Genomic DNA, 57,671 nt, shown 5'->3' on the forward strand with positions numbered 1-57,671 from the left:
GGAGCTAAAAACTCCAAAGTGAAACTTTGGAGTTTTTAATGTTTCATATGTGCTTGTAAAGGAATAATTTCCTCTGTTTGAGCTCCAACTAATTGAGTTTTCTCTTGTTCAACAACAGGTGCTTTCTTTGTTAAGTAATGATATACCATACCGACAAATACGGATCCGCCAATAATGTTACCGATTGTAACTGGAATTAAGTTATGAATAGCACCCGCAAAAGAAATTGTCTCAGGATGTGGTGATACTAAAGATAAAGCAAACAGTGATAAGTTAGCGATGCTATGCTCATAACCAGATAAAAAGAAAGTGAAAACGAGCATCATCATCATTAATATTTTGGCTGTGTCACCTTTCACTTGAGAAGGTAAGAAGCAGGCAAGACATACGAGCCAGTTACATAAAATCGCTTTAAAGAATAATTGCATTGTAGGTGTATTCATCTTTCCTTCAACAACTTTATTCATTAAATGACTGTGATCAATTGCTTCGAAAATTCCAGTTGCGTAAAATAGTAAGGCAAAGAATAAAGCGCCAGCTAAGTTACCTGCATAACAAGCAACCCAGTTGCGAAGTGTATCAGAAATCGTTGTTTCTTTTCTTAAAGTTGCCACTGTGAAGTACATCGTATTGCCAGTAAATAATTCAGCGCCGCCATATATAATAAGTACGAGAGCAATTCCGAAAAACATGGAGGAAGCTAAATATGTTGCTGGTGAATCTGCAATATGAAAAAAGTTACCTAATTTAAAACATAGTACAATAATAAAACCGATATAAATGCCCGCAAGTGCAGCACGAATGAAATATTGCATTGGATTTATATCTAGCATTTGTTTTTTGCTCTTAGCCAGTTTTACAACGTAATCTAATCCTTGTTCTAGCATGAGTAATACGCTCCTTTAATACATCGTCTATAAATACTCCTTATATGAATAAGGTACATGGATTTGTTCATAGTTTCAATAAGTTTGTGCAATATTTCACAAAAAGGACATACATCTAGAAGGGAAGCGTTTACAAAAGGTAGTATAATGGAATTTTTTCTAAAAATAGAGAGGGGGATTGAAACGAGAAAAAAGAAAAAGCGCTGTAATTACAGCGCTTTTTCGTCTAAATTCTTTTCTACTTTTACTTCTACTTCTTTCGAGAAGAACCAACCACCAACTGCGATTCCAACTAATACAATCCAGAAAGTAAGTTTCCACGGAGTAGACTCTGGGAATGAATGCGGAATTACATTTAATGCAGGGTGTGCTAATGTATAAACTGCTAATTTCACACCAACCCAACCTACAATTAAAAATGCTGCAGTTTCAAGTCCTGGTTTACGTTTTAAAATTTGTACGAAAGCAGTTGCTGCAAATCGCATAATGATTAATCCGATAAGTCCACCTACAAAGATAACAACGAATTGCCCAGTATCCAGACTACCGATTGTACCTAATCCTGTTTTCGGTAAAGTCATTGCTAATGCAACAGCAGCTAAAATTGAATCAACTGCGAAGGCGATATCAGCAACCTCAACTTTAAATACAGTCCACCAAAATTTCTCTTGTTTTTTCTTTGCTTCTTTTTCTTCTGTTTCTTCATCTGAATTCTTTTTAACATACGTTTTAAATAAGTGATTACCAGCGATAAACATAAGGTAAATTGCACCAATTGCTTGCACTTGCCATACATCGACTAAGAACGAAATCATAAATAGTGATCCGAATCGGAAAACGAACGCTCCTGCTAATCCATAAAATAGTGCTTTCTTTCGTTTTTCTTCTGGTAAATGTTTTACCATAATTGCGAGAACGAGAGCGTTATCAGCCGCTAAAATCCCCTCTAGTGCAATTAGGATGAGTAATACCCAACCATACTCCAATAATAATGATACATCCATGTACATTCTCCTCTCATTTCTATAAAGTCTAAACAAGTGAAGAAGTTCCCCACTGTTTAGTTTCCCCATACTCCTGCGCATCAACGGTGGAGGAAATTTGAAAACAAAAAAGACCTCTGCCGTTGATAGGCAAAGGTCTTGCTAGACATATGTAATGAAAATGCCAACAAAGCCGGAAGAACTAAGTTCTACGTAATGACGACTTTGTTTCCAAGAAATAGTTCTTGGACGCTACTCCCCTTTGGAGATATGCTATTGTACTCTCATTATATGGATAATTTATACGGTTGTCAACCTGTTAAAATATCTTCGTTTGGATATTTTATTTTTCTTTGTTTTTTACGTGCAAATGAAAAGGCTAATGTTAAAGGCCCCATCTTTCCAAAAAACATCATAAAGATAATAATTGTTTTGCCGATGATTGTTAAGTGTGGCGTCAAATTCATGCTAAGGCCGACAGTTCCAAATGCTGAAAATACTTCAAAAGCACTCATTAATAAAGGAACCTTCTCAGTGATGCTTAAAATTAAAATGGAAAGAAAAATAAACGAAATTGAAATAATAGTAATCGTTAATGATTTGACGATGAGCGTATCTTTAATGGATTTTTTAAACACGACAATATCATCTTGTTCTTGCAAAAATTTAAATACGCCGAAAAACATAATTAAAAAAGTTGTTAATTTAATCCCACCACCAGTAGAAGCACTGCCAGCACCAATAAACATAAGAAGCATCATTAATAAAAGTGATGGTTTAGATAGAGCGGCAATATCCACTGTATTAAACCCAGCTGTACGAGTCGAGATTGCTTGAAAATAAGCAGCCATACCTTCTTCAAATGGTGTAAATCCTCTCATAGAAAGAGAATTATGGAACTCGAATATAAAAATAAAAGCTGTAGCAATAATATTGATGATTAGAGTAGAAGAGAGCATAAGCTTTGAGTGTAAAGTAAGGTTTTTAAAGTTTTTCTTTCTTTTTATATCTACGATAACCGTAAAACCAATCCCACCTAAAATAATGAGGGAAGAAATAACGAGATTGACGAGAATGCTATGGGAGTGCGGCATTAAATTATCGCTCCACACAGAAAACCCAGCATTGTTAAAGGCTGAGATAGAATGAAAAAAGCTATAATATATACCTTTGGCAACCCCGTATTTTGGTACCCATTCAAAAGAGAGAAGTAAAGTAGCGATACATTCTACAGTAAAAGAAAATAAAAATAACGCTTTTGCAAGACGAATGATTCCGCCGACATTTGTTTGGTTTAATGCTTGTTGTAATAAAATCCGGTTTTGAAGGCCGATTTTTCTGCCGAGCATAATTGCAATTAAAACAGCAAAGCTCATAATGCCAAGTCCGCCAACTTGTATAAGTGTTAAAATGACACATTGGCCAAATAAGGTAAATACTTTACCAGTGTCCACAACACCAAGCCCTGTAACCGTACAAGCAGAAACCGTTGTAAATAAAGCATCGAGCCATGAAATAGACGTTGTTGTAGCAATTGGCAATTTCAATAGGCATGTACCGATAATTGATAGCATAATAAAAGATACAGTAAGAACACGGGGTGGACTCATGCTAATGTTAATCCGTTTCATTTCACATATCGTTCCTTTCGATTTGCTCTTACTAGTATGTGAAGAAGCACTATTATGTATGTTAAAAAAGAAAGAGGCAGAGAATATCTGCCTCTAAGCCATAGGTTATATAGTTATCCGCGTAATTGTTGTTGAGCTAAAGCAACAAGACGTTTCGTTACTTCACCGCCAACTGATCCGTTAGAACGAGATGCTGTATTAGATCCTAAGCTTACACCGAATTCTTGTGCGATTTCATATTTGAATTGTTCAAGTGCTTGCTCTGCACCCGGAACTAGTAATTTGTTTGTTTTCACCATGTTGATACACATCCTTAAAGAGTAATCCAGTTTAGCTAAGTGCTATCTGGTAATGTTATTTTATGTGTAAACGACGTACTCATACACGGAAGTAAACGGTGTGATTAGAAGTTCTTGGATAGAAAAAAGAGTAGCAAATTTGCTACTCTTTTTTCAGTATTGTCGCTGTACCTTCTACGACAATATCATCAGATTGATTATATATGTTTGTTTGCAATGTGATAATTTTTTTATCGTCCCGTTTTTTAATAACTTCTGCCACAACGCGAAGTGTATCACCGATTTTGACAGGAGCACGGAATGAAACGTTTTGTGATAAATAAATCGTATTTTTGCCAGGAAGTTTCGTTCCAAGAATGGTAGAAATAAAACTTGAAACGAGCATGCCATGGGCAATACGTTCTTTGAACATTGTCGTTTTTGCAAAAGAGTCTAGAATGTGAATAGGATTTACATCTCCAGTCAACTTTGCAAAATTGATAACGTCCTCATCCGTAATTTTTTTTGTAAGTGATGCTTGATCACCGACTTGAATCTCATCGTAACGAAGCTCCGGAACAGTTTGTGCTTCTTGAAATGGATTCATTTTGTCCTCCTTCTTTTCCATATCGAAAAATGTAAGCCATCTTGATGTAGTAGGAGGAAGAAAGAGTTTTGTTTGTGCTGCAGTTAGTTGCCACATTTTTCTTACTTGATGGAAGTAAATAGATTTTTTGAGTTTTCCTCGAACTGCTTTGCGAGTTCTAGTTGTTTGGACTTGAACTCTCCCAAAAAAACTTCTAACTGTTTTTGAACCTCTTCACGTTGCGACTGTTGTTGTTCGATAAAGTGTTTTGTTGTTTCTTCAAATTGGCCGCTAGTTTGAGTAAGAATAGACAAAGATGTTTTCGTAGGCGAAACAGTAAGTTGGTGCATTTGATTAGAAAGCTCATTCCACTTTTCTTGCCACTCGTTAATTTGATCATTTAAGGAGTTTCCAGTTAATTGCTTCACATAGTCTGTATATTGGTTATTGAACTGAGCAGTGAATTGGTGTAGCTCTTTTTCTAGTTCATCTACTCCTGATGTTAATTTATGCAAAGCGTCTTGTTGTTGTTTTAACGTTTCTAAAGTAAGTTGCTCTAATTGTTTCCCAGCTGAAGAGAAGAGGGAAAGAGATTGAGACCAGTTTTTCCAAAATGCATCGACTAATTCGTATGGCTTAGTTTCCATTGTTTGACCTCCAAATGTTTTTTTGCATATTGTGAACGCAGATTACTCTGCTGTACCACCAGGTGAAGATGAAGAATCCTTTTCATCCTTTTCTGGAGAAGTAGAAAATGGAAAGAATGCATTGGTGTATAACGTGAAAAACGTCCGCAACATATTTTGATAATGTTCAAAAGAAGTCGCACATGTTGTTAAATATTGCTCTCCATATTCTGTTAAAGAATAAATTCGTTTCGCTGGCCCGCCTTCGCTTGTATCCCAAGTAGAAGAAATAAGATTTTCTTTTTCTAATTTGCGTAGTGTCCTATACACATTACCTTGGTCAACAGAAGAAAAGCCGATGTCCATTAGCATTTGAATAAGTTTGTAACCATGAAGACTCCAGTCTTTTAGACAGAGAAGTAAGAAAGGAACTAAGAAGTTTTTTGGCATGGAGTTTGGTTGTTTCGCTTGGTTTTTTTCCAAACTTTCTGGGTGTTCTGGTTCATTATGTAGCATGATTGTGCATCACCTCATGAATCAGTTAGATGGAATTTTTTGCTTATAAGTGCAATTTACACCTATCTGTTTTTAATGTCAATACATTTGTTAGAAAATAAAGAAAAATAAAATATATACTTGAAGTTTTATTCGGAATATTAGAAAATAGTGAATAGGTTGAATTGTTTCAAAAACGAAAAAGGGAGTGTAGTCGAAGTGATTGATCAAAAATTCGATCCATTGCAAGCATGGAAAAATGCTTATGAACAAACCGAAACATTTTGGGGAAAAGCGCTCAATGAAACAATTAAAACAGAAGAATATTCTGCTTGGATGGGCAGCGTTCTAGATTTGAATTTGTTTTATCAAAAAGCATTAAATGATACGACAAAAAATTATTTAGAACAGGTGAATGTGCCGACGAGAGAGGATATCGCTAGAGTAGCTACGCTTGTTATTAACTTAGAAAATAAAGTTGATAATATCGAGGAAATTCTAGAAGAGAAAGTGGATTCATTAGGACAAGCTCCTACATTAAAGCGTGATGTTACGAAAGTAAAACAAGATATGCGCACGTTAGAAACGAAAGTTGATCAAATTTTAGAATTGCTAGAAAAGCAAAATGCAGTACTAGCTAAACTACAAGTACCTGTAAAAGAAGAAGTAAAGCCTGTAGTAAATAAGCCAGAAAATAAAAAATGATAATCGCGTTTGTTTATAACGTGTAAAAGAGAGAGGGAGAATCTCTTTTCATGTATAAACAACGAAACATAATTAATATATGGACTCAATTAGTATGAGTACCAAAATGATTCATAACAATCGTTCACAAATTCATTTAAGGGGGAAAAGAAATGGTTCAATTAAATGGCAAAGTAGCAATCGTAACAGGTGGGGCAAAAGGAATTGGAAAAGCAATTACAGTAGCATTAGCAGAAGAGGGAGCAAAAGTAGTTATTAACTATAACAGCAGTAAAGAAGCAGCTGAAAACTTAGTAAATGAATTAGGAAAAGAAGGATATGACGTTTATGCAGTTCAAGCGGATGTTTCTAAAGTAGAAGATGCAAACAGACTTGTAGAAGAAGCTGTGAATCATTTTGGTAAAGTTGATATTCTTGTTAATAATGCTGGTATTACAAGAGATCGTACATTCAAAAAATTAAATCGTGAAGATTGGGAGCGCGTAATTGACGTGAACTTAAGCAGTGTATTTAATACGACAAGTGCGGTACTTCCATACATATCGGAAGCAGAAGAAGGAAGAATCATTAGTATTTCTTCTATTATTGGCCAAGCTGGTGGATTTGGACAAACAAACTACTCAGCAGCAAAAGCAGGTATGCTAGGATTTACAAAATCATTAGCGTTAGAACTTGCAAGAACAAATGTAACTGTAAACGCAATTTGCCCAGGATTTATTGATACTGAAATGGTAGCAGAAGTACCAGAAGAAGTGCGTCAAAAAATCGTTGCGAAAATCCCGAAAAAACGTTTTGGTCAAGCTGATGAAATTGCAAAAGGTGTAGTATATCTATGCCGTGACGGTGCGTATATCACAGGTCAGCAATTAAACATTAACGGCGGATTATACATGTAATGAAGTAAGAAAAAAGTGCATATCCATAGCAGGAATGCACTTCTTTTTTTAGAAAGAAATTGACCAAAAAGGAGATAGAAAAAATGACTACATTCGTAACAGAATGGGAAAAGCAATTGGAGTTGTACCCAGAAGAATATCGTAAAGCATATCGCCGTGTGAAAAGAGCGAGCGAAGTTTTATTACGCGAACCAGAACCACAAGTTGGTTTAACACCGAAAGAGGTTATTTGGACGAAGAATAAAACGAAGCTGTATCGTTACATTCCAAAACAAGAAAAAACACAGAGAGTTCCAATCTTATTAATATACGCTCTTATTAATAAACCGTATATTATGGATTTAACTCCAGGTAATAGTTTAGTGGAATATTTAGTAGATCGTGGTTTTGATGTGTATATGCTTGATTGGGGCACATTCGGTTTAGAAGATAGTCATTTGAAATTTGATGATTTCGTGTTCGATTATATTGCAAAAGCAGTGAAAAAAGTAATGAGAACTGCAAAATCGGACGAGATTTCTTTACTTGGTTATTGCATGGGTGGAACGTTAACATCTATTTATGCAGCGCTTCATCCGGACATGCCAATTCGAAACTTGATTTTTATGACAAGTCCTTTTGATTTCTCTGAAACAGGGTTATACGGTCCTTTATTAGATGAGAAATATTTCAATTTAGATAAAGCAGTTGATACATTTGGAAATATTCCACCAGAAATGATTGATTTCGGAAATAAGATGTTAAAACCAATTACAAACTTTGTCGGTCCATATGTTGCTTTAGTCGATCGTTCAGAAAATGAGCGCTTCGTCGAAAGTTGGAAATTAGTTCAAAAGTGGGTAGGCGATGGTATTCCGTTCCCAGGTGAATCGTATAGACAATGGATTCGTGATTTTTATCAAAATAATAAATTAGTGAAGGGTGAACTCGTTATTCGCGGACAAAAGGTAGACCTTGCAAATATTAAGGCGAATGTCTTAAATATTTCTGCGAAGCGTGATCATATCGCTCTGCCATGTCAAGTAGAAGCTTTACTTGATCATATTTCTAGCACAGATAAAGAGTATGTATGTTTACCGACAGGACATATGTCTATTGTGTATGGTGGAACGGCTGTAAAGCAAACATATCCGACGGTTGGAAATTGGCTTGAAGAGCGTTCTAATTAAAGAGAAAAAATCCAACTAGCGTATGTTAGTTGGATTTTTTTATGGAAAATGACGAAACATAGAAAGGAGAAAATTATATGGTAGGAGTATAATTATGAAGCTTATGACTGGTAAGTTGTTTTGGAATTCTGGAGTTTCTGTACCTTGTTATCCAACGTTAGAAAATGATATGATATGTGATGTGCTCGTAATTGGAAGTGGAGAAGCGGGTGCTCATATAGCGTATTCGTTAGCTAAAATTGGAATGCGTGTTATGCTCATTGAAAAAAGAGCAATTGCATGTGGTAGCACAGCTGCAAATACAGGATTATTACAATTTGTTCATGATAAATCGTTAACCTCTCTTATTCATACATTTGGTGAAGAGAAAGGGGTACGAGCATATAGACTTTGTTATGAAGCGCTGCAAACAATGGAGAAGGTTGTGCCAACTCTCGATATTGATCCCCATTTTATTCCGCGAAATAGTTTGTATTATGCAAGTAGAGATGAAGATGTTTCATTTTTACAAGAAGAATATAATACGTTACGCCATTATGGATTTCCGGTTGAATATTTTACAGAGTCTGATATTAAGAAACGTTATTCATTTGCAAAACAAGCAGCGTTATATACAAGCGGTGATGCAGAAGTGAATCCGTATTTATTAGCGCATAGTCTTTTGCATAAAGCGAAACAAATGGGCGCTACTATATACGAACATACAGAGGCATTACATATTAAACAAATCCAAAATGATTTAATTTGTTACACGAATACAGGAAATAAAATAGTAGCAAAGAATATTATTATGGCGACAGGTTATGAAGCAATTTTTGGAAAGAAAGAAAAAAATACAACTGTAGAAACGTCTTATGCCGTTGTGACAAATAAGATAGGTTATTTTGAAGGCTGGCATGAGCAATCGTTAATTTGGGAAACAGCACGTCCGTATTTGTATAGTCGAACGTATCAAAACCGCATTGTTATAGGCGGATTAGATGAGGCGCTGAAAATTCAAAAAATCGGCGATACGAAATTATTGCATAAGCGTGATCTTCTTATTAACATTGTAAAAGAAATGTTCCCGCAGTATAAAAATATACGGGCAGAGTACTATTGGGCAGCAGCATTTGGTGGCAGTCATGACGGTCTTCCTATTTTAAAAGAAGATAAAAAAATACATAATTTATATTACGCACTGCCGTATGGGGGAAATGGAACTGTATACGGAATGGTATTTGCGAAACTATTTCAGCAGTTATTTACAAATGAAGAAAGTGATGATTTTTCTTTATTTAATCGATAGAAAAAAGGTAGCGAAGTGATGGAATGAGAGATATAAAAAAGTTTTTACAAAAGTTACGTCCCGTACAACTTATCGTTGTATTTTATTTACTAGCAGTAGTCGTATCGGTAATTTTGCTTAGTTTACCATTTGTTACGAAGCCTGAAGTGAAATGGACATTTATCGATGCACTATTTACATCTGTTAGTGCGGTAAGTGTTACGGGACTGTCAGTTGTTACGATTTCAGATACGTTTACAACGGCAGGAATTATTGTTTTAGCCCTTATTTTACAATTAGGCGGATTAGGAATTATGGCGCTTGGTACATTCGTCTGGATTATAACGGGGAAAAAGATTGGTTTGCAAAGAAGAAGATTAATTATGGCAGACCATAACCAAGGGAATTTATCGGGCCTTGTAGAATTGATGCGTTCTATTTTAATTGTAATTATTTCGATAGAACTCATTGGAGCAATACTGTTAGGTACAAGATTCTTACTATATTTCCCGACTTGGCAAGAAGCTTATTTTCACGGTTTCTTTGCCGCTGTCAGCGCAACAACGAACGGAGGATTTGATTTAACAGGACAATCACTTATTCCGTACAAAAAAGATTATATTGTTCAAATGATTCATATGTTGCTTATTATTTTAGGAGCTATCGGTTTCCCAGTGTTAATGGAAGTAAAACAATTCCTTAGTAAAAGGCGACAACAACTATTTCGCTTTTCGTTATTTACAAAATTGACGACAACGACATTTTTTGTACTCGTTATTGTTGGAACAATTATGATTTTTCTATTAGAACGAAATCATTTTTTAGTAGGAAAGTCATGGCATGAAACTGTATTTTATACATTATTCCAATCTGTGACGACGCGAAGTGGAGGACTCGCTACAATGGACATACGTGAATTATCACAACCAACGCTTTTATTTATGAGTATATTAATGTTCATTGGGGCATCTCCAAGTTCAGTTGGGGGCGGAATACGTACAACAACATTTGCAGTTAGTATATTATCGTTATATACATTTGCAAGAGGCGGGAGAACAGTCCGAGTTTTCAAACGCCAGCTACATGAAGAGGACGTGTTGAAAGCATCTGTCGTTATGACGATGGGGATTTTATTATGTGCCTCAGCGCTATTCATTTTATCTATTACGGAAAATGTACCGCTTATGAGCTTAATCGTTGAAGTTTGTTCTGCTTTCGGAACGACGGGACTATCAACAGGTGTTACTCCTGATTTAACAACTGTTGGTAAACTTGTACTTATTGTACTTATGTTTATCGGACGCGTCGGTATTTTGACATTTATTTTAGCTAGTGGTGGAAGAGAGCAACCAGCTCGCTATAAGTACCCGAAAGAGCGAATTATTATTGGATAGTATGAAACCATTCTACCTGAGTTAGGTAGAATGGTTTTTTTAGTCGTTAATTCCGAATTGGGGATGCATAAAAGCATCATTTTTATTATCAACTTCGTTTTTAAGTAATTCTTGATTTTCTTCTGCAATCCATCCGATATCATTTGTAGGATGGATCCATTCTTCCCCAGCCATAATGGCAGGATCTACCTCATCACTCCAATTATTAAGAGGACTGTTAGTGGAATCGTATTTACTGTCTCCAATTACAACATCATATTGATTTATAAAAGGTTGTTTCATCTTTTTGCCTGTGCCTTTAAAAGAAGGAAAGTTCATTTGATGAGGGAGCGTCTCGTCTAAAATTGGCGATTGTATCGTTTCTTTTTCTTTCAAAGTAATCGCTCCTTTTTGTAATGGCTTGTTCGTATGTAGTATTTCCATCTATAAGCTCTTATGTACTTGTTAACACTTCCCAGTAATAATTACTGTAAGTTGTTTCAAACTAGAATAGAAAGTTATTTCGTGAGAGCAGGTGAATATGTTGGTAAAAAGAAAAGTAAAACAAAATGCAGCAATTAATAATAATAAAACTCCGAAAGAAAGCTTACCAGATGCAGAATTTGCATTAGAGTATGAAGGAGAAAATAGTGCGAAGTATGCAAATCGTAATTCAAAAAAAGGTAAACAAAAATGAGGCGTTTTTTACAAACGCCTCATTTTTTTGTGGGATTATAAAGGTTTTTTTAATTATTTGTAAATTTCACGTTTGATATTAGCAGAAAAATGCGAAAAAACATAGAAGTAGCAACGTATTACACAAAAACAAACAACAAACAAAAGATTAATGTTGGTTTAATACTGCTTTTACACTAGTTGTTTATATTAGAGTTGTACATAAGATTTGTAAAAGGAGAGAGAGACAGTGAAAAAAACAATCTTTAAAGCTGTAGCAACTGGAATGGTATTTTCGTTATTAATGGGGTGTGGTGCAAAGAAAGAAGAAAGTGCTGGAGCAAAAGTAAAAGATGATAAATTATCTGGATCATTAACTGTCTACACAGCGATTGAAGAAGAGCTTGTACCGATTTATCTTGATTCTTTTAAACAGAAGTACCCAGACGTGAAGTTGAACATTGTTCGTGATTCAACAGGAGTTATTACAGCGAAATTGCTAGCTGAAGGAAAAAATACACAAGCAGATGTTGTATGGGGAACTGCAGCGTCTAGTCTATTAGCTTTAGAGAAAAAAGATATGTTAAAAGGATACTCTCCAAAAGGAGCAGATCGTGTCCTTCCGCAATTTAAAGACGATAAGAAACCAGAAAAATGGGTAGGAAATACTGCATTTATGACGGGGATTGCTGTAAATAAAGAAGAATTGAAGAAGAAAAATTTACCGATGCCAGAATCATATGAAGATTTAACGAAACCAGAATATAAAGGAACGCTAGTTATGCCGCATCCGGCTTCTTCTGGAACAGGATTTTTAACAGTTTCTGCATGGCTACAAATTATGGGAGAAGATAAGGGCTGGGATTACATGAAGAAACTTCATGATAACATGGCAACTTATACTCATTCAGGTTCAAAACCAGCGAAATTAGCAGGCGCAGGTGAATATCCAGTTGGTGTATCAATGGTTTATAGTGCTTTGAAAGAGAAACAAAAAGGTGCACCAGTTGAAGTTGTACTGCCGAAAGAAGGATTAGGCTGGGAAGTAGAAGCGAACGCACTTATTAAAAAAGATAATGCTAAAAATGATAAATTAGCGCAAGCATTTTTAGATTGGGCAATTACAGATGATGTAATGAAGTTATACTTCGAGAAAAATGGATTTGCGACAATTAAAAATGATTATAAACTTCCAGATGGATTCCCTAAAGATGTGACAGAAAAGCTATATAAAAAGAATGACTTTAAATGGGCAGCAGAAAATCGTGACAAAATTTTAGAAAAATGGGAAAAAGAGTTTGGCCAAAAAGCAGAACCGAAAAAGTAAGTGAGTGGGAGAGAGAAAAATGAGCGAATATTTATCAATTCAACACATTCAAAAACAGTTTGATGCATTTACAGCGTTAAAGGATATTTCTTTTACTGTGAAAAAAAATGAGTTTGTTTGTTTATTAGGCCCAAGTGGTTGTGGGAAAACGACATTGCTCCGAATTTTAGCGGGGCTAGAAGAGGCAACAACAGGTAGTATTGCTGTGAATGGAAAAGATATTACAGCATTACCACCTGGAAAGAGGAACTTCGGAATGGTTTTTCAATCGTATGCATTATTTCCGAATTTAACTGCACTTGAAAACATTGAATACGGCTTAAAAACAAAAAAATATGGAAAAGCAGAAGTAAAAGAAAAAGCGCTATCGGCGTTAGAACTTGTTGATTTGCTGAATGTAAAAGATAAATATCCTGCTCAAATGTCTGGTGGACAACAGCAGCGAGTAGCACTTGCACGTGCGCTCGCTCTGTCTCCCGATATTTTGTTACTTGATGAGCCGTTATCTGCTTTAGATGCAAAAGTGCGTGAAAAGTTGCGCAGAGAAATGCGTGATTTGCAAGAAAAAGTGGGAGTAACAACTATTATGGTAACGCATGATCAAGAAGAGGCATTAACGATGGCTGATAAAATTGTTGTAATGAATCATGCGGAAATTATGCAGATTGGAACACCAGAGGAGATTTATCAAAGACCAGCCAATCCGTTTGTGGCAGATTTTATTGGTTCTATTAATTTCTTTTCGAAAAATAACGAAGAACATGCAATTCGTCCTGAACATGTAACAGTTGTACAAAATAATGGTATTAAAACAGTTGTAGAAAGCATGGAATTTCGCGGTTCTGTATACCGGACGGAAGTGCGGGTCATAGAAGAGAAAACACACCTTTATAATGAGAAAATTGTAGTGGATATATTGGCATCAGAAGTAGAGGAAACTGCTATTAGAAAAGGAAAGCCAATTCAAATCTCTTTCTCAGAAAATCATATGTTGTCATATGGAAAGAAGGTCATTGTATAGATGGAGATGTTAGAAAACTTTAAGGTAGAAAGTACAAAAAAAAAGATTAAGAGACGTATCGGTAAAGAAGAGTGGATACAAAGACTATTAATTATTGGTATGCTTCTTTCATTTTTTATCATGCTTGTATTGCCTTTATTACAACTGTTTACACAAGCCTTTTATGATAAAGATGGAGCTTTTGTTGGTGTTGCGAATTTCAGTAAATATTTCACAACACCAACGCTAGTTCAATCATTACAAAATACGATATGGATTTCGGGCGCTACAACAATTATTTCGGTTACACTCGCTTTCGCTTACGCATATGCGATCGCTCGTACAAATGTTTTTGGAAAGCGCGTATTTCAATACATAGCATTATTACCATTATTCGCACCAACGATGATGCACGGTATTGCGCTTACATATTTATTTGGTAATCAAGGGTTAATAACAAAAGGGATGTTTGGTTTATTTGAAGGAATACAAATACCGTTATACGGACCAGTAGGAATTGTAATGGCTGAAGTTATGTATACATTTCCGCAAGCATTCCTTATTTTATTAATTGCTCTCCAAGGTTCTGATTATCGTTTATATGAAGCTTCTAATATGTTGGGTGCAAGTAAAGTGAAACAGTTTCTTACGGTTACTTTACCTAGTGTGAAATACGGATTAATTAGTGCGATGTTCGTTGTATTTACACTTAGTTTCACTGATTTTGGGGCACCTAAAATTGTTGGAGGACAATATAACGTACTTGCTACTGACGTATATAAGCAAGTAATTGGACAGCAAAATATGTCCATGGGCGCAACTGTCGGAATGATTTTATTGATCCCAGCTATTTTCGCATTTGCAGTTGATCGTATTACGCAAAGAAAACAGGCGAATCTTTTATCTTCAAAAGCAGTACCTTACAGAATAATAAATAATAAGAAAAGAGATGTTATTTCATTCGTATATTGTAGCGTAGTTACGTTTATGATCATTCTTTTATTTGTGGCAGTTGGTATTGCTGCAAGTGTGAAAGTATGGCCCTATAATATGAGCTTTACACTTGAGCATTTTAATTTTTCAAGTTTGACAGGAGACGGACTTGAAGCGTTTAAAAATAGTGTAATTGTCTCAGCCGTTACGGCAGTTATCGGTGCGATTTTAACATTTGTGTTCGCTTATGCGATTGAAAAAATAGAACAGCTACATTTTTTCAGAAAAGTAGGCTACTTTTTTTCTATTGTACCGTTAGCGATTCCTGGATTAGTACTTGGATTAGGATATGTCTTTTTCTTCAGTCAACCAACAATTCAAATTCTAGGACTTTCAGTAACAAATCCGTTTCATTCCTTATATGGCACAATTGCTGTTTTAGTATTAGTAAATATCATACATTTTTACTCTGTAACGTTTGTTACCGCAACGACTGCTTTAAAGAAACTGGACCGAGAGTTTGAACTTGTTTCACAGTCGATGAGTGTACCATTCTATAAAACTTTCTTTCGAGTAACAGTACCGATGTGTTTACCAGCTATTTTAGAAATGGTTATGTACTATTTCGTAAATTCAATGGTAACTGTATCGGCAGTAGTGTTCTTATACGCGGCTGATTTTAAACTAGCTGCTGTATCAATTGTAAATATGGATGATGCAGGAAATGTAGCACCAGCAGCTGCAATGAGTGTACTTATTGTTGTTACAAATATTGTAGTTAGGGTTGTATATGAATGGGGAACGAAAGCACTTCGTAACCGAACGTCACAATGGCAAAAAAGATAAGTAAGAAGGGTGATGGATAGAATGAAAATTGAAGGAGTTATTTTTGATTGGGCAGGTACGACAGTTGATTACGGATGTTTTGCACCATTAGAAGTATTCATGAAGATTTTTCATAAACGCGGTGTTGAAATTACAGCAGAAGAAGCTCGTAAACCAATGGGGTTATTGAAGATTGATCATGTTAGGGTATTAACGGAAATGCCCCGTATTTCGAATGAGTGGAAGCGTGTCTTCGGACAATTACCAACAGAAGAAGATATTCATGAGATGTATGAAGAGTTTGAAGAAATTCTCTTTGCTATTTTACCGTACTATGCCACGCCAATTGATGGGGTAAAAGAAGTGGTTTCTTCACTACGTGAAAGAGGTATTAAAATTGGATCAACAACTGGTTATACGAGAGAAATGATGGACATTGTTGCAAAAGAAGCAGAAATACAAGGGTATAAACCTGATTTTCTTGTGACGCCAAATGATGTTCCAGCAGGTCGTCCATATCCGTGGATGTGTTATAAAAATGCGATGGAACTCTGTGTATACCCAATGAATCATATGATAAAAGTTGGAGACACCGTGTCAGATATGAAAGAGGGCAGAAATGCTGGAATGTGGACAGTTGGTGTAATCCTCGGTAGTAGTGAGCTCGGTTTAACGGAAGAGGAAGTTGAGAATATGGATCCGTTAGAGCTTCGTGAAAAAATAGAAGTAGTTCGTAATCGTTTCATTGAAAATGGGGCTCATTTTACAATTGAAACGATGCAGGAGCTCGAAAACGTAATTGAACATATCGAGAAACAAGAACTTATTATTTCATAAAGGGGGGCACACGATCATGAATGAAAATCACTATTTATTATTAACACCAGGACCATTAACGACAACAAAAACTGTAAAAGAAGTTATGTTATACGATTGGTGTACGTGGGATGTTGAATATAACACGATGGTGCAAGATGTAAGAAATAGGCTTGTATCGTTAGCGACAAAGGAAGAAGAAAAGTACACAACAGTTTTAATGCAAGGAAGCGGTACGTTTGCGGTTGAAGCAGTAATTGGTTCTGTTATTCCTAGAAACGGAAAGCTGCTAGTTTGTACAAATGGTGCGTACGGTAAGCGGATTGTACAAATGGCAGAGATGTTACATATAGATGTGGTGGTCAGTCAAACAGAAGAGTGGGAGCCTACTAATATTGCAGAAGTAGAACAGTTATTACAACAAGATAAAGAGATTACGCATATTGTAGTTGTTCATTGTGAAACAACTACAGGTATTATTAATCCAATTGTAGACGTATGTAAATTGGGAAAACAATATGGAAAAGTTACACTGGTTGACGCAATGAGTAGTTTCGGTGGTATTGAAATAGATATCGCTGAGTTGCAAATTGACTTTCTAATTAGTAGTGCGAATAAATGTATTCAAGGTGTTCCCGGATTCAGTTTTGTCATCGCAAATCGTGATGAACTATTGAAATGTAAAGGGCAAGCTCGTTCTTTATCATTAGATTTATATGATCAGTGGGAAACGATGGAAGAGCAAAATGGGAAATGGCGCTTTACTTCACCTACACATGTTGTACATGCTTTTTATCAGGCATTGCTTGAATTAGAAGAAGAAGGCGGGGTAAGAGCCCGTTACAATCGATATTATAGCAATCAAAAACTACTAGTGCACAAAATGAAAGAAATAGGCTTTAAGCCATTAGTAGATGAAAAATATCAATCTCCTATTATTACATCTTTCATTTATCCAGAAGCAGGATTTGAATTTTTGCAGCTATATAATGAATTAAAGCGATATGGATTTGTTATTTATCCAGGTAAAATTTCGAAAGTAGATACGTTCCGCATTGGAAATATCGGCGATGTACATGAAGAAGATATTATTCGCTTAGTTGATAGTATTGCTAAAGGGGTTGTTATAGGGTGAAAGTATTTTGCTTAGGTGGAGCAGGTAAAATTTGTCGTGAAGCAATTTTAGATTTAGTTCAATTTTCATCTTTTGAGACGATTACGGTAGCCGATTTTAATGAAGAGGAAGGCCGAAAAGTAGTAGAGTGGTTAAATGATCCTCGTGTTGATTTTGTGAAAGTCGATGTGACAAATCATGAGGATACGGTCGCAAAAATGAAGGGCTATAACATTGTAATGGATGGTACGACGATAAAGTTAAATGGATTGTCTACTCGCTGTATCGCAGAGGCCGGTTGTCACGGTGTGAACTTAAATGGATTCGGTGAAGAAAATGAATCCCATTCTAAATTTGTTCAACATGGAACAACATGTTTACCTGGGTTTGGTATGACACCAGGTGTAACGCAAATGATGGCCATGTATGCAGCAAATCAGCTAGATACTGTAGAGTCAGTTCGAGTAAGTCATGGCTCGTATCGTCCAATTGCTTTTTCTGCATCAATTACAGAGACAACGACATATGAATATGATCCACATTTGCCGACGCGTACAGTGTATGAGGAAGGTGAATTTAAGCAAGTACCTCCGTTTGCGCGCCCGAGAGAAATTGAATTACCAGCGCCTTACGGAAAAACAATGCAGTATATAATCCCGCATTCAGAAACGATTACGTTAGCGAAGGCACTGGAAGATAAAGGTGTACAGCTTATTGAAACAAGAGGAACTTGGCCAGAGCAAAATATGCAGCTCGTTCGTGCTTTATATGATTATGGTATATTGCGTAATGATCAAATTGAAATAAACGGTAAAGAAATTGGTATTATGGATTGTATTTCGAAGTATCTATTAAAATCGAAAGAAGGACAAGCAACAGAGCTTTATGGTTATGCACTTCATGTAGAAGTAGTAGGTATGAAAAATAATCAAAAACAAAGGCATGTGTTATACCATACACATCCGCTATCTGACGGTTCTGTAGTAGGTTGGGAGAAATTAAGGGCCTATACAAGAAATGTTGGTATCCCATTTGGAATCGCTACAGAGTTAATTGCAAAAGGAGTAGTTAATAAAGTCGGTGTTATTACTCCTGAAGAAGCTTTCGAAAATCCACAAATTATTTTTGACGAACTAGAAAAGCGCGGTATTTATATTCATGAAGAGATTTTCACTTACAAAGAAAATTATAACTTTGTATAAGTAAGACAGTTTATGAGGTAGATATAAATGGGGTGAGGCTATGTCTGTAGTAGGTGAAGAGAGAAAGAGGACAATTCTTGAGAAGATAGAGTTTAAAGGGAAAGTGAAAGTCTCAGAATTAGCGAGAGAGTTCGCAGTATCAACAGAGACGATTCGTCGGTATTTAGAAGAATTAGATCGTGAAAAAAAATTGAAGAAAGTGTACGGTGGAGCCGTTCAACTTCCGGGAGCTGGGATAGAGGCACCGATGTTAGAACGAGAGATGCTGCATATAGAAGAGAAGAAAAGAATTGGGTATAAAGCAGCAACGTTTGTGGAAGATGGAGATGTTATTGCGATTGATGATGGAAGTACACCACTTCAAATGGTGCCATATCTTGTTCATCGTAAAAATTTAACGATTGTAACAAGTTCATTTCCAGTAGCAACACAATTAATTTCTTCTATTAATAAAAAGATGTTTCACGGTGAAGTTTTATTTATAGGCGGGAAAGTATCTCCAAAACATTCACGTGTGTCGGGGTCTATTTCACAGCAAGTAATTCATCAATTTCATTTTCATAAAGCATTCGTTTCGATTGATGGGTTGTTGCAAGGTTTTGGGGTTTCTAGCTTTGAATTAGAAAAGGCGAAACTGTCAGAAGCGATGATGAAATTAGCTGAGAAAACGTATATTTTATGCGATCATACAAAGGTAGGCGTCAAAGGGAACTACCGAATAGCAGGATTTTCTCGTATTCAACATATTATTTGTGATAAGAAAATGCCCTATAGTTTTGAAGAAGAAGTCAAAAAGCATAATATTCAATGGACAGTTTGCTAAATGAATTGAATACATTTAGACTCCCACCTAATTTTTAGGTGGGAGTTTTACTAGCAGCAAGTAAAAAAAATAAAAGATTTGTATTTATGCAAAAAGTGGACACATTTTCTCATCTCGTTCATATAATTTACCAATACAAAAAAAGTTGGTCGAAGGAAAGAAGGGAAAGTATGTCGGAACGGATATATAATAAACTTGTATTGTATGCAAACATTTTGCAAAAAATTGGTGTTATTAATGAAAAAGAAAAAAGTGAAATCCTTCATACGATAGGCAAAAAAGCCCTTTGAGTAAAGGGTTTTTTATTTTTTATCTATGGAAATATAAACTTAATGTAATATTCTTATTGACAATGATAATGAGATTCATTATCATTTATTATGTTAGTGATTGATAGTAATTATCAATTGAAATATATATAAGATAAGGGGATATTATTTTGAAAAAAAGTTATATTAAAGCTCTAGTAGTAGCAACAACATTAGCTATTCCATTTGCTGCGTATTCTACTCCAGCGTTAGCAGCAATAAAAATTGAAGCAAACCAGTCGGTAGCAGCAGCCAGTGATCGCACGTATGATACTGAGATTAAAATATATAAGGATCAAAAAGATGAGCCATCTATGGTTTCTCAGTACATAAAAAATCCTAAAGTAGCAATTGAAGATGGGAAAAAAATCGTTACTGTAACAATACAAGATAGCGATTATTTTCAATATCTTAGAATAGAGGATAAAAACCAACCTGGTGTATTTCAAGATGTGAAAGTTTTATCAGAAGATAAGAGGAAAAATGGAACGAAAGTAGTCCAATTTGAAATTGGCGAATTTGAGAAGAAGCATAATATGCAAATGCATATACTTATTCCGGCCATCGGATATGATCACAAATATCAAGTTCAATTTGAAATTAAAGATCCAACTGTAGGTGACAAAGAAACAGAGAAACCAGATGATAACTCTAATTCAGGCAATACGGAAACGGATCATCCAGTTGATAGTCAAAATATGATAACAGATAACAAATTAAGAGAACTTGTTAATAAAAAAGTATTTAATCGAAAAGATTTAAATACACCAATTACGAAAGAGGAGTTATTACAAGTAAAGGACTTGTTTTTAAACACGAATGAGATTCTGGATTATAGTGCATTAAAATATATGCCAAATTTAAAATCTTTAACAGTTGCGAATGCGAAGATAACAGATCCGTCGTTCTTTGCGAATTTAAAGCAATTAAATCATTTAGCTTTGCGTGGTAATGAATTTTCAGATGTAACACCACTTGTTAAGATGGATAATTTAGAATCTCTTGATTTGAGTAATAATAAAATTACAAATGTTGCACCACTAATTGAAATGAAAAATGTAAAAAGTTTATATCTATCAGGCAACCAAATAGAAGATGTAACAGCATTAGCGAAAATGGAACAACTAGATTACTTGAATTTAGCAAATAATAAAATTACGGACGTTGCTCCATTAAGCACGTTGAAAAATGTAACATACTTAACTTTAGCAGGTAATCAAGTTGAAGATATTAAACCGTTATATTCATTACCTTTAAAGGACTTAGTATTAACACGTAATAAGGTTAAAGATTTATCGGGTATTGATCAAATGAATCAATTAAATAAATTATTTATCGGGAAAAATCAAATTGAAGATGTGACACCACTTGCTAAAATGACTCAGCTTACAGAATTAGATTTACCTAATAATGAGTTAAAGGATATTACTCCATTATCGAATCTAGTAAACTTACAAAAGCTTGATTTAGAGGCAAATTATATTTCAGACTTAACACCAGTTAGCAATTTGAAAAAGTTAGTATTTCTAAGTTTTGTGGCAAATGAAATCCGCGATGTGAGACCAGTTGTGGAACTAAGTAAGACAGCTTACATTAATGTTCAAAATCAAAAAGTCTTTTTAGCGGACACAGAAGTAAATAAAGAAGTGAAAGTACCTGTATACGAAAAAGATGGTAAAATCTCTACAAAAATTCGTTTGAAGAGTGAAGATGGTACGTATAGTAACGATGTAGTTAAGTGGAGTACACCAGGTGAGAAAGTATATGAATTTGGTGTGAAAGACCCATTTGCAGATACAGGAATCTTCTTTACAGGATCTGTTATTCAAAATGTAGTAGAAAGTAAAGAGGACAATACATCTAAAGAAGACGAGAAAATAGAAGCAGTAATAGAATTTAATGATGTGCCGAAAGGACATTGGTCAGAGACAGCAATTAACTATTTAGCGAAAGAAGATATTTTTAAAGGATATGGAAATGGTAAATTTGGATTTGGGGATAATATTACTCGTGGACAAGTTGCGTCTTTAGTACAAAGGTACTTGAAATTAGAAAGTAAAGTAGAGCAGAAAGAGATGTTTACTGATACGAAAGGGCATATGTTTGAGCAAGATATTGCTACAGTTGCACAAGCTGGAATTATGCAAGGAGATGGTACAGGTAAGTTTCGTCCAGAAGGAGTATTAACTAGGTACGAGATGTCAGTAGTATTACAAAAAGTATTTCAGTTAAATGAAAATGAAAATAATTTGGAGAACTTTACAGACGTACCAACAGGTCATTGGGCAGAAGGATATGTGAAAGCATTAGTGGATAATAATATATCAAAAGGTGACGGGAATGGGAACTTTTTAGGGGATGATTTCGTAACACGTGAGCAATATGCACAATTTCTGTATAAGGCAATAAAAAAATAATAAATGAGAAAAATACGTTATTCTTTAATAAGAAGAATAACGTATTTTTTATATGTACAAAATCAAGTGCTAAATAGACAGGAGTGTTTACATGTGATAGGCCTATTTTTCCGATAGGTGCTGAAACCATATTGACAAAAAGGCATTCTCGTGTGATAATTCAATTAAATTTTTAGAATAATCAAAAAACAATCCTTTTACATAGAAAGGATTTGAACATTATATTAATATTACGCCGGGGGTGACGAAATGTTATTTTTTCTGAAAAAATGGAACGAATTAAAAGATGTGAAAGCAGAATTGGCACTTCGCGATTGGTTTTATGGTACGAAAATTAGTTTATCAATGTGTACGTCAAAAGAGCCATTAACATTTTTAGTGAATGTAGAGGGAAGAGATAAAGGGGTATTTTCTGAAGAAGATTTTATTGTCGTAAATTGCATGTGTGAGCCAGTATTTGAAAACGAAGAAAAACCAGCTATAGAGTCATTTATGCATGCGGATATTTATAAAAAAAGTAGTGCAGAATGCATTTTACAAGTACAGACTGTAGATAGTCATTTAATGTCAGAGCTATATGGGAAAGAAGGAGAAGTAACATTCGAAAAACGTAGTGTGGAACGTGTTTTTGGAAAAGATGGTATTACAGAAATGACAATTCCAATTGTAGAAGATGAAAAGAAATTCGCTAATTTATTAGAAAATAATGTTCCGAATTTTATTGAAGGTGGAGGAGTAGTCCTTGTTCATAATTACGGAATGATCGTGTGGGGGAAAACTCCAGAAGAAGCGAAAAAATGGTTGGAAGGTATAGAGTATTTAATGAACTATCACGTAAAGCTTTTAATGATAAAAGGGGCAAAAAGTTCTGTTATATAAAGATGTATTCACAGAGATTACCATTCCATAAAAATGAAAGCGTTTTAAAAAGAAATTTCACTCATAAAATATAGGTCTCCTTATTATATATAGATTACATGTTGACATGTAAGGAGGAACATATTTTGCGAGTTAAATATCATTTTCTGCCAAAACAGCAGGTGACATTTTGTAAAACGAATGATTCTGGTGAAAAGGCGTTACAAATTATGAATGAAACGGGATTTCGCGCAATCCCTGTATTAGCAGAAAATGAGAAGGAATTCACGGGGATTATTTATAAAGTAGATCTTTTAGAAAAGAAGTGTAATAGCAGATTAGAGGATGTAAGTACAGAAGATGTACTGGAAAATCCAAATTCGTTTATTTTTGAAAAGGATTCTTTTTTTAGAGCTTTTTACGTTATTCGTCGTCTCCCGTTTTTAGCGGTTTTAAATGAGTATAATGAATTTGTCGGCATTTTAACACATTCTAATGTATTTGATGTTATTGAGGATTCGTTCGGTATGCGGACGGGTGGTTATATATTAACAATTGCAACACAAGATTGTAAGGGAACAATTAAAGAGCTTGGGACATTATTAAAAGCATATAATATCGGTGGGCTGTTTACGCTTGATAATGGTGATCAATATATTCGCCGTGTTATCGTAAATATATCGGATGAGTTAAATGAAAAAAAATTAAAGCAATTAATTGAAAAGATAGAGAAAAAGGGATTCAGGGTCAGTCATGTAGATTATATTTAAGTTGAAAAGGAAAGGTACCTATCTGCTATATGTAGATAGGTACCTTTTTTAGTGCGAGAAATGAATCTTATTTTGAAACAGAAGGTGGAGATAACGCTAAATCAGATAAAAAAATAAAGTCTGCATGCTCACGAATTTTAGGAATAGAAGTTTCGATAATACGTGATGTAATTTCACCTGGAGCCCCAACGTGTCCGATAGCTACCATAATGGGTTTGTCTTGGATTTTTTTTATGAGTAATTGTGCTTGTTTTGAAATGTGACTTACCGTATATACATCATCAAAAAATAATTGGTTTTCAATAATAGGCACGCCTAATTCTTTACCGATTTTTGGGACAACACTATTAGGGTTTGTTTTACTATCTAAATAAAATAAACCGTGTTTTTTACAGACAGAAAGTATAAGACGTACAATCCTTTCATCAGCGGTTACTTTTGATCCCATATGATTGTTCATTCCTATTGCATGAGGTATTTCTTGAATTGCTTGTTCGAGTCGGTTGTTTATTTCTTCATCGCTTAAATCTGTTGTAATCGCTTTTGGTCCAAGCCACTCTTTTTTTCCTCTAATTGGTTCCATTGGCATATGTATAATAACTTCATGCCCTTTTTTATGGGCAGCTATTGCGTCTTGTTTAGTAGAAGGAAGAAATGGCATAACAGCAACAGTGAGTGGAATTGGAAGTGATAACATCTTATCTGTGCCTTTCATATTATTGCCGAAATCATCGATGACAATAGCAACCTTATTCGTATGAGCGTTTGCTTGAATAGGAAAGAAGAAGAAGGGTATGAACAGGGTGAAGACGAGAAATGCAATGGTATATTTGCGCATATAAATATTTCCTTTCTATTTTATCCCGCTATTTGCGGGCAGTAAGACTCCCACCTCAAAATTCGGCTAGAGCAAAGAAGTTAGGTGGGAGATCCACTGCCCGTAAGCGCTCGATTGGTGAAGGCTAATAATTAGTGGGAGATGAACAAAATTCCCACTAATTCAAGTTTCACTTTATCAATCATCATTATGTTTTGCGTTTTTACATAAATTAAACAAAAAATGTCGAAGAAAAGTACATTGAAAATAGAGAATCCACTGTTTACTGAGTATTTATAAAAAAGAAGATGAAAAAAATGTCTATTATTGCGAATGTATTTACAAAGATAGAATAATTTGTAATAATTCTCAAAGTGAGGGTAAAGATTTGTAAATTACAGGGGAAAAATGTTAAATTTTCTGATTCTTCAATTTTAAATAGGATTAAGTGTTTAAAGGGCTAAAGTAGAAGAGGCGTTGAGAGTATTGAAGAAAAATAAGGGGGATATGGATGTTTACTGTAAAAAGGAAGTACACATTAGAAAAGCTTTCGCATGATATTCATATGAAACGTGAAGAAATGATTCATTTAGGATTAACAAGTGGGTTAAATAGTATGGAGACAATTCAAGTTAGTCAAGAATTGGACAAGCTTATCGTACAGTATCAGCGTTACAAAGAAAAACAAACACCGAAATGGTTTTCAATTATAAAGGTTCCTATTTTTCAAATTGGGTATGAAGGGAAATCAAACAATTTTTGGAGAATGTTTGTAGCTGGTTTTATGAAATAAGTATAATTACCCTTTTAAGATAAGGATAATTATACTATGTGTAATGGAATCTCTATATGAACTGTCGTTCCTTTGTTTTCTTTACTATCAATAAATATATGCCCATTGTACATCTCTACAATTCGTTTACATATAACAAGCCCAAGACCTGTTCCAGTATCTTTATTAGTAAAGAACGGATGAAAGAGGTGTTTTTGAATATGTTTAGGAATCCCTTTTCCAGTATCAATAATTTGCAAGTGTGCGTGTTTTTCGTTGTTTGTTACTACAATGGTTAATGTATCACCAGAAGCCATGGCTTCAATTGCATTTTTTGTAATGTTTAAAACCACTTGTTTCATATGGTCTTTTGAGCAACGTATATGAACAGGGTGGTCTGGCAAATGTAAATGAAATACAATGTTATGTAGATTCGCTTCAGATTGGATAATTAATGATACCTCATTAATTATCGTTCTTACATCATATGTTTGTTCAATGATGGCAGTTGGTTTTCCAAGAATAAGAAATTCGCTTACAATTTCATTAATCCGTTCTATTTCTTGTTCGATTACGGAAAAGTAGAACTGATCCTGTTCATCTTTATATTTCTCTTTTAACAGAGCAACGAGTCCTTTAATTCCAGTAAGAGGGTTACGGATTTCATGAGCTGTACTAGCTGCAAAAGTTCCAACCAATTCAATTTTTTGCAGTTCATTTTGTTGTCTTTCTAGTTTTGTTTGACGTTTTAATAACATATATTGAGCAAGTAAAAATAAAATAGACATTAAAAATAAAGTAGCTATACACTCTATTGCAACTAACTGGTATAAAGTTTGTTGATGAATAGGTAACGGAGAAACAGAAACTTTCCAATTTAATCTTTGGAGTGGGGTAGTAAGCATGTTAGAATGCCCGTCGCTTGTTTCGTTATTATCATCGGTTAGAAAAACTACATCATGTTTATCAGTTACTTCGAAATGATATTGTGGTTTAATAGCATTTAAAGAGGCTGAAATGTAGTCAAAGCGTAAACTTGCTAATAATAAGCCTGAGAGTTCCTTTTGTCTATTAAATATTGGAGACGCAATCATAATAGCTTGATGTCCAAGAACGCGATCTGTAATAACTGATGATACAGTTGTTTTCTTAGATTGCAATGCATCTTGGATGTATTGGCGGTCAGAGACGTCAATAGGCGGCGAATCGCCTTGGGATGCGAGTGTAATCATCCCATCTGTCGTAGCGTAATATAGACCGGAAAAACGTTCATCATTTCCATCGGTATCATGTACAATCTGTTTAATCCCATTGATGTTTCCAGTTTCGGTCCCTACGACTTTTGCGAGCATTTCTAAGGCAGATATAGCTTCACCAAGGTGATGGTCTAAATAGTCTCTATATAAAAAGAGAACAGTGTGAGCAGATAGTTTGTTTGCCTGTTTCATTTGATAAGTGTGATATGAAAAAAATGTGGCACCAATCCCTATCGTTGGCAGTATAACAAGCAGTATGTAAAAAACTATGCTTTGTAATTTGACTTTCAAATTTGGTACTCCTTCTTTTTTTATTATCATTATATATAAACTATGTTAAAATTGTCATGTTTTTATTCAAGAATCATTTGCATTACATTAGGGAAAGGAAAAGGAATGAGTGAATATTCATTCGGAAGTTGTAATGAAGTGCTACGTTGCTTTTCTTTTTGTTGCGGAGAATTTAAGTGAAGGGTTGAAATGGTATGACATCAAATAATGAGCGAGAAGACATTTCTCAATCTTTAAAAGTATTTATTGCATTATCCCGTGTACATCGTTCTGTTATGGATACTACAAATAAATCCATACAAAGTAACGGATTAAATCCAACTGAGTTTGCTGTATTAGAATTACTATATCATAAAGGAGGCCAACCACTTCAGCAAATCGGTGAGCGTATTTTAATAGCTAGTGGCAGCATTACATACGTTGTAGATAAGCTAGAGAAAAAAGGGCTTGTAAAACGAATTCCATGTCCAAATGACAGGCGTGTTATTTATGCACAATTAACGGAGTCTGGAGAGAGCTTTATTGCTTCTATTTTTCCAGGTCATGAGCAAGTTATATATCAGTCTTTTGAAATGTTAACGAAGGATGAGAAGGATGAATTACTCGAGCTATTGAAAAAAATTGGAAAGTATGAAAAATGATGATATGTTCCAAAGGAGCTTTGGATAAAGAAATCCAAGGCTTTTTTGTGTGCATGTATTTATGATATCATCTACCGCATTTTGCTGAAGAATAAGAGGAGATTTGTAAGTAAGAATTGAATTATAATAATGATACATATAATGGAGAGGGGGCTCGTTCATGTCATTTAAAGACTATGAATATAAACGGCCAAATATTGAAGAATTAAAAGGGAAATTTACTGTTGCTTTAGAGAAGTTTGATAACGCAAAAACTGTAGAAGAACAAAAACAAGTTATCAATTCAATTAACGAAATTCGTAATGACTTTGGTACAATGGGTAACCTTTGTTACATTCGTCATTCTGTTGATACGACAGATGCCTTTTATAAGGATGAGCAGGATTTCTTTGATGAATTCTCTCCAGTTGTACAAGGGTATGGTACAAAGTATTATAATGCGTTAATTCATTCTCCATTCCGCGAAGAATTAGAAGCGTATTATGGAAAGCAATTATTTGCTCTAGCTGAATGTGATTTAAAAACATATTCAGATGAAGTAGTGAAAGATTTACAATTAGAGAATAAATTGTCTTCGCAATATACACAGTTATTAGCATCTGCAAAGATTGACTTTGCAGGAGAAGAAAGAACGTTATCGCAACTTATTCCGTTTATGCAAGGAAAAGAAAGAAGTGAACGCAAAGCAGCAAGTGAAGCATACTACGGATTTTTAGCTGAGAACGAGGAAGAGTTAGATCGTATTTATGATGAGCTTGTTAAAGTGAGAACGAAAATCGCAAAAACACTTGGTTTTAAAAACTTTGTTGAATTAGGATATGCAAGAATGTATCGTACAGATTATAATGCTGAAATGGTAGCGAACTATCGTCAGCAAGTATTAGATTATATCGTTCCAGTTGCAACCGAGTTAAGAAATAGACAAAAAGCACGCATTGGTGTAGAAAAGCTCGCTTATTATGATGAAAACTTTGAGTTTGCTACAGGTAATCCAACTCCAAAAGGCGATGCCGATTGGATTATTAATCACGGGAAAACGATGTATAAAGAATTATCAGCTGAAACAGATGAGTTTTTTAATTTCATGCTCGATAATGATTTATTAGATTTAGTTGCGAAAAAAGGAAAAGCTGGTGGTGGATATTGTACATATATTGAGAATTATAAAGCGCCATTCATCTTCTCAAACTTTAATGGAACGTCTGGGGACATTGATGTATTAACACATGAAGCTGGTCATGCTTTCCAAGTATATGAAAGTCGTAAGTATGAAATTCCAGAATATAATTGGCCAACATATGAAGCATGTGAAATCCATTCAATGAGTATGGAATTCTTTACATGGCCATGGATGAAGTTATTCTTTGAAGAAGATGCGGATAAATATTATTTCTCACACTTAAGTTCAGCACTTCTATTCTTACCGTACGGTGTATCTGTAGATGAATATCAACATTATGTATATGAAAATCCAGAAGCATCGCCAGCAGAACGTAAGTCAGCATGGCGTAACATAGAGAAGAAGTATTTACCACATCGTGATTATGAAGATAATGATTATTTAGAGCGTGGTGGTTTCTGGCAACGTCAAGGTCATATTTATAGTTCACCTTTCTATTATATTGACTACACGTTAGCTCAAATTTGTGCACTGCAATTTTGGAAACGTGCAAGAGATAATAGACAAGAGGCTTGGGAAGATTATGTGAATCTTTGTCAACAAGGTGGAAGTAAATCATTCTTAGAATTAGTAGAAGTTGCAAATTTAACATCACCATTCGCTGAAGGGTGTGTAAAAAGTGTAATTACAGAAATTGAAGCGTGGTTACGTGCTGTTGACGACACAAAATTGTAAAAAACATGCACTTTTTTCCTATGTTTAACATCGACATAATAGAAAAATGATGAGATAATAAAAGAAAATTCAGAATTATTTTAGGGGTGTTTCTAATGGGGAGCGCCCCTTTTCACCAACAAAAGGGGGGAAAGCACTATGCTTCAATCTAATATGGATGTTAGTTTAGAAACTTTAGTCCACTCATTACAGTCTACACGAAGCACGCTGTTATCAGAAATTGAAATGTTAAATGATACGGAGGTGAATGTAAAGCCACGCCGTGATAAATGGAGTATTATTCAAATTTTGCATCATTTGCATTTAGTTGAACAGTCTGTCACATCTGCCCTTGTATATGCTTTGCAAAAAAAAGAAAGAAAACTTGCTCCATTTAAAGACCTCCAACTTACGCTTGATCGCACACATAAAAGGGAAGCTCCTCAACAAATGAAACCAACAGAAACATTAATGAAAAAACTGCAAGGAATTCAATTACTAGAACATTCACGACAAGAATTATTACATGCCCTTCATAGTGTAATAGATGAAAAAGAATTATTTGAAAATGGATTAAAACATCCTATTTTTAATGATTTGAATTTATATCAATGGGTTCAATTTCTAGATTTACACGAACAAAGACATCTTACACAGCTAAAAGAAGCGAAACATGCAATTTTACAGCGTTAAAATGAAAGAAGTGGGGAACCGCTTCTTTTCTTTTTTACTCATGCATAGTTTTCTTTCTCATTTTGGAATACTACATGGAGAAAAGAAAAGAAAAGAAGGAGTTGAAAAGCATGTCAAAGAAAAAGAGAGAAGAAGAGCGCGCCTGGAAAGCTCGGAAAGAAAATCAAAAGCCGCATGGGAAAGTGAAAGCTTTTGCAGAATTAGTTGAAGGAACAGAAAAAACGTGATGAAGTTCATCACGTTTTTTGTATGAGTGGGAAAGTTAATAAGAAAGTTGTACCTGTACCTTTTTCGCTCATAATATCAATCTTTCCATCCATTGCTTGAATGACGCTGAAGACGACCATCATTCCGAGTCCGGTACCTTTTTCTTTCGTTGAGTAGAAAGGTGATCCAAGGCGTTTTATTTGTTCTTGATCCATACCAACTCCTGTATCTTTTATATATAATTGTATATGTTTATGGTCTGGAACTAATGTAAGAATAAGGTCGCCACCTGTAGGCATAGCCTCAATACAATTTTTAAAAATATTTAATAAACATTGGTTCAGTTTTTGCTTTTCGCCAGCGATAAAGAAAGATGTACTTTGTTTTATATAATTTATACGAACATTTGCTAAATTGGCGAGAGGTGTGATCAAAGACAACGCATGAAGTAATTCTTCCTCTACTTGTAATTTTTGTTCTTTTTCAATACTCGGTTTTGCAAAAGTTAAGTAGTCTGTAAGAACGTGATTTGCTTGTTCGATACCATTAATGGCTATGTCGATATATAATTTTCGTTCTTTCTCAGAACATGCATCTGACTGTAAAAGTTGTAAAAAACCTTTCGTTGCAGTTAAAGGATTACGAATTTCATGAGAGATAGAAGCTGCCATTTCGCCGATTAAATGAAATTTCTCAGCGTTCATAAGTTCATTTTGGAGACGAACTTGCATTTGTAATATGTGTAGTAAATATAAAATAAGGATCGTACCAATCATCGTACATAGTTCGTACACAATGATATGTGGTATATAATCTGCCTCATTTGTAACACTTGCAAGGAAAAATGGTATCCAACCAAATCCATAAGTAAGACTGTAAAAAATAGCAAGTGTTATTTTTATATGATTAGAACTTCGATTAAAAAATTTGTATGTTAATAGTAGAACAATAAATAGGAGAATAGAAGCGATAAAGGATGGAAACGCACCTATTCCTCCCAATAAAAAGCGATAAATGTTTAATACAGCTAAAATAGAACCACCAGCAATAGGCCCTCCCGTTAACGTGCCGACAATTAATACGATATGTCGCATGTCGAACTGAAAACCATTATTTGTTTTTGCTGCGAAAGTGATACATAGTATGGTAGCGAGGCAACACAATACAATAAATATGGCTGAATTTAATTTAGGAGATCGTTTCCCTTTCTGATTCCAAAATAAATGATATACGAGCATTGTAACGAGAATAGATAATATATTTAAAAAGAGGTAAATAATAAAGAGTTCCAGTGGGATGCCTCCTCTCTTTTAACATTAAATTAATCATACTATAAAATGAAATAAATGAAATGCGAAATAGCGGAAAAAATCAGAAATTTTTTCTGGTAGTATACAATATGTTACAATAATCTTTGTCAATGAAAGAAGAAATTCCGTGCACTGCATGGGAGAGGTTCGCGAACTCCCTCTATAAAAAACTATGGAAACAACAATATCATTAGGTATTGTTTTGTTTTTTTATTGTGACAGTTCAAGAACGTTCTTTCTTCTTATTCGTAGTAGAGAAGGAGAATGAGTGAAATGAAAAAAGAAAAAGCAGTTGTTGTTTTTAGTGGTGGACAAGATAGTACAACATGTTTATTTTGGGCGATACAGCAGTTTGAAGAAGTGGAAGCTGTAACATTTAACTACAATCAACGTCATAAATTAGAAATTGATTGTGCAGCGGAAATTGCGAAAGAGCTAGGAATTAAACATACGATACTAGATATGAGCCTATTAAATCAACTTGCTCCAAATGCGTTAACGAGAACGGATATGGAGATTACACATGAAGAAGGTGAATTGCCATCAACATTTGTAGATGGACGAAATTTACTATTTTTATCATTTGCGGCTGTATTAGCAAAACAAGTTGGAGCACGTCATATTGTAACGGGTGTATGTGAAACTGATTTCAGTGGTTATCCAGATTGTCGTGACGTGTTTGTGAAATCATTAAACGTTACATTAAATTTATCTATGGATTATCCGTTTGTTATTCATACACCACTTATGTGGATTGATAAAGCAGAGACATGGAAATTATCTGATGAACTTGGAGCATTTGAGTTTGTTAGAGAAAAAACATTAACATGTTATAACGGAATCATTGGTGATGGTTGCGGTGAATGTCCAGCATGTCAACTTCGTAAAGCGGGATTAGATACGTATCTACAAGAACGCGAAGGAGCGAGCAACTAATGGATAACTTTTTTGGATTTCGCATCGTAGAAAATTTGCAAAAAATGGACAAGGATATTCAGCGTGAACAACTCAAATATCATAATAAAAGAGTAATGGTCAGCAAGGAATTTACATTTGACGCAGCGCACCATTTACACTGCTATGAAGGGAAATGTAAAAATTTACATGGACACACATATAAAGTCGTATTTGGAATTAGCGGATATGTAAATGAAATAGGCCTTGCAATTGACTTTGGAGATATAAAAGAGATTTGGAAAAATGAAATAGAAATTTATTTAGATCATCGTTATTTAAACGAAACATTGCCAGAAATGAATACGACTGCTGAAAATATGGTCGTTTGGATTTATGAAAAGATGGCAGAAGCCTTAACGAAAGATAATCGTGCGAACGAATATAAGGGAGCTCGTGTTGAATTTGTTCGTCTTTTTGAGACGCCGACTAGTTATGCGGAAGTAAGACGGGAGTGGATGCTCGATGAGTAAAATCCCCGTCTTAGAAATATTTGGTCCAACCATTCAAGGAGAAGGGATGGTTGTAGGACAAAAGACAATGTTTATCCGTACAGCGGGCTGTGATTATAGCTGTGATTGGTGTGATTCTGCTTTTACATGGGATGGATCGGCCAAAGATCAAATTAAACAAATGACACCGGAAGACATTTGGAATGAGCTTGTAGAAATTGGTGGAGAAAATTTTTCTCATGTTACGATTTCGGGTGGAAATCCTGTTTTGCTGAAAAATATGCAATTTCTTCTTTCTATATTAAAGGAGAATGGAATGCGAACAGCGGTAGAAACGCAAGGGAGTAAATGGCAAGATTGGTTGCTTCAAATTGATGAGGTAACGATTTCTCCAAAACCACCAAGTTCAACTATGAAAACAGATTTTCAGATGTTAGATTCTGTTATTCATAAACTAGCAGGGAAAGATTTTAGTTTAAAAGTAGTAGTATTCGATGATCAAGATTTTGAATATGCAGTTAAGATGCACGAGCGTTATCCGAATGTACCATTTTTCTTACAAGTAGGGAATGATGATACGAAAACAGTGGATGATGCGGTGCTTATAAAAAAACTATTAGAAAAATATGAGTGGCTTATTGAAAAAGCTGTGAATTGTAAAGAAATGAATGATGCGAAAGTACTGCCTCAGCTTCATGCGTTAGTATGGGGAAATAAACGAGGGGTATAATGAGAAGGGATGTTTAAAATGGCAGGAAGATTAGATGAAGATTTAAAAGATGTAACATTATTAGGAAATCAAAATACAAAATATGTATTTGAATATAGCCCGGAAATTTTAGAGGTATTTGATAATAACCATCCAAACCGTGATTACTTTGTAAAATTCAATTGTCCTGAATTTACAAGTTTATGTCCGAAAACAGGACAACCAGATTTTGCAACAATTTATATTAGCTACATTCCAGAACAAAGAATGGTAGAGAGTAAATCTTTAAAGCTATATTTATTTAGCTTCCGAAATCATGGTGACTTCCACGAAGATTGCATGAACGTTATTATGAATGATTTAATTAAATTAATGGATCCACGCTATATTGAGGTATGGGGGAAATTTACACCACGTGGTGGTATTTCAATCGATCCTTACTGTAACTACGGCCGCCCAGGAACTAAGTATGAGAAAATGGCAGACTACCGCATGATGAATCACGATTTATATCCAGAAAAGATCGATAATCGTTAATATAGAAAGAAAGGATCTGTATGATATACAGATCCTTTCTTTCTATTATATTATGCATGTTGATTAATGACAGTATAGTTTTTATGGCTTACAACTGTAAGAGGTTCCATATCTAGTTCTCTAAAATTCTCCATAATTGTTATATCAACAATAACGGAGTTTTGATTTACCTTTTGAACACGGCCTTGCATTCCACCTTTAAATTCAATGATATCTCCAGTTTCTGCGATCTGCATAAGCAACTCTCCTTGTTCCAGTTTTCCCAAAAAAAGAATAATTTGGGCTTTTTTATTTCTTCTTATTTTGAACTATATTTACTACTTTGTAAATGTTTCCAAAGTAAAAATTCGAAAAATATTCACTTTTTGTAAGGAAATATGTAAAAAATATTGTTTAGGAGAGGAACGATGAAAATGCATACATCTTTATACGGGAGTATAATAAAAGATACAATGACCTACTAAAGTGGGGGAAATTAGGGGCTGGAAAATGATGTTTGAAATTGTGGGGAGCTTTATAGCGATTTTATTATTTTTATTTTCATATATACAGTTGAAGAAAGTGCGTCATCATGAAACAACTACATATTTTGATGGACTGGATGGTGTGCACACTTCGATAACACATGATAGTGGTGGGGATATATAACTTTCTTTTTATGCATGGTATGATGGCAATAAAAAAAGTACGTAATATAGTTCGTAAGTGATGAATGGGGAGTGGAAAGAATGCGAATTTCTTTTATTCGTCATGGTCGTTTGGACAGTACTATAGAGCCAATGACAATTATTTCATTTCGTGAATGGATGAAGCAATATGATTTAGGGACTACAGTAAAAGAAACTCCTATACCAATTGAAACAATTGAGGCGATTGAATCAGCGAAACTGGTTGTAACGAGTGATCAAAGGCGCGCTGTACAGTCAGCGGCTGAGTTATTGGATTCCCTATCTTTTGTGCAAAATCCTCTTTTTAGGGAAGCTGAAGTTCCAACGAGTTTTTATGCTCCAAAATGGTTGAAATGTAAACCGAATGTATGGATGTTTATTGGACGTACACGATGGATAGTTGGTTATAGCAAAGAGGTTGAGTCTTATAAGGAAGTACGAGAAAGAGCAAGGCAAGCCACTAATATGTTGCACCGCTATGCGCTCGTACATGGACATATTGCCCTTGTAGGTCATAGTTATTTTAATGCGATGATTGGGACTGAACTGAGGGCAATGGGGTGGTCTGGTTCGCCTATTTTCCATAGGAAGCCATGGAAATGTATTAAATACAAAATTAATTTAAAAGAGGCTGTCCCTTTGGCAGCCTCTTTCTCTACATAACAAGTAAAAAAGAATTGTCCTTTTAAGATATAGAAACCAATGACCGTAATGGTTTTATTAGATGGGCATACGGTTCACCGACGAGCATAACGGTTTTATCTTCTTGGTAACCAAGTTTTTCATATAGTGAAAAAGCGCGTTTGTTTTCTAAATTAACAAGTAAGGCGATTTTTTCATGTCCTTTTTCAGTTGCATGAAGTTCAGCTGCATCGATTAATTTAGAGCCAATACCACGTCCACTGTACATACTTGAAACTGACAACGTGTCAATATAATACTCATCAAGTTCAGCTTCTTTTTCTAACGTAATGGATTCGTCTTCATGTAGTTCTCTTAAGTAGTGTATGATTGGTGCATCAAGTTGTTCAGCGTCACTACCGTGATAAACGACAATAACCCCAACTACCTTTCCACCTTGTTCAGCCACTAAACAGTTTTCATAGCTCAATCGATTATTTTCTTTTTCGAACCATGTTTCAAGTCCTAGTATTACTTTTGCTTCAACTGTGCTACCTGTGATTTTTTCAGCAATTTCGTGCAGAGCGTTATACAATAAAGGTGCTACTTCTACCGCATCTGTCTTTTTTGCTTTCCGAATCATAGTATCCCTCCTAGTTCTAAATGTATATTGTAGCATAAAATAAAATATCAAACAGTGATTTGGAACTTTGTTATACAGGGCATCAAAAAGTTTGATATAGAGAAGTAGCTATGTTAGTATATGATATTTAGTGCGAATATAATAAAGTGATATAGATATAAAAATAATGAAAGTGAATTACATAATAGTAACGGGATAATTTTACCGTTGTCGACCTATAGAAGATGCGATAAAATAAACTATTGCAGAGAGGTGAAATACATGGATGAACAATTAGCAAATACAATTTTGGATCAGCTGAAAAATGGTGAAATAAAGGAGTATGTTGCGACGAAAGATGTATTTTATACGTTCAGAGAAGTTGTTGTAAATCGAGAAGATTTTAAACATATTATCGGGAACGCACAGCGCGGTGGACAGGTCATTTATACATATTCAGAAGCACCACGTTCATAAATAGAAGATAAAGGAGAGGAGAATTATGGGGGATTTTAAACAAGGCATATTGCCACATTGGGATTACATGTGGAAAGATAGAGCTGGGAATAGGTTTATGGGAATGGTTATGTATCCAGAGAAACGAAAATGTTCAGCAAAAATGCTTCAGAAAATAAAAAGAGCATATGAGCAAGCAATAGAAATTAAAGTAACTGTACAAGTTCAACATACATATCAGTACGTAGAAGGAATGATCGTATACTTTGATGAAGAAGCTCCTGTATGTACAATGCTCGATAAAGATGAGAATCCACATCATATATTTGTAAAAGATATTTTGCGTATTGAGCAGCCTGAATGATTTTTTTCATAAATAAATTGAAGTTCCATAATAATAATCTTTTTCTATAATAGTTATCTTTTAGTATGTAACGAGGAACGAAAGAGTATGTATAAATATTTAATAAAGTAAAATTGATAAATGTAATCGTTTTTTGGAACAGATTATCGTTTAAGGTCTGTTCTTTTTTGCGTGATGCTGGAGAAATATATTACTCCAGCATTTACTGTTTTATGACAAAAAATATTGTTAACTTTTTTTAAAATAAGGTTAAATTCGTTGACAAGTTTTTTGAAAAGCACTTTATTGACATGAGTTTTAGAATGTTGTTTCATAGTCTTTGTATTGAAAAAAATCGACGGTCATGTCGAAAAGTAAAAGTTAAAAAAAGAAAGAATTTATACATATATCTTGTGTCTTATTTTGAAACGTAATACAATATATAGAGAAATCAAGAAACGACATACAGAGAATATAGATTGGAGAGGGAGGGTCGGAAATGTTAGTTGCATATGATTCTATGACAGGAAACGTGAAGCGTTTCATCCACAAATTAAATATGCCGGCCGTTCAAATTGAAGAAGCTCTAGTATTAGATGAAGACTTTATTCTTATTACGTATACAACAGGTTTTGGCAATGTACCGGAACGTGTTTTAGACTTTTTAGAACGCAATAATGAAAAATTAAAAGGCGTATCTGCAAGTGGCAATCGTAATTGGGGAGACATGTTTGGTGCAAGTGCTGACAAAATTTCTACTAAATATGAAGTGCCTATTGTATCAAAATTTGAGTTATCTGGAACAAATAATGATGTAGAATATTTTAAAGAAAGGGTGCGGGAGATTGCGACACATTGAACTGAATAATGAAATCACGCAAATGCAGGACGGTTTTTATCAGCTTCATAAAGATAAAGAGGCATTAGAAGTCTTTATGGAAGAAGCTAGAGAGAATACCGTTCATTTTAATAGCGTGGCAGAGCGAATGGAGTATATGAAAGAACATGATTACTATTACAACGTTCTGGACGAGTATAGCTTGGAGGAAGTAGAAGGAGTTTATAACATCGCTTATGGTGAAAACTTCGAGTTCCAATCTTATATGGCAGCATCTAAGTTCTATAAAGATTATGCGTTAAAAACGAATGATCAAAAACAATACTTAGAAAGCTATGAAGATCGTGTAGCAATTGTTTCATTATACTTAGGACGCGGTGATGTTGCGAAGGCAAAACACTTCGCAAGCATGATTGTAAAACAAAACTACCAACCAGCGACACCAACCTTTTTAAATGCGGGACGAAGCAGAAGAGGAGAAATGGTGTCTTGTTTCTTGTTAGAGATGGATGATAGCTTAAATTCAATCGGCTTTAACATTAATACTGCAATGCAATTATCGAAAATCGGTGGTGGAGTAGCTTTAAACTTATCTAAGCTACGCGCACGTGGTGAGCAAATTAAAGGTATTGATAACGCCGCAAGTGGTGTAGTACCTGTTATGAAATTGCTTGAAGATTCGTTTTCATATGCGAATCAGTTGGGTTAACTTTATGGCTCAACTATAAAACCGGGTCAATTGCTGGAACGCCTGAGTATATCGAGGTAGGATACTACGAAGAAATTACGTAGCGACCCCTGAAAATCCAAGATTGCAGGAAATCAGCAGCCAAGCTCCTAAATCTATTAGATAAGGAGAAGGTTCAACGACCAAGTGGCTATGTAGGTGACTAAGTAGCTCGAACCTGGCTTCTCAAAACAACCAAATTCAAAGGGTATATACAGTTATTATAGTTTATGCCATATTCATGTGCATCAAACATATGATAAATGGTTAAATGAAGAATTTGGCGAGAAGAAGATATGGTCTGAACTCTATAGCGATATAGAGAGGGTAGCAGAAATGACTATCCCCCATACGTTTTGACGATATGGAGTAACAATATGCAACGAAAAGGTGCAGGTGCAGTATACTTAAACATTTTCCATTGGGATATTATTGAATTCCTTGATACCAAAAAAATAAATGCCGATGAGAAGAGCCGTATTCAGTCTCTATCAATCGGAATTATCGTTCCAAGTAAGTTCTTTGAGCTTGCTGAGAAAAACGAACCTTTCCATGTTTTCGCGCCTTATACAGTATTTAAAGAGTACGGAAAACATTTAGATGATATAGATATCGACGAAATGTACGATGAATTAATGAGCAATCCGGAAGTGAAGAAGAAGCCACTAGATATTAGTGCGCGTGATATGCTTATTAAAATTGCTATGATTCAGCTGGAGTCTGGTTACCCATACTTAATGTTTAAATCAAATGCAAATAACCAGCATCCACTGAAGGATATTGGAACTGTGAAGATGTCGAACTTATGTACAGAAATCTTCCAGCTACAAGAAACTTCTGAAATAAATGATTACGGTACAGAAGACATTATCCGCCGCGATATTAACTGTAACTTAGGATCGTTAAATATCGTAAACGTAATGGAAAATAAAGAAATCCGTGAAGCAGTTCATGCGGGAATGGAAGCTTTAACAGCTGTTTCTGATATGACGATCATTCCGAATGCCCCAACTGTGAAAAAAGCAAATGATGAGCTTCATTCAGTTGGACTTGGAGCAATGAACTTACATGGATATTTAGCAAAAAATAAAATGGCTTATGAAAGTGCTGAAGCGAAAGAATTCGCTCGTACATTCTTTATGATGTTAAATTACTACTCGATTGAGAAAAGTATGGAGATCGCTAAAGAAAAAGGCGAGACATTTAAAGACTTTGATAAGTCTGATTATGCAAACGGCACATACTTTGAAAAGTATGAAACGACAGATTACAGCCCAGTAACTGAAACAGTTCAGCAATTATTTGAAGGAATTCATATTCCAACAAAAGAAGATTGGACAAGTTTAAAAGAGCAAGTACAGAAGAATGGTTTATACAACTCATATCGTCTTGCAATCGCTCCGACACAATCGATCAGTTACGTTCAAAATGCAACTTCAAGCGTAATGCCAATCGTAAGTCAAATTGAATCAAGAACGTATGCGAATGCGACAACATATTATCCAATGCCGTATTTATCAAAAGATACGTTCTGGTACTATAAATCTTCTTACGATATGAATCAGTTTAAATTAATTGATTTAATCGCAGAAGTTCAAGAACATATTGACCAAGGAATTAGTACTATTCTTTATGTTAATAGTGATATTTCAACACGTGAGTTAGCACGTTACTACATTTATGCACATAAAAAAGGCTTGAAGAGTCTTTATTATACGAGAACACGTAAATTAAGCGTGGAAGAGTGCGTGGCTTGTACCGTTTAATATAAAAAGTGAGACATTATGAGCAGGGTTTTTCTGAACCCTGCTCATGCTTAGTTATCAATTTTTTTATGTTTATTTAGAGAAGGGGCGATTTAATGCGTGCGGTAAACTGGAACAAAAAAGAAGATGATTTTAGTTTAATGTTTTGGAAGCAAAACATCGCTCAGTTTTGGACAGAAGAAGAAATCGCAGTGTCTTCTGACAAAAATACTTGGGCACAATTATCAAAAGAAGAGCAAATTGCTTATAAGCGTGTATTAGGTGGTTTAACACTTTTAGATACGAAACAAGGTGGCGAAGGGATGCCACTTGTACTTGTTCATCTTGAAAATTTACAAGCGAAAAGTGTATTAGCTTTCATGGGCGCTATGGAAGAAGTACATGCGAAGAGTTACAGCCATATTTTCACAACGTTAGCTACTGAAGAAGAAATTGATGATATTTTTGAATGGGTAGATAACCATCCATTACTTGAGAAAAAAGCTGGTATTGTTACTAGTTACTATCGTCGCTTATTAAAGCCTGAAGTAACGAAAAAAGAGTTATACATGGCAATGGTAGCAAGTGTGTTCTTAGAAAGTTACTTATTCTATAGTGGATTCTTCTATCCACTTTACTTAGCTGGTCAAGGTAAATTGACGGCAAGTGGTGAGATTATTAACCTAATAATTCGTGACGAGTCAATTCACGGCGTATTCGTTGGTATTTTAGCACAACAAATCTTCACAGAACTTTCTGCAGAAGAGCAACAAGAAGTACAAACGGAAACGCAAGAGTTATTAATGGAACTGTATGAAATTGAATTGGCATATACAGAAGAAATTTACACTTCTATCGGTCTTGTAGAGGATGTAAATCGTTTCGTTCGTTACAATGCGAATAAAGGACTTATGAACTTAGGGCTTGAGCCGAAGTTTGAGGAAGAAGAAATTAACCCAATCGTTTTAAATGGTTTACGTACAGATACGAAAAACCATGACTTCTTCTCTGTAAAAGGAAATGGTTACGTAAAAGCAACGAATGTTGAAAAGTTAGCAGACGATGACTTCGTATTCAATTTTTAATATAGTGTTATAGAAAAAGCTGTCTTTATAGAAAAGACAGCTTTTTTGCTATGAATAGTTTACATAATGTTATTATTTCATGGAAATATTTTAATCTTGTAAAAGCCCAATTTTTTAGGAAGTGAGAATGAAAAAACAAGGATTAAAGTTGTATTTTTCATATTTAGTCGTATGAGAGATTGAATAACTTATGTCAAAATGAATAAAAAATGAGAAGAAATGAGGACCAACTTCACCTATACGTTCTTTCTAGTATTGAATTTTCAAATGCTAGAAATTTTGGCTTGAAAATTGCATGAATATTTAAAAAGTAACAAAAAGGGAGGTAATACTCGGTGTGATATATAGTTATTTGAAAACGCTTCCTTTTGATTGTCGATTTTTAAATGGAAATTAGATAGAGAACGTAGGAGGAATGATAGGTGGGGAAAGTAGTTGGTTTAAAACGTTCATTAGGGCTTTGGTCAATTGTTATGCTAGGGGTCGGGTATATGACACCGATGGTTGGGTTTGATACATTTGGAATCGTTTCTGAAAAAACGGGTGGTCATGTTCCAGGAGCTTATCTTATTGCATTAGCGGGGATGTTGTTTACCGCTGCAAGCTACGGCAAAATGGTAAAGGCTTTTCCTACCGCAGGATCTGCTTATACGTATACACAGAAGACAATTAGTGCAAGGCTTGGGTTTCTTGTTGGATGGTCCGCGTTATTGGATTATTTGTTTCTACCAATGGTGAACGCACTATTAACGAGAATTTATATGTCAGCATTTTTCCCAAGTGTTCCTAGTTGGGTATGGGTCATTGGCTTTGTTCTCCTGGTTACATTAATAAATATGATTAGCGTAAATGTTACTGCTAATTTCAATACGTTCTTAGTAATATTTCAAGTGTTAGTAATGGCCGTATTTGTTTTTCTAGTTATAAAAGGCTTATTAGCGGGAGAGGGAACAGGAGAAGTTTTTTCCATTCAGCCGTTTTTTCAATCAGATATACAAATATCACCGTTAGTTGCAGGTGCAACAATTCTTTGTTTCTCATTTTTAGGTTTTGATGCAGTAACTACATTTTCAGAAGAGACACCAAACGCCAAAAAAACAATTCCTCGAGCTATTTTTCTTACTGCTTTAATCGGCGGAGTTTTATTCATTACTACAACGTATTTTACACAATCTATGTTTCCAGATACATCTGTATTTAAAAATCAAGAATCAGCATCCCCAGAAATTGCGCTATATGTTGGCGGGAAATTATTTCAAGCTTTCTTTTTAGTAGGAACCCTTATGGGGACACTTGCGTCTGGTTTAGCTTCTCAAACAAGTGTATCCAGGTTATTATACGTAATGGGGCGAGATAATGTAATTCCGAAGAAAATATTCGGATACATTCATCCTCGCTGGAGAACCCCAGTATATAATATTATTTTTGTAGGAATTATTTCGCTCTTCGCTATATTCATTGATTTAGAAACAGCAGCATCTCTTATTAACTTTGGAGCGCTTATTGCATTTACATTTGTTAATTTGTCTGTAATTTCTTACTATATAATCAAGAAAAAAAGATATAAGACGATAAAAGATTTCTTAAATTACTTAGTTATGCCTATTTTGGGTGCTGCTACTGTAGCCGTACTATGGTTTAATCTCAATATCCATTCACTTATTTTGGGACTTTGCTGGGCTGCTATTGGAATTGGGTACCTTCTATATGTTACAAATATGTTCCGTTCAGCTCCTCCGCAAATGCATTTTGAAGAAGCACAGGAAATATAAAAAGAAAAAGGCATCGGATAAGTTCCGATGTCTTTTTTTTATATTTGATAATCATGCAGCATTGCATAAGTCATTCAAAGATTCATAAGTAAAGGGGATGACACGGTATGATTAACGTAGTATTTTCACTTGGCACGATTATTGCTTTGTACAATTAGTAAAAGTATAAAGAGGGGTGTTATCGTGCCGATTCAATCAGAAAAACATACAAATACAGTTGAAGTTGAAAATCCTTTAGAGGAATTTCAAGCTATATTAAAAGAGGCGCTTCATTTTTTAAGTTATCCAGACGAAGTATTCGAATTTCTGAAAAAACCGATGCGTTTTTTAGAAGTAAGCATTCCTGTTCGAATGGATGATGGAACAACAAAGGTATTTCAAGGGTATCGCGCTCAGCATAACGACGCAGCAGGGCCAACAAAAGGTGGTATTAGATTTCATCCAGATGTTACGGCAGAAGAAGTAAAAGCACTTGCTGGCTGGATGAGCTTGAAATGTGGAGTGACAGGACTGCCATATGGAGGCGCAAAGGGCGGGATTATTTGTAATCCACAGGAGTTGAGTTTTAGAGAACTAGAGTTACTGAGTCGTGGGTATGTAAGAGCAGTAAGTCAAATTGTGGGGCCGACGAAAGATATTCCAGCACCTGATATGTATACAAATGCGCAAATTATGGCTTGGATGCTAGATGAATATGACCATATCAGGGAGTTTGACTCTCCAGGCTTTATAACCGGGAAGCCATTAATGCTAGGAGGATCACAAGGGCGGGAAACAGCAACTTCTAAAGGTGTATTGTATACACTTCAGTTAGTAAGTGAGTTAAAACAAATTCCGCTACAAAATATGCGAGTTATTATTCAAGGGTTTGGGAATGTTGGAGGTTATTTGGCAAAATATTTATATGATATTGGTGTGAAAGTAGTCGGGGTATCAGATGCTATAGGAGGAATTTATAATCCAGACGGTCTAGATGTTCCTTATTTACTAGAAAACAGAGATTCTTTCGGTGTAGTATCGAATCTCTTTAGTAAAACAATTTCTAATCAGGAGTTGTTAGAAAAAGAATGTGATGTACTCATTCCGGCGGCAATTGGAGGAGTCATTACAAAACATAATGCAGGAAAGCTTGGATGTAAGATTATCATTGAGGCTGCAAATGGACCAACAACAAAAGAGGCGATAACCATGTTAGAAGAAAAGGGAATTTTGGTTGTTCCAGATATTTTAGCAAACTCTGGTGGCGTGATTGTTTCATATTTTGAATGGTGTCAAAATAACCAAGGATATTACTGGACGGAGCAATATGTTGATCAATGTTTAAAGGAGAAAATTACATCTAGTTTTTCTAACGTACTTGATACTTCTAAACGCTTTGGAGTAAATATGAAAATTGCTGCTTATATGGAAGGGGTTCGCAAGATTGTAGAAGCATCGCGCCTAAGAGGTTGGTTGCATTTTTAACCTAAAGGGAGGGCTAAAATGAAACTGGATATTTTATTAGAAGAAGTGGAGAGACAACAAATCGGTTATTACTGTATTGTGTCGAATAGTCATCGTTACGATATAGCTGTTACGTATTCGCAACAGTTTCTTGGAAAAGCAATGGTTACCTCAATTCAAAATGGGAGAATGGTTTTATTAAGCCAAGAAGATATTGGAGAGGAACAATATTGGGCAACAAGGTTAGGCATTGAGGTAGAGGACATAGAAGAGTTTCAAAGCTTTTTCTATATGATTCTTCAGTCACAAAGGTTAGAAGAACAATATTAATAGAATAAAAGAAAGGGATGATTGAGTATGTATTATGATATTATTACGAGTCCGTGTTATGGAATAATTGAAAAAGTGTCTATCGATAAGGATTCTCGAATTTATGAATGGGAGCCATTATTCGCTATTAAAGATATGAATGGTAAACTGGAAGTAATTAAGATGGGATGTAGTGGAGAAGTTCAATCTTTAGAAGTAGAAGCGGGAGATAAAGTAATTCCAGGTATGGTATTAGCTTATATTCAAGAAGATCTTTTCGTTAGTGGTAGTGATTAATGATAGAACTATGAGGAAGATGGAGGCGCTCATCTTCCTTTTTTTATTAAATAAAGAAAGAAATGTTTTATTTTCAGATTAATTAAAAAAATCTGTTTTTAATGATACAATACAAATTAAATAGTTCAAAGGAGGAATAGCAGAATGTTTTCCATCGCTCATACAAAAATTAGACCCATAGTTTCTCTACCTATCGATCAATCTGAAAAGGAATGGAATATAGATGTTAAAAATATAAAAGAATCGTTTCTATTTTTAAAAAGAGGAGAGAAATTATTTGCATACGTTCATGTGAAGGATCTGCTATCAAATAGTAAGGAATTAACTTCTAAGCTATTACTTTCAAATGCTGTTTCACTAGATACAATATGTCATCTTAGTAAAGATATTTCTTTAACAGCTCTTTTTCAAATTATTGGAGCGCCGATTGCCATAGTAAAAAATGAAGTGGATGAGCTAACAGGATATATAAGAAGAGAGGATGTTTTTGCAGAACTATTTAAACAAGAAAATCAGAGTGTTGATATATTAAAAATTATTTTAACGTCTATTCCAATGGGGATTTTTGTAGTAGATCGTGAAAAGAAAATTGTAAATTGCAATGAGTCTGGTTTGAAGATGATTAAATCGACTCCTGAAAAAGTTATGAATGTACAAGCAAAACTGATTTTTAACGAAGAGCACATTAATAACGTATTTACAACGGGAAAAACGATCTTGAATCAATTACAAATCACAAATGAGATGGGTGTATTAGTTGACTATAGTCCAATTCCAAACTTTGATCAAAGTATTGAAGGAATGGTTATTATTGTGCAAGATTTGCCGATGGTCGAGGACATGGCGATGGAAATTGAATATATAAAGGATTTAAATAAAGATTTACATGCAATTTTGTCTAGCATTTATGATGAAATATTAGTTGTTAATCATAAAGGGGAATTAATTCGTTATAGTGAAACTGTTATCAATGATTTTTGGGGGAGTAATTTGAAGGACTTATTAGGAAAAAATCTTTTAGACCTAGAAAAGAAAGGATTATTTAGTCCATCGGTTACGCGATTAGTGTTGGAAAAACAAAAAAAGGTATCAGTTGTACAAGAAACAAAAAGTGGAAGAAAAATATTAGCAGTTGGAAACCCTGTATTTAATGAAAACGGAGAGCTTCATCGTATTATTATTGCCTCCAGGGATATTACCGAAGCAACGAGATTGAAGACGGAATTACATGAAATAAAGAAGATATCAGAGCAATATAAGAAGGAGTTAGATGACTTTAAAAATAAAGATCGTTTTCTTAAGAAGCTTATTTACTGTAGTCCGAAAATGGAGCAAATTATTAACCAAGCTAAAAAAATAGCAGATTTTTCTTCCAATGTTCTTATTTCTGGAGAATCTGGCGTCGGAAAAGAAGTGATTGCTCAGGCAATTCATCAACTTGGAAACCGATCTTCAAAGCCATTTTTAAAATTAAATTGTGGTGCAATTCCAGAAACTTTGCTAGAAAGTGAACTATTTGGTTATACGAAAGGTGCTTTTACAGGAGCCGATAAAAATGGAAAAGAAGGATATTTTAAGCGAGCTGATCAAGGTATTTTATTTTTAGATGAAATTGGAGAAATGCCTTTACATTTGCAAGTAAAATTGCTTAGAGTCCTGCAGGAACAAGAAGTAATTCCTATTGGAAGTACAACACCTATGAAAATAAATGTACAAATTATTGCTGCTACAAATAAGAGCCTTGAAAAGATGGTCGAATCTGGAACATTCCGTGAAGATTTATTTTATCGCCTCAATGTAATTCCGTTGCGAGTGCCTCCTCTACGAGAGCGAATGGAAGATGTTCCGGTACTTGCCTTTCATTTCTTACAACAGTTAAATGAAAAATATAATAAAAATTATCATTTAACTCCAGATGCGCTTAGCTTACTAGAGTTTTACTCATGGCCAGGAAATGTACGTGAATTACAAAATATGATTGAACGTTTAGTAGTATCAGCAGACGATCCAGTAATTGAAGCGGAGTTTGTTAGTAAGTTTTTAACAACTGGTTATGACTTTAAAAAATCAAAACCAGTTATTACAAGAGTATTACCATTACAAGAAGCACTACATTCTGTAGAAGAACAATTGATTTTACTTGCAATGAAGCAGTACAAAACAACGACTAAGGCTGCAAAAGCTCTTGGAATCAGCCAATCTTCAGTGAGTCGTAAATATCAAAAGATTGTTAGTGAAAAAGAGATAGCGGCTGATATCATCTCATATTCCTAAAAAAGGAGAAGGTCACATAGACTTCTCCTTTTTGTGTGTGCTCAGCATGTACATATTCTCTGGGATTCAAGTCCCGAGTGGTGAAGGCGGTAGCGGAAATGATTAAAGTTTCGCTTTATGCAAAATGGAATAGTGTATGCGGAAATGCATAAAATGTTTGTTGTTTTTAAGAAAATAGTCAGTTTATCCCGCTATTTGTGGGCAGTAAAACTCCCACCTCAAAATTCAGGTGGAGCAAAGAAGTTAGGTGGAAGCCCTGCTGTCCGTAAACACCCGATTGGTGAGGGCTAATTAAAGTTTCACTTTATGTATGATTCTTTTGAATTTTAAATATTGGCATGGAAATTGCTTATAAATATATAAACGATCGATGAAGGGGGATTCAATATAGTGCTAGATTTAAAAATGTATGTAAACGGTGAATGGAGAGACTCTAGTGATCAAGAAAAAAGAACGATTATTAACCCTGCGAATGGCAAGGGTATAGCATATGCACCTGAGGGAACGATTGAGGATGCAAAATACGCGATAGAAGTGGCAAGAACGGCTTTCGATAGCGGAATTTGGTCAGCAACATCCACTGCTGAAAGGGCATCATATTTATTTAAAATAGCAGATGAAATTGATAAAAATATGGAAGAATTAGTATACCTTGAAACAATGGATAATGGAAAAACATACCGTGAGGCAGAAGGAGATATTGGAGATGCAGCGGCTTGTTTTCGCTATTATGCCGGATTGATTACAAAGCCAGATGGTCAAACATATCATGTAGCCGATCCGATGCAAGCGATGGTTGTAAGAGAGCCAGTTGGTGTTTGTGGATTAATTGTTCCATGGAATTATCCGCTATTGATGAGTGTATGGAAAATTGCACCTGCTTTAGCAGCTGGAAATACAATTGTGTTTAAACCTTCTGAAGTGACACCAATCACTGCAACAAAACTATTCGAAATCCTTGAAAAAGTAGGGCTACCAAAAGGTGTTGCCAATATGGTAATGGGGGCCGGTCCAATAGTAGGAAATGAAATTGCAGCGAGTAATAAAGTGGACATGATTTCCTTTACAGGTGGAACAAAAACAGGTAAGCACATTATGAGAACAGCGGCAGATAATATGAAAAAGATTTCGTTAGAACTTGGAGGGAAATCTCCAAATATTATTTTTGCAGATGCAGATTTTGAGACCGCTATTGATTATGCTCTATTCGGTATTTATGCAGGTAGCGGACAAGTATGTTCAGCAGGATCAAGAATCCTTGTAGAAGAAAAGATTTATGATAAATTTGTTAATAGTTTTGTAGAGCGAGCACAGCAAATTAACGTTGGGCCTGGTGATAATCCAGAATCAGAAATGGGGCCACTTGTAAGTCAAGAACATATGGAAAAAGTATTACGCTATATTGAAATTGGGAAAGACGAAGGTGCAAACGTTGCTTGCGGAGGTAGACGAATAATGGAGGATGGAAAAGGTGATGGTTTCTTTATTGAACCAACAGTCTTTGTCAATGTAAAACCTGATATGCGCATTGTCCAGGAAGAAATCTTCGGTCCTGTTGTAGTAATTCAAAAGTTTAAAGACGAACAGGAAGCAATTGAGTTGGCAAATGGTACAGACTATGGTTTGGCTGGAGGAGTATTTACAGTTGATGGTGCAAAAGCAATGCGTGTGATTCGCAAACTTCGCGCAGGAATTACGTGGATTAATAGTTATCATCCAACATATAATGAGGCACCTTGGGGCGGATATAAGCAAAGTGGTATAGGTCGTAGTCTAGGAACTTTTGGGTTAGAAGAATTTCAAGAAATTAAGCAGATTAATATAAATCTAGAAGTAGAGCCAATAGGTTGGTTTGCAAATAAAAAAAATGTAGGAGTGAATTAGATGGAAACGAACGTGAAAAATAAATTGAATGAGAAAGAATCAAATGTAAATGAGTATATTACGAAAGTACTACAGTTAATTGAAAAAGAAAAGGTTACTGAAGAAGAGGCAAACTGGATTCAAAAAGAAACAGTAGACGGATTTAGAGAGCATGTAAACCCTGGTTTTCTTGCTTATAGAAAAACAGTAACAAAAGATGGACAATTTGCAGCAGTAGAGTGGTCAGATGAAGGATCTTGTTTCATGGATATTAACGGTAAAAGATATATTGACTGTTTAGGTGGATTTGGAATTTATAATGTTGGTCACCGTAATCCGAAAGTGGTAAAAGCTGTGACAGATCAATTAAAACGTCAAGCATTGCACAGTCAGGATTTACTGGATCCACTTCGAGCAATGCTTGCAAAGATTTTAGCGGATATTACACCTGGTGATTTGAAATACGCCTTCTTCACAAATAGTGGAACAGAAAGCGTAGAGGCAGCATTAAAACTAGCAAAAATGTATAGTGAACGAACAACTTTCATTGCTACAACGCGTGCTTTCCATGGTAAGAGCCTTGGTGCTTTATCTGGGACGGCAAAAGGAATGTTCCGTAAGCCATTTTTACCATTAATTCCAGGTTTCCGTCATGTTCCGTTTGGCGATATTGAAATGATGAGAAAAACATTTGAGACATGTGCATTAGTAGGAGAAGATGTTGCAGCAGTTATTTTAGAACCAATTCAAGGAGAGGGCGGTATTATTTTACCTCCAGAAAATTATTTGAAACAAGTACGAGAGCTTTGTGATGAGTTTGGATCACTCCTTATTTTTGATGAAGTACAAACTGGAATGGGACGTACAGGAAAAATGTTTGCTGCAGAATTATATGATGTAGTGCCGGATATTATTTGTCTTGCGAAGGCGTTTGGTGGAGGTGTAATGCCGGCGGGAGCTATTGTTGCGAAAGAAACAGTATTCAAAAGTTGGTTTGAAAATCCATTTATGCATACAACGACATTTGGAGGAAATCCTCTTGCATGTGCTGCTGCAATTGCAACAATTCATGTATTATTGGAAGAGAAATTGCCGGAACGAGCTATGGAAGTTGGGGAGTATTTCTTAAATGGATTGAAACAAGCTGCAGAAGGGCACGAAGATAAAATTTTTGAAATTCGTGGTCAAGGTTTAATGATTGGGATTGAATTTCATAAAGACGAGATTGGTTATGAAGTGTCAAAGGCGATGTTTGATCAAGGTATTCTTGTTGCGGGAACATTAATTAATTCAAAAACTATTCGTATTGAACCATCCCTTACAATTAGTTATGAAGAAGTAGATACAGTTATTAATACGTTTAAATCTGTGCTAACTCAAGTAAAAGTAAAATAAATTTTGTATAAGGTTATATGTGAATTCAAACGATTGAAACTATAATTAGAATAGATTTACCTGTATTTTATTACAGGCAGGCAGTGTAACGAAAAGTTACACTGCCTTTTTATTACATTTTTTATTGTAAGTATTTACATATAATTTGTCTTAGTGTACTATTTAACTAACACACTAAGACAGGAGGGGAGAAATGAAAATCGAGTTTTCTCCAAATACACCAATTTACATTCAGGTAATGGAATACATAAAGAAAGAAATTGTAACGGGTCATTTATTGCCTGGCGATAAAATTCCCTCCGTACGTGAATTAGCGAGTGAATTACAAGTAAATCCAAATACGATTCAACGTACATTCCAAGAGTTAGAGCGGGATGGAGTTGTTGTAACACGTAGAGGAATGGGGCGATATGTAACGAATGAAGGGGAGAAAATTATGGAGCTGCGAAAAGATATGGCGAAAGAATTACTTCATTCTTTTATAGATGGAATGGACAATTTAGGTTTTTCAGAAGAAGAAATTCTTACAATCCTTCGTTCTTCATTACATGAGAAAAGGGAGGAGAGCGAATGACAGAGTTATTAAAAATAGAAAATCTATGGAAGCGGTACGGATTAAAAGCAGTGATCCGTGAGCTAAACATAGAGATTACAGAAGGAAAAATCGTTGGGCTTGTTGGAGATAACGGAAGCGGGAAAACGACGTTATTAAAAATGATTGCAGGCTTGCAGCACCCTTCTGAAGGCAGCATAGTAATTAACGGTAAAAAAGTAGGGTTAGAGACGAAAGAAATCGTTTCATTTATGTCTGATAAGCCAGTCTTTGATGATTGGATGACGGTAAAAGATTCTTTATTTTTCTATCGAGATTTTTATAAAGACTTCGACATTCAAAAAGCGGTAGATACGATTGCGGAATTTAAAATACCGTTAGAAGAAAAAATTACAGCTTTATCAAAAGGTATGGTTGAAAAGCTACAAATTATTTTAACGTTTTCGAGGAAAGCGAAGTTATACGTACTAGATGAACCGCTTGGCGGAATTGATCTTGTTTCTAGAGAACACGTATTGAACCTCATTCTACAATTTTATAGAGAAGATTGTACGATACTAATCTCGACTCACTTAATAAATGAAGTTGAAAATATTTTTGATGAAGTAATCTTTTTAAAAGATGGGGAAATTGTATTGTATGAAAATGTAGAAGAGTTACGTTTTCAGAGAGGGAAAGCTGTCACAGATGTGTTTAAGGAGGTGTTTAGTAGGTGAAGTCGAGCTTAATATATATGTACAATGTGAATAAAAAGCAAATTATTATTTCATTATTATCATTTATATTCGTTGTAGCTGTCGCTTTCGTAAGCTTGGGAAATTATATTAAGCAAGAATCAGGAGAGGTAAGGCAAATAATTATAGTTTCCTTAGTCATCTTAGTATATATAATTTTTATAGCATTGATATTTATTCAGGCGATATCTGCATTTGGAAAAATGACTGAAGGTACATTATTTCGGTTAACACCGACATCAGGTAAAAAGATTGTTTTAGCAATAGTGTTATATACTGTCATTTATCTCCTTATTTTTGAAGTTATAGGTTCTATTTTTTTATATAGTATTTCTATGAAAATAATAAAGGGTACAGGGCTCTATGAAGTGTTATTTACCCAAAGTGTATTCAATCCATTAAAGCACCTCTTTAGTACTATGTTATATGTATTTAAATTATCTAGCACATTGCTTGTATTACTTTTTGCAGTAGCTAGCGTTAAAGTTTTTTCTTTGAAAAAGAAGAAGCTAGAATATACGATTATATTTTTGTTGTTTTTATTAGTAACAAAAGTGATGAGCGTTATATATGAAATGTTGGGTGGGCTTGCTCCTATAGTGCCCTTAATAAGAAATTTAATTTATATAGATGAATCGTCAGATGGAGATGTAATGTTATTCCCGGAAAAGCTTATGAATTTATATAGCCTTAGTTTTTCTATAGGAATATTTATCCTACTTGTTTATATAACAGGGCGCATAATCGATAAAAAACTAGAAGTTTAAAGGAGGAATCATCATTGGGAAATGTAGTAGTGAAATTAGAAAATGTCCGAAAAAAAATCGGTAGAACAGAAATTATTCGGGGCTTATCATTTGAGGTTCAAGAAGGAGAAGTATACGGGTTCCTTGGACCGAACGGTAGCGGTAAGACGACGACAATTCGTATGATGACAGGTCTTATTTCTATGACAGAAGGCGATATTACAATTTGTGGTCATAGTATTCGCACAGAGCGTGAAAAGGCGCTAGAGCAAATTGGAGCGATTGTAGAAAATCCCGAGCTATATGATTATATGACTGGAATGCAAAATTTAAAGCATTTTGCGAACATGGCGATTACCCCAATTAGTAAAGAGCGCATCGCTGAAATTGTAAAGCTTGTTGAATTAGAGCATGCGATTCATAAAAAGGTGAAAACATACTCACTTGGTATGAAACAACGTTTAGGAATTGCACAGGCATTACTTCATCAGCCGAAAATCTTAATTTTAGATGAGCCGACAAATGGATTAGATCCAGCTGGTATTCGTCAAATTCGTGATTATTTACAACGTTTAGCGAAAGAAGAGAATATTGCCGTAATCGTATCAAGTCACTTATTAAGTGAAATTGAACTAATGTGTGATCGCGTCGTTATTATAAAGCAAGGTGAGTTTGTACAAGAGTACAACTTACATGAACAAGCGAAGCATGATGAGAAAGTAGTTGTAGCGTTTGAAGTAGATCAAGTACAGAAAGCAAATGAAATCATTAAAGGTAAGGCGCAAGGAAATGTAATTGCAGTATCTGTAACGAAAGAAGAAATTCCACAACTTGTAAAGAAACTTGTGAATGACGATGTGCTTGTATACGGAGTTACCGTTCAAAATAAAACGTTAGAGGATGAGTTCTTAGCAATTACAGGGGGAGTGAAAGCGTAATGTTTAAATTAATTCAAAATGAATTTTTAAAGTTGCATGCGAAAAAAGGTATGTATATTTTAATTGGTGTTATTGCAGTATTGGAGATTTTGGGAGTTTTAGCGATGATGAAGTGGGGCGACGGAAGTGAATTTAAAGGATCATATTTAGATTTTGCAAGTTCAGAGATTGGTTTAATTACTTTATTTGCAACAATTTTTGGAATCACGATTGCTTCACGTATGATTACTGATGAGTTCCAAAAAGGTACAATTAAGCAGTTATTAATCCGTCCAAGAAAAAGAATTACCGTTTTATTCTCTAAATATATTACAGTGTTACTTACTATAGTATTTATCATATTTGCTAGCACGTTAATTGCAATGATTATTGGCGGAATTGTAAAGGATGGTAGTAAAACAGAATTAACGTTAGGAATCGTAATGAAATCTACTTTATATCAAGTACTTTCACCGTTCTTCTTTGCGACGCTTGCATTTTTCTTAGCAAACGTATTTAGAAAGTCTGTATTACCATTGATTATTACGATGTTCCTCTTCTTTTTACAAGGACCAATTAATATGGTACTGATGATGTTTGCAAAAGGTGTAGCGAAATTTGTGGTATTTTTCCATTTGAATTTAAGTGCTTACGATAGTAATAAATTAGTAAGTGGCGGAGCAGAACCACCATTTACAGAATTTACGTTTACAACCTCATTATTACTTGTAGTTGCATACTTTGCTGTATTACTTGTAGCATCAAGTGTATTATTCCAAAAACGTGACGTATTATAATAAAAGAAATCCCCGCTTGTAAAAACGGGGATTTTTATTACATAACGTTCCCCTAGATTTCAACTGGAAGAACAGTAATACGGTGTTTTAAATAAAACGTACTATATATTTTAAGAGATATGTTGTTTGAAAATATTTGAGAAAAAAAGGAAGATTTTCAACTATATTCATATTATAATTTAGTTATTCGGCCATTTGTGGAGAAGGGCTACCCATAAAACACTGAATAAATTTTCACTTTACATCATCTCTGGAGGTGTTCAATATGCAACATGCATTTTCACGTATAAGGCTACGTAGTTTTTTTGGATGGATGATTATAGGGATGTTCCTGACGATGATTCCATTAAGTTTATCAGGTGCTTCTGACAATACGATAGAGTTCCTGTCACAAATATCAATATTTTTTGCATTTCCACTATTGTGGCTATATTTAAAAACAAGTAAAAATAATGTTGTTTTTAAAAGCTTTTTTGATAAGCCTGGACGTTTACATTGGGGGTTAATTGTATTAGCAACGATCATGGGAATGATTTTTGCAGTCGGTATATCCCAAATTCAATTTTATATTTTAGCACATACTTTACCTAATTTCTTAGTTACCATGTTAGAAGATGGAAATGTGATTAATACGAGTAACATATACATGACGATATTTACTTTCATTTCAGCATGTGTATTAGCCCCAATAATGGAAGAGGTTATTTTTAGAGGTTTTTTCTTGCAGCGAATGGCTTACAAATGGGGGATTAAACGAGCGGTTATTATATCCTCTCTTATTTTTGGACTAGGACATTTTGATGTTATCGGTGCTTTCATGTTCGGTGTTATTATGTGCCTTCTATACATAAAGACAAAAAATATATGGACGAATATTGCTGTGCATGCTCTAAATAATTTGATTGCAACGAGTATGCAATTTGTAGGTGTAGATGGAAGTGACGCAATCTCGATTACTGAATTACAAGCACAAAGTAATTTATGGATCGGCATTGGTCTTGTGATTATCGGTTTATTATGGTTAATTCCTTTTACTTGGAACCAATGGCGTACAGTAAAAGAAGTTGGTGTGCCACCGATTCGTTTCATAAATGAAGAAAAAGTAGTGAATACATCAGAAAAAAATGAAATATATAGCCAAGTGATAGTAACAGATAGATTGATGGCTGTAGAACTACCTGATGAAGCTGTAAATAAGCTTCGGTTAGAAGAAAATGATTATGTAACAGTTTCTGTAGAAGAAGATAAAATTGTTATAAAGAAAGCGCATAATAGATAATTAAAAAGTAGCTCCTAAAGAGCTACTTTTTAATTTGTAATAATCTCTACACGAAAATTATTACCGTTCTTTACATATTTAATATCTGTAACGATCCGAACGGTTTTTAGAAGTTCAACTTTTTCACCAATTCGAGGGATGGTCGGAACATTGTCCCAAATACCAAGCAAGTTATCTAATTGTGCCGTTTTTTCATAAAACCAGATTTTCAATGTAAAGCCCCTTTCTCGAACTTTATGTATTTTAATACATGATATATCATTTTTATTCTTAATGTAAGGGGTTTTTACTCTTTTTGTGAATAAAGATGAATTAATCTTCTGGGAATATATGTTCAATGTCCGGAGTAAGAGCTACTTCTGATAATACGATATGAGAAACTGTCGTTGCATATGAAGAAACATCATTGATAAATTCTTCAAGTTCAACGAGTGAAGGAACAGAGATTTTTACAATGTAGCACAAGCTTCCTGTTACTCGGTAACAAAAACTTGCAGATGGATAAGACTGAATAAACTGTTGCATACGTGTTGTATCACCATTTTTTAAAGTGATTTCTAAAATACAATCTAAAACAAGTCCTGCTTTTTTATAATTGATATCGATTGTGTATTTTTGAATAATCCCTTCACTTTCAAGTTTACGTACACGTTCTGTAGTAGACGGAGCTGATAAGTTTACTCGTTTTGCTAATTCACGCATCGAAAGGCGGCTATCATTATATAATTCATTTAAAATTTTTCGATCAACACGGTCTAATTGCATTTGTAAATATACCTCCAGTAAAATGATAATTTTTGTAAAGAAAAATTTAAAATTAAGATTCATATGAAATGTAAAGTGAACTTTATTTATTTTACAATAAAAAAGAAGGAAATAGGAGGGGAAATGATGGAGAGAATTACATTATCAAATGTAGGAGATACAAAGTTTCAAAAATTATTAGGTCATAATCCAGATATATTAAATTCGTGGAGTACGTTAGAGAATACACTGTATAGTACAGGTGCCCTTTCCGTAGAGTTAAAGGAGCAAGTAAGAAGAACATTAGCGTTTGGGAATGAATGTCCGTACTGTATGGCGAAGGGAAAGCCGGATGATATACAAAAAATAGAAGAAATTAGCGTAGCCGTTACTTTTGCACATGCATTTGTTCATGACCAAAAGGCGATAGATGATAATATGTTTCATATATTAAAACAATATTGGACTGAAAAAGAAATTGTAGAGCTTTGTGCCTATATTTGTTTTATTACTGCTTCGCAGCAACTTGGTTTTCTGTTTCAATTACAGCCCAATTAATTAGGAGGATATTATGCTTAATCAAGCAGCACTTATAATCATTGATGTACAGGAAGCATTTAACTTACCATACTGGGGCGTGAGGAATAACCTTTTGGCGGAAGAAAATATGAAAAGTTTGTTAGAAGAATGGAGAAAAAGAAAACTACCAGTTTTTCATATTCAACATGTAAATAAAGAAAATGTTCAATCGATGTTTTATCAACATGCGGAAACGGTAAACTTTAAAGAAGAAGTGCAACCAATGCCAGATGAAATAATTATCCAGAAATCCGTTAATAGCGCGTTCATTGGGACAAATTTGGAAGAACAATTAAGAGAACAAAAATGTAATACGGTAGTGATTGTAGGATTAACAACAAATCATTGTGTGGAGACTACAACACGGATGGCAGGTAATTTAGGGTTTACAACGTATTTAGTGAACGATGCGACGGCTACATTCAAT

Annotated in this window: 62 protein-coding genes, 2 pseudogenes and 2 riboswitches (2 of these 66 cut by a window edge); of the genes and pseudogenes, 49 read left to right on the forward strand and 15 right to left on the reverse strand. The window is 34.7% G+C overall.

The window, feature by feature from the left end; all coding sequences use genetic code 11:
• Positions 1-8, forward strand: the 3' portion of a protein-coding gene (locus MR155_RS12305) for a cyclic-phosphate processing receiver domain-containing protein (RefSeq protein WP_002064363.1). Its footprint begins 304 nt before the window's first position; the window shows 8 of its 312 coding nt (coding positions 305-312); the start codon falls outside the window, past its left edge; its stop codon occupies positions 6-8.
• A gap of 27 nt (positions 9-35) precedes the next feature.
• Here the strand turns inward: MR155_RS12305 and MR155_RS12310 are convergent, their stop codons facing one another.
• The 7 genes from MR155_RS12310 to phaQ all read right to left on the reverse strand — a co-directional run bounded on the left by MR155_RS12310 (position 36) and on the right by phaQ (position 5,507).
• Positions 36-887, reverse strand: a complete 852-nt coding sequence (locus MR155_RS12310; protein WP_002011581.1) for a formate/nitrite transporter family protein — start codon at positions 885-887, stop codon at positions 36-38.
• Between the two features lie 209 nt (positions 888-1,096).
• Entirely contained in the window at positions 1,097-1,891 is a 795-nt protein-coding gene (locus MR155_RS12315) for a TerC family protein (protein WP_219301765.1), read from the reverse strand.
• 77 nt (positions 1,892-1,968) lie between these two features.
• Positions 1,969-2,143: riboswitch (yybP-ykoY riboswitch) on the reverse strand.
• A gap of 38 nt (positions 2,144-2,181) precedes the next feature.
• Positions 2,182-3,501: a TrkH family potassium uptake protein gene (locus tag MR155_RS12320; RefSeq protein WP_113936969.1), complete on the reverse strand. Its 1,320-nt coding sequence runs from the start codon at positions 3,499-3,501 to the stop codon at positions 2,182-2,184.
• 113 nt (positions 3,502-3,614) lie between these two features.
• Positions 3,615-3,800 carry an alpha/beta-type small acid-soluble spore protein gene (locus MR155_RS12325; protein ID WP_000241212.1) on the reverse strand — a complete coding sequence of 62 codons (186 nt, stop codon included), beginning with the start codon at positions 3,798-3,800 and terminating at the stop codon, positions 3,615-3,617.
• A gap of 142 nt (positions 3,801-3,942) precedes the next feature.
• Positions 3,943-4,386, reverse strand: a complete 444-nt coding sequence (locus MR155_RS12330; protein WP_001067911.1) for a MaoC family dehydratase — start codon at positions 4,384-4,386, stop codon at positions 3,943-3,945.
• A 101-nt stretch (positions 4,387-4,487) separates the two neighbouring features.
• Positions 4,488-5,012 (reverse strand): polyhydroxyalkanoic acid inclusion protein PhaP, encoded by a 525-nt coding sequence (phaP, locus tag MR155_RS12335; protein WP_002011575.1) that lies wholly within the window; start codon positions 5,010-5,012, stop codon positions 4,488-4,490.
• A 42-nt stretch (positions 5,013-5,054) separates the two neighbouring features.
• Entirely contained in the window at positions 5,055-5,507 is a 453-nt protein-coding gene (phaQ, locus tag MR155_RS12340; protein ID WP_000903018.1) for a poly-beta-hydroxybutyrate-responsive repressor, read from the reverse strand.
• Positions 5,508-5,705: 198 nt separating this feature from the next.
• Here phaQ and phaR point away from each other — a divergent pair, with 198 nt between their 5' ends.
• The 5 genes from phaR to MR155_RS12365 all read left to right on the forward strand — a co-directional run bounded on the left by phaR (position 5,706) and on the right by MR155_RS12365 (position 10,917).
• Positions 5,706-6,191, forward strand: a complete 486-nt coding sequence (gene phaR / locus MR155_RS12345; protein WP_113936970.1) for a polyhydroxyalkanoic acid synthase subunit PhaR — start codon at positions 5,706-5,708, stop codon at positions 6,189-6,191.
• 152 nt (positions 6,192-6,343) lie between these two features.
• The gene (locus tag MR155_RS12350; RefSeq protein ID WP_219301766.1) at positions 6,344-7,087 is read left to right on the forward strand and encodes an acetoacetyl-CoA reductase; all 744 of its coding nucleotides are present in this window, start codon (positions 6,344-6,346) and stop codon (positions 7,085-7,087) included.
• Positions 7,088-7,170: 83 nt separating this feature from the next.
• The gene (gene phaC / locus MR155_RS12355; protein WP_002011573.1) at positions 7,171-8,256 is read left to right on the forward strand and encodes a class III poly(R)-hydroxyalkanoic acid synthase subunit PhaC; all 1,086 of its coding nucleotides are present in this window, start codon (positions 7,171-7,173) and stop codon (positions 8,254-8,256) included.
• 94 nt (positions 8,257-8,350) lie between these two features.
• A complete protein-coding gene (locus tag MR155_RS12360; RefSeq protein ID WP_242309979.1) occupies positions 8,351-9,544 on the forward strand; it encodes an NAD(P)/FAD-dependent oxidoreductase in 1,194 nt (397 codons plus the stop codon).
• 23 nt (positions 9,545-9,567) lie between these two features.
• Positions 9,568-10,917 (forward strand): TrkH family potassium uptake protein, encoded by a 1,350-nt coding sequence (locus MR155_RS12365; protein WP_002011570.1) that lies wholly within the window; start codon positions 9,568-9,570, stop codon positions 10,915-10,917.
• 39 nt (positions 10,918-10,956) lie between these two features.
• On the opposite strand, the gene MR155_RS12370 is transcribed toward MR155_RS12365, so the two are convergent.
• Positions 10,957-11,340: a DUF3905 domain-containing protein gene (locus tag MR155_RS12370; RefSeq protein WP_219301768.1), complete on the reverse strand. Its 384-nt coding sequence runs from the start codon at positions 11,338-11,340 to the stop codon at positions 10,957-10,959.
• A gap of 100 nt (positions 11,341-11,440) precedes the next feature.
• Here MR155_RS12370 and MR155_RS12375 point away from each other — a divergent pair, with 100 nt between their 5' ends.
• From MR155_RS12375 to cbpA, 11 genes are all read left to right on the forward strand, one after another.
• Positions 11,441-11,593 (forward strand): hypothetical protein, encoded by a 153-nt coding sequence (locus MR155_RS12375; protein ID WP_000240799.1) that lies wholly within the window; start codon positions 11,441-11,443, stop codon positions 11,591-11,593.
• Positions 11,594-11,821: 228 nt separating this feature from the next.
• The gene (locus MR155_RS12380; RefSeq protein ID WP_113936972.1) at positions 11,822-12,898 is read left to right on the forward strand and encodes a putative 2-aminoethylphosphonate ABC transporter substrate-binding protein; all 1,077 of its coding nucleotides are present in this window, start codon (positions 11,822-11,824) and stop codon (positions 12,896-12,898) included.
• Between the two features lie 19 nt (positions 12,899-12,917).
• Positions 12,918-13,919 carry a putative 2-aminoethylphosphonate ABC transporter ATP-binding protein gene (locus MR155_RS12385; protein WP_002086828.1) on the forward strand — a complete coding sequence of 334 codons (1,002 nt, stop codon included), beginning with the start codon at positions 12,918-12,920 and terminating at the stop codon, positions 13,917-13,919.
• Positions 13,920-15,677 (forward strand): putative 2-aminoethylphosphonate ABC transporter permease subunit, encoded by a 1,758-nt coding sequence (locus MR155_RS12390; protein WP_219301769.1) that lies wholly within the window; start codon positions 13,920-13,922, stop codon positions 15,675-15,677.
• 21 nt (positions 15,678-15,698) lie between these two features.
• Entirely contained in the window at positions 15,699-16,493 is a 795-nt protein-coding gene (gene phnX / locus MR155_RS12395; protein ID WP_242309983.1) for a phosphonoacetaldehyde hydrolase, read from the forward strand.
• Between the two features lie 16 nt (positions 16,494-16,509).
• Positions 16,510-17,607: a 2-aminoethylphosphonate--pyruvate transaminase gene (gene phnW / locus MR155_RS12400; protein ID WP_242309986.1), complete on the forward strand. Its 1,098-nt coding sequence runs from the start codon at positions 16,510-16,512 to the stop codon at positions 17,605-17,607.
• Entirely contained in the window at positions 17,604-18,788 is a 1,185-nt protein-coding gene (locus MR155_RS12405) for a saccharopine dehydrogenase family protein (protein WP_242309988.1), read from the forward strand. Before phnW ends, MR155_RS12405 begins: the two co-directional genes overlap by 4 nt.
• A gap of 40 nt (positions 18,789-18,828) precedes the next feature.
• Complete coding sequence (locus MR155_RS12410) at positions 18,829-19,611, forward strand: DeoR/GlpR family DNA-binding transcription regulator (RefSeq protein ID WP_242309991.1); 783 nt, start codon at positions 18,829-18,831, stop codon at positions 19,609-19,611.
• A 439-nt stretch (positions 19,612-20,050) separates the two neighbouring features.
• Positions 20,051-22,336, forward strand: a complete 2,286-nt coding sequence (locus MR155_RS12415; RefSeq protein ID WP_242309994.1) for an NEAT domain-containing leucine-rich repeat protein — start codon at positions 20,051-20,053, stop codon at positions 22,334-22,336.
• 249 nt (positions 22,337-22,585) lie between these two features.
• Positions 22,586-23,215 carry a class II aldolase/adducin family protein gene (locus MR155_RS12420; RefSeq protein ID WP_002011549.1) on the forward strand — a complete coding sequence of 210 codons (630 nt, stop codon included), beginning with the start codon at positions 22,586-22,588 and terminating at the stop codon, positions 23,213-23,215.
• Between the two features lie 125 nt (positions 23,216-23,340).
• The gene (cbpA, locus tag MR155_RS12425) at positions 23,341-23,964 is read left to right on the forward strand and encodes a cyclic di-AMP binding protein CbpA (RefSeq protein WP_002140932.1); all 624 of its coding nucleotides are present in this window, start codon (positions 23,341-23,343) and stop codon (positions 23,962-23,964) included.
• A gap of 67 nt (positions 23,965-24,031) precedes the next feature.
• Here the strand turns inward: cbpA and MR155_RS12430 are convergent, their stop codons facing one another.
• On the reverse strand, positions 24,032-24,802 hold the full coding sequence (locus MR155_RS12430; protein WP_219301774.1) for a divergent polysaccharide deacetylase family protein: 771 nt from the start codon (positions 24,800-24,802) through the stop codon (positions 24,032-24,034).
• A 490-nt stretch (positions 24,803-25,292) separates the two neighbouring features.
• On the opposite strand from MR155_RS12430, the gene MR155_RS12435 reads away from it, so the two are divergent.
• Positions 25,293-25,574 (forward strand): aspartyl-phosphate phosphatase Spo0E family protein, encoded by a 282-nt coding sequence (locus MR155_RS12435; protein ID WP_002011543.1) that lies wholly within the window; start codon positions 25,293-25,295, stop codon positions 25,572-25,574.
• 29 nt (positions 25,575-25,603) lie between these two features.
• On the opposite strand, the gene MR155_RS12440 is transcribed toward MR155_RS12435, so the two are convergent.
• Positions 25,604-27,100: a DUF3149 domain-containing protein gene (locus MR155_RS12440; protein ID WP_242309997.1), complete on the reverse strand. Its 1,497-nt coding sequence runs from the start codon at positions 27,098-27,100 to the stop codon at positions 25,604-25,606.
• Between the two features lie 194 nt (positions 27,101-27,294).
• On the opposite strand from MR155_RS12440, the gene MR155_RS12445 reads away from it, so the two are divergent.
• The 4 genes from MR155_RS12445 (at position 27,295) to MR155_RS12460 (ending at position 30,495) form a co-directional block, all read left to right on the forward strand.
• Entirely contained in the window at positions 27,295-27,741 is a 447-nt protein-coding gene (locus MR155_RS12445) for a MarR family winged helix-turn-helix transcriptional regulator (protein WP_002011538.1), read from the forward strand.
• Between the two features lie 160 nt (positions 27,742-27,901).
• Positions 27,902-29,596: a M3 family oligoendopeptidase gene (locus MR155_RS12450; RefSeq protein WP_002011536.1), complete on the forward strand. Its 1,695-nt coding sequence runs from the start codon at positions 27,902-27,904 to the stop codon at positions 29,594-29,596.
• 138 nt (positions 29,597-29,734) lie between these two features.
• On the forward strand, positions 29,735-30,268 hold the full coding sequence (locus tag MR155_RS12455) for a DinB family protein (protein WP_002030551.1): 534 nt from the start codon (positions 29,735-29,737) through the stop codon (positions 30,266-30,268).
• 110 nt (positions 30,269-30,378) lie between these two features.
• Positions 30,379-30,495 (forward strand): DUF6254 family protein, encoded by a 117-nt coding sequence (locus tag MR155_RS12460; protein WP_000038354.1) that lies wholly within the window; start codon positions 30,379-30,381, stop codon positions 30,493-30,495.
• A 9-nt stretch (positions 30,496-30,504) separates the two neighbouring features.
• Here MR155_RS12460 and MR155_RS12465 read toward each other — a convergent pair whose 3' ends face one another.
• Positions 30,505-31,713, reverse strand: a complete 1,209-nt coding sequence (locus tag MR155_RS12465) for an ATP-binding protein (RefSeq protein ID WP_002140936.1) — start codon at positions 31,711-31,713, stop codon at positions 30,505-30,507.
• A gap of 208 nt (positions 31,714-31,921) precedes the next feature.
• Positions 31,922-31,965, forward strand: a riboswitch (PreQ1 riboswitch).
• Between the two features lie 93 nt (positions 31,966-32,058).
• Between MR155_RS12465 and queC the strand changes: the two genes are divergently transcribed.
• From queC to queF, 4 genes are read left to right on the forward strand one after another with little or no spacing between them, the layout of a single operon-like run.
• Complete coding sequence (gene queC, locus MR155_RS12470; protein WP_002086813.1) at positions 32,059-32,721, forward strand: 7-cyano-7-deazaguanine synthase QueC; 663 nt, start codon at positions 32,059-32,061, stop codon at positions 32,719-32,721.
• Entirely contained in the window at positions 32,721-33,212 is a 492-nt protein-coding gene (gene queD / locus MR155_RS12475) for a 6-carboxytetrahydropterin synthase QueD (protein WP_002011526.1), read from the forward strand. The genes queC and queD overlap by 1 nt, the downstream gene beginning before the upstream one ends.
• Positions 33,205-33,921 carry a 7-carboxy-7-deazaguanine synthase QueE gene (gene queE / locus MR155_RS12480; protein ID WP_088039008.1) on the forward strand — a complete coding sequence of 239 codons (717 nt, stop codon included), beginning with the start codon at positions 33,205-33,207 and terminating at the stop codon, positions 33,919-33,921. Before queD ends, queE begins: the two co-directional genes overlap by 8 nt.
• 18 nt (positions 33,922-33,939) lie before the next feature.
• Positions 33,940-34,437, forward strand: a complete 498-nt coding sequence (gene queF / locus MR155_RS12485; RefSeq protein ID WP_002140938.1) for a preQ(1) synthase — start codon at positions 33,940-33,942, stop codon at positions 34,435-34,437.
• A gap of 50 nt (positions 34,438-34,487) precedes the next feature.
• Here the strand turns inward: queF and MR155_RS12490 are convergent, their stop codons facing one another.
• The gene (locus tag MR155_RS12490; RefSeq protein ID WP_002064385.1) at positions 34,488-34,673 is read right to left on the reverse strand and encodes a YkvS family protein; all 186 of its coding nucleotides are present in this window, start codon (positions 34,671-34,673) and stop codon (positions 34,488-34,490) included.
• A 253-nt stretch (positions 34,674-34,926) separates the two neighbouring features.
• On the opposite strand from MR155_RS12490, the gene MR155_RS12495 reads away from it, so the two are divergent.
• Entirely contained in the window at positions 34,927-35,085 is a 159-nt protein-coding gene (locus MR155_RS12495; protein WP_002086806.1) for a hypothetical protein, read from the forward strand.
• A gap of 80 nt (positions 35,086-35,165) precedes the next feature.
• Positions 35,166-35,768 (forward strand): histidine phosphatase family protein, encoded by a 603-nt coding sequence (locus MR155_RS12500; RefSeq protein WP_242310000.1) that lies wholly within the window; start codon positions 35,166-35,168, stop codon positions 35,766-35,768.
• A gap of 22 nt (positions 35,769-35,790) precedes the next feature.
• Here MR155_RS12500 and MR155_RS12505 read toward each other — a convergent pair whose 3' ends face one another.
• Positions 35,791-36,369, reverse strand: a complete 579-nt coding sequence (locus MR155_RS12505; RefSeq protein ID WP_242310003.1) for a GNAT family N-acetyltransferase — start codon at positions 36,367-36,369, stop codon at positions 35,791-35,793.
• A 261-nt stretch (positions 36,370-36,630) separates the two neighbouring features.
• Here MR155_RS12505 and MR155_RS12510 point away from each other — a divergent pair, with 261 nt between their 5' ends.
• From MR155_RS12510 to MR155_RS12600, 19 genes and pseudogenes are all read left to right on the forward strand, one after another.
• Positions 36,631-36,825, forward strand: a complete 195-nt coding sequence (locus MR155_RS12510; protein WP_219301779.1) for an abortive phage infection protein — start codon at positions 36,631-36,633, stop codon at positions 36,823-36,825.
• 25 nt (positions 36,826-36,850) lie between these two features.
• Positions 36,851-37,168 carry a hypothetical protein gene (locus tag MR155_RS12515; RefSeq protein ID WP_060750618.1) on the forward strand — a complete coding sequence of 106 codons (318 nt, stop codon included), beginning with the start codon at positions 36,851-36,853 and terminating at the stop codon, positions 37,166-37,168.
• Positions 37,169-37,646: 478 nt separating this feature from the next.
• Complete coding sequence (gene nrdI, locus MR155_RS12520) at positions 37,647-38,006, forward strand: class Ib ribonucleoside-diphosphate reductase assembly flavoprotein NrdI (RefSeq protein ID WP_105584136.1); 360 nt, start codon at positions 37,647-37,649, stop codon at positions 38,004-38,006.
• A pseudogene (locus MR155_RS12525) lies at positions 37,993-38,691 on the forward strand (ribonucleotide reductase N-terminal alpha domain-containing protein); the annotation flags it as partial. The gene nrdI and the pseudogene MR155_RS12525, both read left to right, overlap by 14 nt.
• A 401-nt stretch (positions 38,692-39,092) precedes the next feature.
• Positions 39,093-40,478: pseudogene (locus MR155_RS12530) on the forward strand (ribonucleoside-diphosphate reductase subunit alpha); the annotation flags it as partial.
• 95 nt (positions 40,479-40,573) lie between these two features.
• Positions 40,574-41,542: a class 1b ribonucleoside-diphosphate reductase subunit beta gene (gene nrdF, locus MR155_RS12535; RefSeq protein ID WP_002011508.1), complete on the forward strand. Its 969-nt coding sequence runs from the start codon at positions 40,574-40,576 to the stop codon at positions 41,540-41,542.
• Between the two features lie 422 nt (positions 41,543-41,964).
• Complete coding sequence (locus MR155_RS12540) at positions 41,965-43,314, forward strand: APC family permease (RefSeq protein ID WP_016093021.1); 1,350 nt, start codon at positions 41,965-41,967, stop codon at positions 43,312-43,314.
• Between the two features lie 183 nt (positions 43,315-43,497).
• Complete coding sequence (locus MR155_RS12545; protein ID WP_002126199.1) at positions 43,498-44,778, forward strand: Glu/Leu/Phe/Val family dehydrogenase; 1,281 nt, start codon at positions 43,498-43,500, stop codon at positions 44,776-44,778.
• Between the two features lie 18 nt (positions 44,779-44,796).
• Positions 44,797-45,087: an SAV0927 family protein gene (locus MR155_RS12550; protein WP_000762559.1), complete on the forward strand. Its 291-nt coding sequence runs from the start codon at positions 44,797-44,799 to the stop codon at positions 45,085-45,087.
• 27 nt (positions 45,088-45,114) lie between these two features.
• The gene (locus MR155_RS12555) at positions 45,115-45,363 is read left to right on the forward strand and encodes a biotin/lipoyl attachment domain-containing protein (RefSeq protein ID WP_002011502.1); all 249 of its coding nucleotides are present in this window, start codon (positions 45,115-45,117) and stop codon (positions 45,361-45,363) included.
• 144 nt (positions 45,364-45,507) lie between these two features.
• A complete protein-coding gene (locus MR155_RS12560; protein ID WP_219301781.1) occupies positions 45,508-47,637 on the forward strand; it encodes a sigma 54-interacting transcriptional regulator in 2,130 nt (709 codons plus the stop codon).
• A gap of 390 nt (positions 47,638-48,027) precedes the next feature.
• The gene (locus tag MR155_RS12565; RefSeq protein WP_113936986.1) at positions 48,028-49,521 is read left to right on the forward strand and encodes an aldehyde dehydrogenase family protein; all 1,494 of its coding nucleotides are present in this window, start codon (positions 48,028-48,030) and stop codon (positions 49,519-49,521) included.
• Complete coding sequence (locus MR155_RS12570) at positions 49,522-50,895, forward strand: putrescine aminotransferase (protein WP_242310006.1); 1,374 nt, start codon at positions 49,522-49,524, stop codon at positions 50,893-50,895. It abuts the gene before it with no gap.
• Positions 50,896-51,088: 193 nt separating this feature from the next.
• Positions 51,089-51,469 carry a GntR family transcriptional regulator gene (locus tag MR155_RS12575; RefSeq protein ID WP_002030586.1) on the forward strand — a complete coding sequence of 127 codons (381 nt, stop codon included), beginning with the start codon at positions 51,089-51,091 and terminating at the stop codon, positions 51,467-51,469.
• Positions 51,466-52,164, forward strand: coding sequence for an ABC transporter ATP-binding protein (locus MR155_RS12580; protein WP_242310009.1), 699 nt, complete (start codon positions 51,466-51,468; stop codon positions 52,162-52,164). The genes MR155_RS12575 and MR155_RS12580 overlap by 4 nt, the downstream gene beginning before the upstream one ends.
• A complete protein-coding gene (locus tag MR155_RS12585) occupies positions 52,161-52,949 on the forward strand; it encodes an ABC transporter permease (RefSeq protein WP_242310011.1) in 789 nt (262 codons plus the stop codon). Before MR155_RS12580 ends, MR155_RS12585 begins: the two co-directional genes overlap by 4 nt.
• Positions 52,950-52,963: 14 nt before the next feature.
• Positions 52,964-53,866: an ABC transporter ATP-binding protein gene (locus MR155_RS12590; protein ID WP_242310014.1), complete on the forward strand. Its 903-nt coding sequence runs from the start codon at positions 52,964-52,966 to the stop codon at positions 53,864-53,866.
• Positions 53,866-54,642, forward strand: a complete 777-nt coding sequence (locus MR155_RS12595) for an ABC transporter permease (RefSeq protein ID WP_201055849.1) — start codon at positions 53,866-53,868, stop codon at positions 54,640-54,642. Before MR155_RS12590 ends, MR155_RS12595 begins: the two co-directional genes overlap by 1 nt.
• A 265-nt stretch (positions 54,643-54,907) precedes the next feature.
• Positions 54,908-55,921, forward strand: a complete 1,014-nt coding sequence (locus tag MR155_RS12600) for a CPBP family intramembrane glutamic endopeptidase (RefSeq protein WP_242310017.1) — start codon at positions 54,908-54,910, stop codon at positions 55,919-55,921.
• A gap of 29 nt (positions 55,922-55,950) precedes the next feature.
• Here MR155_RS12600 and MR155_RS12605 read toward each other — a convergent pair whose 3' ends face one another.
• Complete coding sequence (locus MR155_RS12605) at positions 55,951-56,133, reverse strand: DUF3913 family protein (protein ID WP_242310020.1); 183 nt, start codon at positions 56,131-56,133, stop codon at positions 55,951-55,953.
• Between the two features lie 100 nt (positions 56,134-56,233).
• Entirely contained in the window at positions 56,234-56,686 is a 453-nt protein-coding gene (locus MR155_RS12610; protein ID WP_002011610.1) for an Lrp/AsnC family transcriptional regulator, read from the reverse strand.
• A gap of 123 nt (positions 56,687-56,809) precedes the next feature.
• On the opposite strand from MR155_RS12610, the gene MR155_RS12615 reads away from it, so the two are divergent.
• Complete coding sequence (locus tag MR155_RS12615) at positions 56,810-57,223, forward strand: carboxymuconolactone decarboxylase family protein (RefSeq protein ID WP_170935223.1); 414 nt, start codon at positions 56,810-56,812, stop codon at positions 57,221-57,223.
• A 13-nt stretch (positions 57,224-57,236) separates the two neighbouring features.
• Positions 57,237-57,671 carry the 5' portion of a cysteine hydrolase family protein gene (locus tag MR155_RS12620; protein ID WP_219301788.1) on the forward strand. Its footprint extends 120 nt past the window's final position, so only the first 435 of its 555 coding nucleotides appear in the window; its start codon is at positions 57,237-57,239; the stop codon falls past the right edge of the window.

It is taken from the genome of Bacillus cereus group sp. BfR-BA-01331 (genome assembly GCF_022663915.1).
In the GTDB taxonomy this organism is placed as follows: domain Bacteria; phylum Bacillota; class Bacilli; order Bacillales; family Bacillaceae_G; genus Bacillus_A; species Bacillus_A mycoides.

Coding starts and splice junctions, on each gene's coding strand:
- MR155_RS12310 (WP_002011581.1), bottom strand. CDS start 887: ATGCTAGAACAAGGATTAGATTACGTTGTAAAACTGGCTAAGAGCAAA.
- MR155_RS12315 (WP_219301765.1), bottom strand. CDS start 1,891: ATGGATGTATCATTATTATTGGAGTATGGTTGGGTATTACTCATCCTA.
- MR155_RS12320 (WP_113936969.1), bottom strand. CDS start 3,501: ATGAAACGGATTAACATTAGCATGAGTCCACCCCGTGTTCTTACTGTA.
- MR155_RS12325 (WP_000241212.1), bottom strand. CDS start 3,800: ATGGTGAAAACAAACAAATTACTAGTTCCGGGTGCAGAGCAAGCACTT.
- MR155_RS12330 (WP_001067911.1), bottom strand. CDS start 4,386: ATGAATCCATTTCAAGAAGCACAAACTGTTCCGGAGCTTCGTTACGAT.
- phaP (WP_002011575.1), bottom strand. CDS start 5,012: ATGGAAACTAAGCCATACGAATTAGTCGATGCATTTTGGAAAAACTGG.
- phaQ (WP_000903018.1), bottom strand. CDS start 5,507: ATGCTACATAATGAACCAGAACACCCAGAAAGTTTGGAAAAAAACCAA.
- MR155_RS12350 (WP_219301766.1), top strand. CDS start 6,344: ATGGTTCAATTAAATGGCAAAGTAGCAATCGTAACAGGTGGGGCAAAA.
- phaC (WP_002011573.1), top strand. CDS start 7,171: ATGACTACATTCGTAACAGAATGGGAAAAGCAATTGGAGTTGTACCCA.
- MR155_RS12360 (WP_242309979.1), top strand. CDS start 8,351: ATGAAGCTTATGACTGGTAAGTTGTTTTGGAATTCTGGAGTTTCTGTA.
- MR155_RS12365 (WP_002011570.1), top strand. CDS start 9,568: ATGAGAGATATAAAAAAGTTTTTACAAAAGTTACGTCCCGTACAACTT.
- MR155_RS12370 (WP_219301768.1), bottom strand. CDS start 11,340: ATGGAAATACTACATACGAACAAGCCATTACAAAAAGGAGCGATTACT.
- MR155_RS12385 (WP_002086828.1), top strand. CDS start 12,918: ATGAGCGAATATTTATCAATTCAACACATTCAAAAACAGTTTGATGCA.
- MR155_RS12390 (WP_219301769.1), top strand. CDS start 13,920: ATGGAGATGTTAGAAAACTTTAAGGTAGAAAGTACAAAAAAAAAGATT.
- phnX (WP_242309983.1), top strand. CDS start 15,699: ATGAAAATTGAAGGAGTTATTTTTGATTGGGCAGGTACGACAGTTGAT.
- phnW (WP_242309986.1), top strand. CDS start 16,510: ATGAATGAAAATCACTATTTATTATTAACACCAGGACCATTAACGACA.
- MR155_RS12410 (WP_242309991.1), top strand. CDS start 18,829: ATGTCTGTAGTAGGTGAAGAGAGAAAGAGGACAATTCTTGAGAAGATA.
- MR155_RS12420 (WP_002011549.1), top strand. CDS start 22,586: ATGTTATTTTTTCTGAAAAAATGGAACGAATTAAAAGATGTGAAAGCA.
- MR155_RS12430 (WP_219301774.1), bottom strand. CDS start 24,802: ATGCGCAAATATACCATTGCATTTCTCGTCTTCACCCTGTTCATACCC.
- MR155_RS12435 (WP_002011543.1), top strand. CDS start 25,293: ATGTTTACTGTAAAAAGGAAGTACACATTAGAAAAGCTTTCGCATGAT.
- MR155_RS12445 (WP_002011538.1), top strand. CDS start 27,295: ATGACATCAAATAATGAGCGAGAAGACATTTCTCAATCTTTAAAAGTA.
- MR155_RS12450 (WP_002011536.1), top strand. CDS start 27,902: ATGTCATTTAAAGACTATGAATATAAACGGCCAAATATTGAAGAATTA.
- MR155_RS12455 (WP_002030551.1), top strand. CDS start 29,735: ATGCTTCAATCTAATATGGATGTTAGTTTAGAAACTTTAGTCCACTCA.
- MR155_RS12460 (WP_000038354.1), top strand. CDS start 30,379: ATGTCAAAGAAAAAGAGAGAAGAAGAGCGCGCCTGGAAAGCTCGGAAA.
- MR155_RS12465 (WP_002140936.1), bottom strand. CDS start 31,713: ATGCTCGTATATCATTTATTTTGGAATCAGAAAGGGAAACGATCTCCT.
- queC (WP_002086813.1), top strand. CDS start 32,059: ATGAAAAAAGAAAAAGCAGTTGTTGTTTTTAGTGGTGGACAAGATAGT.
- queD (WP_002011526.1), top strand. CDS start 32,721: ATGGATAACTTTTTTGGATTTCGCATCGTAGAAAATTTGCAAAAAATG.
- queE (WP_088039008.1), top strand. CDS start 33,205: ATGAGTAAAATCCCCGTCTTAGAAATATTTGGTCCAACCATTCAAGGA.
- queF (WP_002140938.1), top strand. CDS start 33,940: ATGGCAGGAAGATTAGATGAAGATTTAAAAGATGTAACATTATTAGGA.
- MR155_RS12490 (WP_002064385.1), bottom strand. CDS start 34,673: ATGCAGATCGCAGAAACTGGAGATATCATTGAATTTAAAGGTGGAATG.
- MR155_RS12495 (WP_002086806.1), top strand. CDS start 34,927: ATGATGTTTGAAATTGTGGGGAGCTTTATAGCGATTTTATTATTTTTA.
- MR155_RS12500 (WP_242310000.1), top strand. CDS start 35,166: ATGCGAATTTCTTTTATTCGTCATGGTCGTTTGGACAGTACTATAGAG.
- MR155_RS12505 (WP_242310003.1), bottom strand. CDS start 36,369: ATGATTCGGAAAGCAAAAAAGACAGATGCGGTAGAAGTAGCACCTTTA.
- MR155_RS12510 (WP_219301779.1), top strand. CDS start 36,631: ATGGATGAACAATTAGCAAATACAATTTTGGATCAGCTGAAAAATGGT.
- MR155_RS12515 (WP_060750618.1), top strand. CDS start 36,851: ATGGGGGATTTTAAACAAGGCATATTGCCACATTGGGATTACATGTGG.
- nrdI (WP_105584136.1), top strand. CDS start 37,647: ATGTTAGTTGCATATGATTCTATGACAGGAAACGTGAAGCGTTTCATC.
- nrdF (WP_002011508.1), top strand. CDS start 40,574: ATGCGTGCGGTAAACTGGAACAAAAAAGAAGATGATTTTAGTTTAATG.
- MR155_RS12550 (WP_000762559.1), top strand. CDS start 44,797: ATGAAACTGGATATTTTATTAGAAGAAGTGGAGAGACAACAAATCGGT.
- MR155_RS12555 (WP_002011502.1), top strand. CDS start 45,115: ATGTATTATGATATTATTACGAGTCCGTGTTATGGAATAATTGAAAAA.
- MR155_RS12560 (WP_219301781.1), top strand. CDS start 45,508: ATGTTTTCCATCGCTCATACAAAAATTAGACCCATAGTTTCTCTACCT.
- MR155_RS12570 (WP_242310006.1), top strand. CDS start 49,522: ATGGAAACGAACGTGAAAAATAAATTGAATGAGAAAGAATCAAATGTA.
- MR155_RS12575 (WP_002030586.1), top strand. CDS start 51,089: ATGAAAATCGAGTTTTCTCCAAATACACCAATTTACATTCAGGTAATG.
- MR155_RS12580 (WP_242310009.1), top strand. CDS start 51,466: ATGACAGAGTTATTAAAAATAGAAAATCTATGGAAGCGGTACGGATTA.
- MR155_RS12595 (WP_201055849.1), top strand. CDS start 53,866: ATGTTTAAATTAATTCAAAATGAATTTTTAAAGTTGCATGCGAAAAAA.
- MR155_RS12600 (WP_242310017.1), top strand. CDS start 54,908: ATGCAACATGCATTTTCACGTATAAGGCTACGTAGTTTTTTTGGATGG.
- MR155_RS12610 (WP_002011610.1), bottom strand. CDS start 56,686: ATGCAATTAGACCGTGTTGATCGAAAAATTTTAAATGAATTATATAAT.
- MR155_RS12615 (WP_170935223.1), top strand. CDS start 56,810: ATGATGGAGAGAATTACATTATCAAATGTAGGAGATACAAAGTTTCAA.